At 67.0% G+C, this 57,671-nt stretch carries 51 protein-coding genes (2 of these 51 running past the window's edge); 28 read left to right on the forward strand and 23 right to left on the reverse strand.

The annotated features are described in order from the left end of the window. The 3 genes from wecB to ABD156_RS11200 all read right to left on the reverse strand — a co-directional run. Positions 1-1,078: the 5' portion of a non-hydrolyzing UDP-N-acetylglucosamine 2-epimerase gene (wecB, locus tag ABD156_RS11190; RefSeq protein ID WP_344270727.1), read on the reverse strand. 86 nt of this gene lie to the left of the window's left edge; the window shows 1,078 of its 1,164 coding nt (coding positions 1-1,078); it begins with the start codon at positions 1,076-1,078; the stop codon falls past the left edge of the window. Between the two features lie 69 nt (positions 1,079-1,147). Then, positions 1,148-1,327 (reverse strand): LPXTG cell wall anchor domain-containing protein, encoded by a 180-nt coding sequence (locus tag ABD156_RS11195; protein WP_344270349.1) that lies wholly within the window; start codon positions 1,325-1,327, stop codon positions 1,148-1,150. Positions 1,328-1,346: 19 nt separating this feature from the next. Further along, positions 1,347-2,114: a choice-of-anchor protein CoaP gene (locus ABD156_RS11200; protein ID WP_344270351.1), complete on the reverse strand. Its 768-nt coding sequence runs from the start codon at positions 2,112-2,114 to the stop codon at positions 1,347-1,349. 347 nt (positions 2,115-2,461) lie between these two features. Here ABD156_RS11200 and xrtP point away from each other — a divergent pair, with 347 nt between their 5' ends. Then, a complete protein-coding gene (xrtP, locus tag ABD156_RS11205; RefSeq protein ID WP_377926188.1) occupies positions 2,462-2,998 on the forward strand; it encodes an exosortase P in 537 nt (178 codons plus the stop codon). After that, the gene (locus tag ABD156_RS11210) at positions 2,995-4,380 is read left to right on the forward strand and encodes an XrtP-associated glycosyltransferase (protein ID WP_486303415.1); all 1,386 of its coding nucleotides are present in this window, start codon (positions 2,995-2,997) and stop codon (positions 4,378-4,380) included. Before xrtP ends, ABD156_RS11210 begins: the two co-directional genes overlap by 4 nt. A gap of 46 nt (positions 4,381-4,426) precedes the next feature. Here the strand turns inward: ABD156_RS11210 and ABD156_RS11215 are convergent, their stop codons facing one another. Next, positions 4,427-6,349, reverse strand: coding sequence for an N-acetylmuramoyl-L-alanine amidase (locus tag ABD156_RS11215; RefSeq protein ID WP_344270356.1), 1,923 nt, complete (start codon positions 6,347-6,349; stop codon positions 4,427-4,429). Between the two features lie 382 nt (positions 6,350-6,731). Here ABD156_RS11215 and groES point away from each other — a divergent pair, with 382 nt between their 5' ends. Next, the gene (groES, locus tag ABD156_RS11220; protein ID WP_009072407.1) at positions 6,732-7,025 is read left to right on the forward strand and encodes a co-chaperone GroES; all 294 of its coding nucleotides are present in this window, start codon (positions 6,732-6,734) and stop codon (positions 7,023-7,025) included. A 98-nt stretch (positions 7,026-7,123) separates the two neighbouring features. Then, positions 7,124-8,740, forward strand: coding sequence for a chaperonin GroEL (groL, locus tag ABD156_RS11225; RefSeq protein WP_344270362.1), 1,617 nt, complete (start codon positions 7,124-7,126; stop codon positions 8,738-8,740). A gap of 185 nt (positions 8,741-8,925) precedes the next feature. On the opposite strand, the gene ABD156_RS11230 is transcribed toward groL, so the two are convergent. Beyond that, positions 8,926-9,666 carry an SDR family NAD(P)-dependent oxidoreductase gene (locus ABD156_RS11230; RefSeq protein WP_344270365.1) on the reverse strand — a complete coding sequence of 247 codons (741 nt, stop codon included), beginning with the start codon at positions 9,664-9,666 and terminating at the stop codon, positions 8,926-8,928. A 96-nt stretch (positions 9,667-9,762) separates the two neighbouring features. Here ABD156_RS11230 and ABD156_RS11235 point away from each other — a divergent pair, with 96 nt between their 5' ends. Further along, complete coding sequence (locus ABD156_RS11235) at positions 9,763-10,404, forward strand: TetR/AcrR family transcriptional regulator (RefSeq protein ID WP_344270368.1); 642 nt, start codon at positions 9,763-9,765, stop codon at positions 10,402-10,404. A 6-nt stretch (positions 10,405-10,410) separates the two neighbouring features. Here the strand turns inward: ABD156_RS11235 and ABD156_RS11240 are convergent, their stop codons facing one another. Next, complete coding sequence (locus ABD156_RS11240; protein WP_037816439.1) at positions 10,411-10,713, reverse strand: WhiB family transcriptional regulator; 303 nt, start codon at positions 10,711-10,713, stop codon at positions 10,411-10,413. Positions 10,714-10,960: 247 nt separating this feature from the next. On the opposite strand from ABD156_RS11240, the gene ABD156_RS11245 reads away from it, so the two are divergent. The 6 genes from ABD156_RS11245 (at position 10,961) to ABD156_RS11270 (ending at position 15,776) form a co-directional block, all read left to right on the forward strand. Further along, positions 10,961-11,866, forward strand: a complete 906-nt coding sequence (locus ABD156_RS11245) for a MerR family transcriptional regulator (protein ID WP_344270731.1) — start codon at positions 10,961-10,963, stop codon at positions 11,864-11,866. 9 nt (positions 11,867-11,875) lie between these two features. Continuing rightward, entirely contained in the window at positions 11,876-12,844 is a 969-nt protein-coding gene (locus ABD156_RS11250) for a hypothetical protein (protein WP_344270374.1), read from the forward strand. 131 nt (positions 12,845-12,975) lie between these two features. After that, positions 12,976-13,572: a response regulator transcription factor gene (locus tag ABD156_RS11255; protein WP_020662719.1), complete on the forward strand. Its 597-nt coding sequence runs from the start codon at positions 12,976-12,978 to the stop codon at positions 13,570-13,572. Between the two features lie 324 nt (positions 13,573-13,896). Continuing rightward, the gene (locus tag ABD156_RS11260) at positions 13,897-14,469 is read left to right on the forward strand and encodes a sigma-70 family RNA polymerase sigma factor (RefSeq protein ID WP_009072423.1); all 573 of its coding nucleotides are present in this window, start codon (positions 13,897-13,899) and stop codon (positions 14,467-14,469) included. Then, the gene (locus ABD156_RS11265) at positions 14,470-15,411 is read left to right on the forward strand and encodes an anti-sigma-D factor RsdA (RefSeq protein WP_344270381.1); all 942 of its coding nucleotides are present in this window, start codon (positions 14,470-14,472) and stop codon (positions 15,409-15,411) included. 71 nt (positions 15,412-15,482) lie between these two features. Next, entirely contained in the window at positions 15,483-15,776 is a 294-nt protein-coding gene (locus tag ABD156_RS11270) for a hypothetical protein (RefSeq protein ID WP_344270383.1), read from the forward strand. Between the two features lie 135 nt (positions 15,777-15,911). Here ABD156_RS11270 and ABD156_RS11275 read toward each other — a convergent pair whose 3' ends face one another. Beyond that, complete coding sequence (locus ABD156_RS11275) at positions 15,912-16,307, reverse strand: DUF5319 domain-containing protein (RefSeq protein WP_009072430.1); 396 nt, start codon at positions 16,305-16,307, stop codon at positions 15,912-15,914. Positions 16,308-16,446: 139 nt separating this feature from the next. On the opposite strand from ABD156_RS11275, the gene guaB reads away from it, so the two are divergent. Both guaB and ABD156_RS11285 read left to right on the forward strand, forming a co-directional pair. Beyond that, the gene (gene guaB, locus ABD156_RS11280) at positions 16,447-17,958 is read left to right on the forward strand and encodes an IMP dehydrogenase (RefSeq protein ID WP_344270386.1); all 1,512 of its coding nucleotides are present in this window, start codon (positions 16,447-16,449) and stop codon (positions 17,956-17,958) included. Positions 17,959-18,028: 70 nt separating this feature from the next. After that, complete coding sequence (locus tag ABD156_RS11285; RefSeq protein WP_344270389.1) at positions 18,029-18,448, forward strand: DUF3574 domain-containing protein; 420 nt, start codon at positions 18,029-18,031, stop codon at positions 18,446-18,448. On the opposite strand, the gene ABD156_RS11290 is transcribed toward ABD156_RS11285, so the two are convergent. Further along, complete coding sequence (locus ABD156_RS11290; RefSeq protein ID WP_344270393.1) at positions 18,400-19,635, reverse strand: MFS transporter; 1,236 nt, start codon at positions 19,633-19,635, stop codon at positions 18,400-18,402. The genes ABD156_RS11285 and ABD156_RS11290 overlap by 49 nt on opposite strands. Before the next feature lie 171 nt (positions 19,636-19,806). On the opposite strand from ABD156_RS11290, the gene ABD156_RS11295 reads away from it, so the two are divergent. From ABD156_RS11295 to drmB, 5 genes are all read left to right on the forward strand, one after another. Further along, positions 19,807-20,946: a GuaB3 family IMP dehydrogenase-related protein gene (locus ABD156_RS11295; RefSeq protein ID WP_344270733.1), complete on the forward strand. Its 1,140-nt coding sequence runs from the start codon at positions 19,807-19,809 to the stop codon at positions 20,944-20,946. Positions 20,947-21,350: 404 nt separating this feature from the next. Further along, on the forward strand, positions 21,351-25,985 hold the full coding sequence (locus ABD156_RS11300) for a DEAD/DEAH box helicase family protein (protein ID WP_344270395.1): 4,635 nt from the start codon (positions 21,351-21,353) through the stop codon (positions 25,983-25,985). Next, positions 25,982-27,826: a UvrD-helicase domain-containing protein gene (locus ABD156_RS11305; RefSeq protein ID WP_344270397.1), complete on the forward strand. Its 1,845-nt coding sequence runs from the start codon at positions 25,982-25,984 to the stop codon at positions 27,824-27,826. The genes ABD156_RS11300 and ABD156_RS11305 overlap by 4 nt, the downstream gene beginning before the upstream one ends. Continuing rightward, positions 27,826-30,990: a helicase-related protein gene (locus tag ABD156_RS11310; protein ID WP_344270401.1), complete on the forward strand. Its 3,165-nt coding sequence runs from the start codon at positions 27,826-27,828 to the stop codon at positions 30,988-30,990. The genes ABD156_RS11305 and ABD156_RS11310 overlap by 1 nt, the downstream gene beginning before the upstream one ends. A 2-nt stretch (positions 30,991-30,992) precedes the next feature. Continuing rightward, positions 30,993-32,861 carry a DrmB family protein gene (gene drmB / locus ABD156_RS11315; protein ID WP_344270736.1) on the forward strand — a complete coding sequence of 623 codons (1,869 nt, stop codon included), beginning with the start codon at positions 30,993-30,995 and terminating at the stop codon, positions 32,859-32,861. Positions 32,862-32,887: 26 nt separating this feature from the next. Here the strand turns inward: drmB and ABD156_RS11320 are convergent, their stop codons facing one another. Then, positions 32,888-33,181, reverse strand: a complete 294-nt coding sequence (locus tag ABD156_RS11320; RefSeq protein ID WP_344270403.1) for a hypothetical protein — start codon at positions 33,179-33,181, stop codon at positions 32,888-32,890. 89 nt (positions 33,182-33,270) lie between these two features. Further along, positions 33,271-35,790 carry an AAA family ATPase gene (locus ABD156_RS11325; protein ID WP_344270405.1) on the reverse strand — a complete coding sequence of 840 codons (2,520 nt, stop codon included), beginning with the start codon at positions 35,788-35,790 and terminating at the stop codon, positions 33,271-33,273. Between the two features lie 129 nt (positions 35,791-35,919). Between ABD156_RS11325 and ABD156_RS11330 the strand changes: the two genes are divergently transcribed. The 3 genes from ABD156_RS11330 (at position 35,920) to ABD156_RS11340 (ending at position 40,576) form a co-directional block, all read left to right on the forward strand. Continuing rightward, positions 35,920-38,076 carry a 3'-5' exonuclease gene (locus ABD156_RS11330; RefSeq protein ID WP_344270407.1) on the forward strand — a complete coding sequence of 719 codons (2,157 nt, stop codon included), beginning with the start codon at positions 35,920-35,922 and terminating at the stop codon, positions 38,074-38,076. An 89-nt stretch (positions 38,077-38,165) separates the two neighbouring features. Further along, the gene (locus ABD156_RS11335; protein WP_344270410.1) at positions 38,166-39,872 is read left to right on the forward strand and encodes a GMC family oxidoreductase N-terminal domain-containing protein; all 1,707 of its coding nucleotides are present in this window, start codon (positions 38,166-38,168) and stop codon (positions 39,870-39,872) included. A gap of 14 nt (positions 39,873-39,886) precedes the next feature. Continuing rightward, complete coding sequence (locus tag ABD156_RS11340; protein ID WP_344270413.1) at positions 39,887-40,576, forward strand: maleylpyruvate isomerase family mycothiol-dependent enzyme; 690 nt, start codon at positions 39,887-39,889, stop codon at positions 40,574-40,576. A gap of 2 nt (positions 40,577-40,578) precedes the next feature. On the opposite strand, the gene ABD156_RS11345 is transcribed toward ABD156_RS11340, so the two are convergent. Continuing rightward, on the reverse strand, positions 40,579-41,025 hold the full coding sequence (locus ABD156_RS11345; protein ID WP_344270416.1) for an ester cyclase: 447 nt from the start codon (positions 41,023-41,025) through the stop codon (positions 40,579-40,581). A 75-nt stretch (positions 41,026-41,100) separates the two neighbouring features. Between ABD156_RS11345 and ABD156_RS11350 the strand changes: the two genes are divergently transcribed. Continuing rightward, the gene (locus ABD156_RS11350; protein WP_344270419.1) at positions 41,101-41,745 is read left to right on the forward strand and encodes a TetR/AcrR family transcriptional regulator C-terminal domain-containing protein; all 645 of its coding nucleotides are present in this window, start codon (positions 41,101-41,103) and stop codon (positions 41,743-41,745) included. Continuing rightward, entirely contained in the window at positions 41,742-43,205 is a 1,464-nt protein-coding gene (locus tag ABD156_RS11355) for an FAD-binding oxidoreductase (protein ID WP_344270421.1), read from the forward strand. Before ABD156_RS11350 ends, ABD156_RS11355 begins: the two co-directional genes overlap by 4 nt. Here ABD156_RS11355 and ABD156_RS11360 read toward each other — a convergent pair. Together ABD156_RS11360 and ABD156_RS11365 are read right to left on the reverse strand one after the other, a co-directional pair. Beyond that, positions 43,193-43,639 carry a GNAT family N-acetyltransferase gene (locus ABD156_RS11360; protein ID WP_425546105.1) on the reverse strand — a complete coding sequence of 149 codons (447 nt, stop codon included), beginning with the start codon at positions 43,637-43,639 and terminating at the stop codon, positions 43,193-43,195. The genes ABD156_RS11355 and ABD156_RS11360 overlap by 13 nt on opposite strands. Positions 43,640-43,650: 11 nt before the next feature. Further along, the gene (locus ABD156_RS11365; RefSeq protein ID WP_344270426.1) at positions 43,651-45,096 is read right to left on the reverse strand and encodes an aldehyde dehydrogenase family protein; all 1,446 of its coding nucleotides are present in this window, start codon (positions 45,094-45,096) and stop codon (positions 43,651-43,653) included. A gap of 168 nt (positions 45,097-45,264) precedes the next feature. Here ABD156_RS11365 and ABD156_RS11370 point away from each other — a divergent pair, with 168 nt between their 5' ends. Continuing rightward, complete coding sequence (locus tag ABD156_RS11370) at positions 45,265-45,912, forward strand: rhomboid family intramembrane serine protease (RefSeq protein ID WP_344270429.1); 648 nt, start codon at positions 45,265-45,267, stop codon at positions 45,910-45,912. On the opposite strand, the gene ABD156_RS11375 is transcribed toward ABD156_RS11370, so the two are convergent. Next, positions 45,845-46,390, reverse strand: a complete 546-nt coding sequence (locus ABD156_RS11375; RefSeq protein WP_344270432.1) for a DinB family protein — start codon at positions 46,388-46,390, stop codon at positions 45,845-45,847. The two genes, ABD156_RS11370 and ABD156_RS11375, sit on opposite strands and share 68 nt — an antisense overlap. A 117-nt stretch (positions 46,391-46,507) precedes the next feature. On the opposite strand from ABD156_RS11375, the gene guaA reads away from it, so the two are divergent. Next, on the forward strand, positions 46,508-48,064 hold the full coding sequence (guaA, locus tag ABD156_RS11380) for a glutamine-hydrolyzing GMP synthase (protein WP_344270434.1): 1,557 nt from the start codon (positions 46,508-46,510) through the stop codon (positions 48,062-48,064). A gap of 44 nt (positions 48,065-48,108) precedes the next feature. On the opposite strand, the gene ABD156_RS11385 is transcribed toward guaA, so the two are convergent. The 7 genes from ABD156_RS11385 to ABD156_RS11415 all read right to left on the reverse strand — a co-directional run bounded on the left by ABD156_RS11385 (position 48,109) and on the right by ABD156_RS11415 (position 53,493). Continuing rightward, positions 48,109-48,339, reverse strand: a complete 231-nt coding sequence (locus ABD156_RS11385) for a hypothetical protein (RefSeq protein WP_344270437.1) — start codon at positions 48,337-48,339, stop codon at positions 48,109-48,111. Continuing rightward, entirely contained in the window at positions 48,332-49,630 is a 1,299-nt protein-coding gene (locus ABD156_RS11390; RefSeq protein ID WP_344270440.1) for a PspC domain-containing protein, read from the reverse strand. The genes ABD156_RS11385 and ABD156_RS11390 overlap by 8 nt, the downstream gene beginning before the upstream one ends. Before the next feature lie 151 nt (positions 49,631-49,781). Then, positions 49,782-50,060 carry a hypothetical protein gene (locus ABD156_RS11395; protein WP_344270442.1) on the reverse strand — a complete coding sequence of 93 codons (279 nt, stop codon included), beginning with the start codon at positions 50,058-50,060 and terminating at the stop codon, positions 49,782-49,784. Further along, positions 50,057-50,464 (reverse strand): hypothetical protein, encoded by a 408-nt coding sequence (locus ABD156_RS11400; protein ID WP_344270444.1) that lies wholly within the window; start codon positions 50,462-50,464, stop codon positions 50,057-50,059. The genes ABD156_RS11395 and ABD156_RS11400 overlap by 4 nt, the downstream gene beginning before the upstream one ends. 485 nt (positions 50,465-50,949) lie before the next feature. Continuing rightward, positions 50,950-51,507, reverse strand: coding sequence for a hypothetical protein (locus ABD156_RS11405; protein ID WP_344270446.1), 558 nt, complete (start codon positions 51,505-51,507; stop codon positions 50,950-50,952). Then, complete coding sequence (locus tag ABD156_RS11410) at positions 51,507-51,998, reverse strand: hypothetical protein (protein ID WP_344270448.1); 492 nt, start codon at positions 51,996-51,998, stop codon at positions 51,507-51,509. Before ABD156_RS11410 ends, ABD156_RS11405 begins: the two co-directional genes overlap by 1 nt. A 37-nt stretch (positions 51,999-52,035) precedes the next feature. Next, the gene (locus tag ABD156_RS11415; RefSeq protein WP_344270450.1) at positions 52,036-53,493 is read right to left on the reverse strand and encodes a hypothetical protein; all 1,458 of its coding nucleotides are present in this window, start codon (positions 53,491-53,493) and stop codon (positions 52,036-52,038) included. 253 nt (positions 53,494-53,746) lie between these two features. Between ABD156_RS11415 and ABD156_RS11420 the strand changes: the two genes are divergently transcribed. Both ABD156_RS11420 and ABD156_RS11425 read left to right on the forward strand, forming a co-directional pair. After that, positions 53,747-55,006 (forward strand): ATP-binding protein, encoded by a 1,260-nt coding sequence (locus ABD156_RS11420; RefSeq protein ID WP_344270738.1) that lies wholly within the window; start codon positions 53,747-53,749, stop codon positions 55,004-55,006. Between the two features lie 44 nt (positions 55,007-55,050). Continuing rightward, positions 55,051-55,719 (forward strand): response regulator, encoded by a 669-nt coding sequence (locus tag ABD156_RS11425; protein WP_344270453.1) that lies wholly within the window; start codon positions 55,051-55,053, stop codon positions 55,717-55,719. Here ABD156_RS11425 and ABD156_RS11430 read toward each other — a convergent pair. Continuing rightward, positions 55,716-56,624, reverse strand: coding sequence for a DMT family transporter (locus ABD156_RS11430; RefSeq protein WP_344270456.1), 909 nt, complete (start codon positions 56,622-56,624; stop codon positions 55,716-55,718). The two genes, ABD156_RS11425 and ABD156_RS11430, sit on opposite strands and share 4 nt — an antisense overlap. A 106-nt stretch (positions 56,625-56,730) precedes the next feature. On the opposite strand from ABD156_RS11430, the gene ABD156_RS11435 reads away from it, so the two are divergent. Further along, positions 56,731-57,633: a LysR family transcriptional regulator gene (locus tag ABD156_RS11435; protein WP_116206532.1), complete on the forward strand. Its 903-nt coding sequence runs from the start codon at positions 56,731-56,733 to the stop codon at positions 57,631-57,633. Positions 57,634-57,640: 7 nt separating this feature from the next. Here the strand turns inward: ABD156_RS11435 and ABD156_RS11440 are convergent, their stop codons facing one another. Beyond that, positions 57,641-57,671 carry the 3' portion of a serine/threonine-protein kinase gene (locus ABD156_RS11440; protein ID WP_344270463.1) on the reverse strand. Its footprint extends 1,136 nt past the window's final position, so 31 of the gene's 1,167 nt are visible here — the last part of the coding sequence; its start codon lies off the right edge, out of view; it ends in the stop codon at positions 57,641-57,643.

Here is a 57,671-nt window from a genome sequence, read left to right on the forward strand (position 1 = left end):
CTGCCGCGGAGCCGTTTCCATAGGGATTCGCTGACGCGGCAGCGCTGATCTCGCCGCGAAGGATGCGCGCGGCCGTATCGGTGATCAGCTCGGTATCGGTGCCGACCAGCCAAGCGCAACCGGCTTCGACCGCCTCCGGGCGTTCCGTCGTGTCGCGCAGCACCAGCACCGGCGTACCGAACGTGGGCGCTTCCTCTTGGATACCACCGGAATCCGTCAGCACGAGCGACGCCAACCGCAGCGCGCGCACGAGATCCGGATACTCCAACGGCTCGGTGACGGTCACCCGCGCGACCCCGCCCAGCACTTCCTCGACCTGCTCCCGCACGGCCGGATTCGGATGCACCGGGAACAGCACCTGCACGAGCGGATGAGCGTCGACGATCTGTCGCACCGCAGTCAGCGTTCGCGTCAACGGCTCGCCCCAAGACTCGCGGCGGTGCGACGTGACCAGCACCAACTGCTCTCCAGCTTCAGCGATTCCCATCTCCAGCAAGGCAAGCGCCGGATCGCGGGCGGGCAAATCGCGCGCGGCCACCGCCAGTACGGCGTCGACGACAGTGTTGCCAGTAGGCGTGATCCGCTCCGCCGGCACGCCCTCGGCCAGCAACGCCGCGCCCGCAGCCGCGGTCGGAACCAGGTGCAGTGCCGCGATCCGCGAGATCATCTGCCGCGTTCCCTCCTCGGGGAACGGCGACGCCAGGTCGTGCGTGCGCAGCCCGGCTTCGAGGTGCACCACCGGGATCCCGAGCCAGAACGCGGCGAGCGCGCCGGCCAGCCCGGTGGTGGTGTCGCCTTGCACGACGACCGCTGACGGCTGGTACCGGCGCAGCGCGGCGTCGAGCGCGGGCAGCAGGCCGGACACCAGTTCCGCCTGGGTGCCGGACACTCGCGGCGGCACGTCGAGCCACGCGTCGATCGCCACCTCGAACGGGGCCAGCGCCTGTTCGACCATGCCCTGGTGCTGTCCGCTGTGCACCACGAGCGGCCGCAGCCCTGGGCGGGCGTCCAGGGCCAGCGCGAGCGGCGCGAGTTTCACCGCCTCCGGCCGCGTCCCGGCCAGCAGCATCACGTCCAACGTTTTCACCCTTTCGAGTGTCCCGGAAAACCGGGCTGCCGGCGGGATCACGCCGGCAGCCCGGATTCTTCAGCCGTCCAGGCGGGAGAACCGCCGATTCCGGCGGCGGACGGCGATCAGCGCGGCGATCCCGAGGATCACCAGCGCGATGCCGACCGCGAGCCACCAGCCGACGTCGGCACCGGTGGCGGCGAGGGTGCCCACCCCGCCACCGGCGACGCCGACCCCGGCGCCAGGCATCTTGTACATCGATCCATCACCTCACCGGTCAGGCGGCCGAACGACGCCGGGTGAAGCGCAGGCCGACCGGCACCGCGACGGCGGCGAGCACGCCGAAGCCGATCCACATGCCTGCTCCCGAGGCGAGCGGCATCGGCGGAGCGGCCGGACCGCAGGTCGCCGACGACAGGATCACGTCGCCCGAACCGAGCGCGCCCAGCGCGTCGCCGCCGAGCAGTTTCAGGTGCAGGGCGTTGACGGTGAGGCTGCCGTCCGGGTTCTTGATCTGCTCGTTCAGGATCAGCGTCGCCACGTGCAGCGGGCCGACCTGGACCTTCAGTTCGGTGTTCGCCGCCGGGGTGGCGTCGACCTTGCCGAGGCTGCCGAGGTTCGCGCCGACCAGCGTGGTGCTGCCCTTGACGCCTTCCTGAGTCGCGGTGCAGACGGCTTCGACCGCCTTCGCGCCGACGTTGCCGACGGCGGCCTTGAGCAGCGGCAGCCCGACGTCGGCGGTGGACGCCTTCGCCGTGACCGCGCCGGAGTTGTCGTCGCGCACGGCGGACGTGTTGATCACGCCGGTGGTGAGCACGCCGGGCACGTTCGCGGAGACCGCGGTGTTCTCCGTCGGGCCGCCTGTGTTCGCGGCCGCGAGCGGGCCGAGGTGCACCGCGGGCTGGCCGAGCAGCGTCACGTTGACGTTGACGCCGTAAGCCGACCCGTCGCCGGGAGCGGCGCTGGCCGGAGCGGCTCCGGCCAGGGCGATGCTCGCCACGACAACGGCGAGCATGCCGCCTCGTCGCACGAGGTGTCTCTTCACTGGTCCTCCGAATTTTCTCAGGGCGAGCCGCCGCGCGGACTAAACCCGCTGAGCAAGAGTCGGCACGCGGATCGGTTATCGGCGGACGTTTCCGAAATGGCACAGCTTTTTCGGTGGATCACCACATCGGGTGATACGAATTCGACTTTTTCCCAGGTTGCGCGAAGTATCACTCGAACGGACTAGCAAGCTTGAGTAAGAATATGCCGAAAGCTGCTCGGGTATCCCCGAAAAGGGGCTGCCCGGGGAAGGGCGGGAACTGTCGCGGACACGACCGTGGCCGGTTCCGCCCCGGTTCCGCTGGGTTTCTTCTCGAGAGGGTCGTCGTGACAGCAGTCAACGCGCCGATGTCTGGCGCATCCCGGTTTCCGCTGCGTATGGCGGTGTTCGGGGTGCTTGCCGCGGGGGTCGTGCTGGTGCTCGTGGAGCGCGGGTACCGCGAGCTGGAAGTGCAACTGGCCGGTGCCATCCTCCGGGTTGTCACCTCATCGGGGGTCTATGTGGCCGGAAACCGGGAATCGGTCTACTTCGGGTTGTCCGGCGATACTCCATTCGGGTTGCGGATGACTCCGGAATGCTCGTCGGTATTCCTTCTTCTGCCGTTGCTATTAGTAACCGCCGCACTTCTGTGGTTCCGGCCACAGAATGCCCGCAGGCTCTTTTTCTCGCTGGGAATTTCCGCGATCGCGGTGATTCTGGTTAATCAGTTACGGATCCTTACCATCGTCGGGCTGGTCAACGGGCTCGGCACCGACGAGGGCTACTACTGGGGCCACACCCTGCTCGGCTCGCTGGTCAGCGTCATCGGCGGCGCGATCTCGCTGGTGCTCTTCGTCTGGCTGGCGACGCGGAAGACGAAGGCCGAGAAGCAGGCCGCGGCGTGAGCGACTCCGGCCTGAAAATCCTGCTGTCGGTCACGCAGGCGTTCGCGCTCACCATGAGCGTCGCGTTCCTCGTGTACGTCGTGGTGATCATCGTGCCGTATCTGCGCCGCAAGCCCGCTCCGGTCGGCGATCCGGCCGACTTCTCCTGGCACTTCTTCGTCCCCTGCCGCGACGAGGAGGTGGTGATCCGCGAGACGGTGAAGTACCTGCGCAACACCTTCCGCCGCGCGCACGTGTGGGTTGTGGACGACGACTCAGACGACCGAACCGCACGCGTCGTGCGCTCCGTGTGGCGGCGAAACGGAGGCTACGACGCGAATCTGCACCTCGTCGCCCGCCAGCGCCCGGAAGCGCGTACTGGCAAGGGAGACGCGCTCAACGCCGCCTACCGCGAGCTGGACGAGTGGCTCGGCCCGGACGCGGATCGCGACCGCGTGGTGGTCGTGGTGGTCGATGCGGACGGCCGTCCCGCGCCCAACTGTCTCGAAGTGTGCGCGGCGGACCACCTGTTCGGCGACGAAACCGTCGGTGCTGTCCAGCTCGACGTGCGGATGAGCAACTTCCGCAGCCGCCCGCCCGGCCGCACGTGGTTCTCCCGCGCGTTCGGGCTCAAGCTCGCCCAGCTGCAGGACTTGGAGTTCCGCACCGCGATCGCGGCGATCCAGACGTCGCGCGGCTTCACCGGCACGATCTCCATGGGCGGCAACGGACAGTTCACCCGGCTGTCCGCATTGGACTCGATCGCCGGCGAAGAACTGGCCCCGTGGCGCGGTTCGCTGCTGGAGGACTTCGAACTCGGCGTGCACCTGCTCACCGCGGGCTGGCGCACCGGGTTCACGCCGGATTCGCATGTGGCGCAAGAAGGTCTGTACAGCCTCCGCCGGTTCCTGGTGCAGCGCACGCGCTGGGGCCAGGGGACCATGCAGTGCATGCGGTACCTGCGCCGGATCTGGGACTCGCCACACGTGTCCACTTTGGGCGCCGCGGAGATGATGTACTACCTGGCGCAGCCGTGGATGCAGCTGCTCGGCTCGCTGCTGTACCCGGTGCCGTTCATCCTGCTTCTCGTGAGCACCGCGGGCGATCCCGGTCAGGTGTGGACGTGGTTCACTGGCGGCGCGTGGATCCTGTTCGCGATCTACGGTTCGTTCGGGCTGCTGCCGTTCGTCGTGTGGGGCCCGATCTACCAGATGAAATGCTTGCGCAGCAAGAACATCTTCCGCGGCATCGGCATGGGCCTGCTGTACGCGGGCTACATCTACACCTTCTACATCACGTCGTGGCGTGCGCTGTTCCGGCTGGTGCGCGGCCGCAACGGCTGGGCCAAGACCCGGCGCAACACCGAGGCCAGCGCCGGCGTGAAGGTGGCCCTGGACGCGTGAATGCCCGGGCCGCGCGCGGTCGGCCCGGGCATTCGACGAGCTGCGGTCAGGACGCCGGTTCGAGGTCGACGTCGTCGCGGCTGACGTACGCCACGCGGTGGCCGAGCTGGATTTCCACGTACCGCGACTTGCCCTTCACGACCTTGTTGGTCGCGACGTCGAAGGACGCCGAGTAGTACTCCGACCCGGTCAGCCCGCCGACCGAGTACTTCTGGCCCGCGCCGAACTGATACGGCAACGGCTTGAGCTCCTGCACCGGAATGTCCTTCGGATACGCCCCGGCCTCCGGGTACGCGCTCCCGTAAACCGGCACGGTCGCCTTGCCCGCCTTGGGCGTCGCGACGAATCCGTCGGCCGGGTACGCGGTGGGCGCGTCGCCCGGGTTGCGGAACCAGCCCTTCTGGCCGAGGTACCAGATCGCGGTCCAGTCGTCCTTGGTGTCCGCGACGGCGTACTTCTGGCCGGTGGCCGCGCGGCTGCCGATGTCCGCGACGTCCATTGTGGACGGATTCGGCCCGTGCATGCCCACGTCGGACAGCAGCGGCGCGGATTCGCTCGGCTCGGTGTGCAGCACGACAGAACCAGAACTCCGCTCCGGGCAAGGGTTTCCGGACCCGATCTTGTCGCAGCCGGTGAACACCGGACGGTTGGCTGAGTACTCCGGCGCGATCATCACCAGGTCGGAATCCGGCGAGCCCTCGTGCTCCAGCGGGGCGCCGAGCAGGTCGAAGTAGTGTGCCCAATCCCAGTACGGACCCGGGTCCCAGTGCATGCTCTTGATCTTGTCCGCGTTCGGGCCGGGCACGTTGTCGTGGCCGAGGATGTGCGCGCGGTCCAGCGGAACGCCGAAGCGGTGCGCGAGGTAGCGCACGAGCTTCGCGGACTGGCGGTACATCGCCTCGGTGAACCAGGTGCCCTGCGCGGCGAAGCCCTCGTGCTCGACGCCGAGGGATTTCGCGTTCAGGTACCAGTTCCCGGCGTGCCAGCCGACGTCCTTGGTCGGCACGTGCTGGGCGACCTGGCCGTCCGAGGAACGGACCGTGTAGTGCCACGCGGTCTGGCCCGGGGTCTGCGCCTGCTTCATCACCGAGTCCCAGGTGCCCTCGGTGTCGTGGATGACGATGTAGTCGATCTTCTGGTCGCGCGGGCGATCGGCCTGGTCGTAGTTGCCGTAGCTGTCGCCGATCTTCTGGAACGGCGCGGGCACCGACTCGCAGGACATCGACCGCGGGCACTCGGTGGCCGGCGGCTGTCCGGCGCGCAGGCCGAGGCGGTCTGCCTGGGCACGGTCCGGGGCGACGCCGGACGTCGCGGCGAGCTTGACGGCTTGGCCGTCGTCGGTCGTACGCGCGATGCCGCTGCTGATGGTGGCGAAGACTTCGTCGGCGAAGGTGCGCGCGCCGGTGACGTCTTCGGAACCGCTGTACCGCGCGACGGCTCCGTACCAGTCCTTCGCGTTGTCGCTCTTGACGCCGAGCTCTCGCTGGTACTGGGCCAGCAACGCCGCTCCGCCGCGAATGTTCGCTTCGGCGTCCGTACGGAGCTTCGCGGCATCCGTGTGCAGCAGGTCGGCGGCCTTGTCGATGGTCTGGCTGCCGGGTGGGGGAGCCGAGGGCTTGAGCGCCTTCAGCCGCAAGGTCGGACGCGAGTCGTCGCCGCGGGGGTCTTCGTCGGGGTTGTCGAACTCGCTGGTGCGCAGGCCGGTGGTGCGGACGTCAGTGAGGTGCATCGGTCCGTAGCCGGCGGCGGTGCTGGGCGCGCCGGAGTGGGTGTCCCAGCGGGATTCGAGGTAGGAGACGCCGAGCAGGACGTTCAGCGGGACGCCGAATTCGCGAGCGGCGTCGGCGAAGGCGCGCTGACGGGCGTCGTTGGCCGGTTGGGCGGAGGCCGGGACGGTGACCGCGATCGCGGCGAGTGCCAGCAGCCCGGTGGTCGCGGCGGCCAGGCGCCACGGGAGTGATCGGGGCATAGGAGGACTCCAGGAGTGAGATGCCTGTCTGTGCGGATCCAACCAGTCGCCGGGGGAGTTGGTGGGGTTTATCCGCCGGATGGGGCCGAACGGGCACGCGGCGGCGCCCCGGGAGCCTGGGCCTGCGGACGAGGCGGCCGTGCGCAGCTCATCGCCGCGCCCGGCCGGGGGCGCGGAATCCGCCTGGAACAAAGCCGCCGGTCAGCGGCTTCCGTCCCGAGTTCCGGCTCGTGAGCGGACCCTCCTTGCGAAGCTGGCACTCACGTGGCTAGAGTGCTAAATGAACGGCCCGGACACGCCCCGGCACCCGCGACGGCGGGGGTGGTATGAGCCGTAACCAGTCATCATGCCGACGCTTTCGACGACCGTGGAGGTCAACCCGGTGAGCGTGAACATCAAGCCGCTCGAGGACAAGATCGTTGTCCAGACGAGCGAGGCCGAGGAGACGACCGCTTCCGGCCTCGTCATCCCCGACACCGCCAAGGAGAAGCCCCAGGAGGGCAAGGTTCTGGCCGTTGGCCCGGGCCGCATCGACGACAAGGGCAACCGCGTTCCGCTGGACGTGGCTGTCGGCGACGTCGTCATCTACTCCAAGTACGGCGGCACCGAGGTCAAGTACAACGGCGAGGACTACCTGATCCTCTCCGCCCGCGACGTGCTGGCCGTCATCAACTGACGCGTCACTCGCAGCGCAAGGACGCCCCGGGCCCCGCTCATGCCGGGGTGCGGGGCGTTTTGCGTCGCACGACAACCGAAAGGTAAGCGGAAAGCGTTATGCCCAAGCAGATCAGTTTCGACGAGGACGCTCGTCGCGCGCTCGAGCGCGGGGTGAACAAGCTCGCCGACGCGGTCAAGGTCACCCTCGGCCCGCGCGGTCGCCACGTCGTCCTCGACAAGAAGTTCGGCGGCCCGACGATCACCCTCGACGGCGTCACCGTCGCTCGCGAGATCGAGCTCGACGACCCGTTCGAGAACCTCGGCGCGCAGCTCGCCAAGAGCGTCGCCACCAAGACCAACGACGTCGCCGGCGACGGCACCACCACCGCCACGGTGCTGGCCCAGTCGCTGGTCAAGCACGGCCTGCGCAACGTCGCCGCCGGCGCCAACCCGACCTCGGTCGGCAAGGGCATCGAGGCGGCCGCGGACAAGGTCATCGAGGTCCTCAAGGCCAAGGCCACCCCGGTCAAGGGCCGCGACAACATCGCCCAGGTCGGCACCGTCACCTCGCGTGACGCGGCGATCGGCGCGCTGCTCGGCGAGGCCGTCGAGCGCGTGGGCGAGGACGGCGTGATCACCATCGAGGAGTCGTCCACGCTGGCGACCGAGCTCGTGATCACCGAGGGCGTCCAGTTCGACAAGGGCTTCCTGTCGGCGCATTTCGCGACCAACCCGGAGGACCAGAAGGCGACCCTCGAGGACGCCTACATCCTGCTGCACCGCGAGAAGATCTCGGCGCTGGCCGACCTGCTCCCGGTGCTGGAGAAGGTCGTCGAGGCGAAGAAGCCGCTGCTGATCATCGCCGAGGACGTCGACGGCGAGGCGCTGTCCACCCTCGTGGTGAACTCGCTGCGCAAGACGATCACCGCGGTCGCGGTCAAGGCCCCGTTCTTCGGCGACCGCCGCAAGGCGTTCCTGGACGACCTGGCCGTCGTGACCGGCGGCGAGGTCATCTCCGCGGAGATCGGCCGCAAGCTGTCCGAGGTCGACCTCAGCTCGCTGGGCAAGGCCCGCCGGGTCGTCGTCACCAAGGACGACACGACGATCGTCGACGGCGCGGGGACGAAGGACGACATCGCCGCCCGGACCGCGCAGATCCGCAAGGAGATCGAGACCACCGACTCCGACTGGGACCGCGAAAAGCTGCAGGAGCGGCTCGCGAAGCTCGGCGGCGGCGTGGCCGTGATCAAGGTCGGCGCGGCCACCGAGACCGAGCTGAACGAGCGCAAGCACCGCATCGAGGACGCCGTGGCTTCGACCAAGGCGGCCGTCGAAGAGGGCATCCTGCCCGGCGGTGGTTCGGCGCTGGTGCACGCGGTCAAGGAGCTTGAGGGCAACCTCGGCCTGACCGGCGACGAGGCGACCGGCGTCGCGATCGTCCGCGACGCGCTCACCGCCCCGCTGCACTGGATCGCGACGAACGCGGGCCACGAGGGCGCGGTCATCGTGAACAAGGTCAAGGAACAGACCTGGGGCCAGGGATTCAACGCGGCCACCGGCGAACTGACCGACCTGATCGCGGGCGGCATCGTCGACCCGGTCAAGGTGACCCGCTCGGCCGTCGCGAACGCGGCGTCCATCGCCCGGCTGGTGCTCACCACGGAAAGCTCCGTGGTCGAGAAGCCGGTCGAGGAGGAGCCGGACGCCGGACACGGCCACGGCCACTCGCACTGATGTAGTTCCGGCTGCGTCTTTGGCGGGGCGGTGCTTCCCTTTGGGGGGAGTGCCGCCCCGCTTTTTTGGTGCGGTGTTACGGAAAAGGGAATTCGAGACCTGGCGGTGGCGCTTGGGCTGGATTCGCTGTGGATGCCTTGGGGTGAAAGCCGCGGTCCGGAAACCGCGGCCTCCCAACAAGACGATCAGGCAGTGAACCCGCCATCCACCGTGATCGAAGTCCCCGTCAGATACCGCCCGTCCGGCCCCGCCAGGTACGACACCGCGGCCGCGATGTCCGCCGGATTTCCGTAGTGCCCCAACGCGATATGCGCCAGCTGGTCACCGGAATGCGGCCCGTCCGCCGGGTTCATCTCGGTGTCCGTCGAGCCCGGGTGGACCACCATCGCCGTGATTCCGCGGGGTCCCAGGTCTCGCGCCAGGCCCTTGGTCATCCCGACCACGGCCGACTTGCTCGCCGCGTACAGGCTCATTCCGACGAACGGCATGCGCTCGGCCAGGTCGCTGCCGATCGTCACGATCCGGCCGCCTCGCGTCATGTGCCGCACTGCTGCCCCGGCCGCCACCAGCGGGGCCTTTACGTGGATCGCCAGCGTGCGGTCGATCGCCTCCGGCGTCAGTTCGTCGACCGGCGCCACCTCGAACACTCCGGCGTTGTTCACCAGCACGTCCAGTCCGCCCAGGTCAGCCGCGGTCCGGTCGACCGCGCTGGTCACGGCGTCGGAGTCGGTGGCGTTCGCCTGCAGCGCAAGACCGCGCCGGCCGAGTTTTTCGATGGACGCGACCACGTCCGCCGCCCGGTCCGCGGCGCGTTCGTAGGTGATCGCGACGTCCGCGCCGTCCTCGGCCAGCCGGAGTGCGATCGCCGCGCCGATCCCGCGGCTTCCGCCGGTGACCAGTGCGACCTTGCCGTCCAGGGTGCCCATGCCCCCCCACCTCTTTCTGTAGTGATAGCTAAATAAATAGCCGCGTACGATGGGCGAGGTCAAGGATTCTGTATCGCTCGCTAAAGAAGGTGGTCCATGTCACCCCGCGGCCGCCCGCGCGCGTTCGACCGCGAGCAGGCGCTCACACAGGCCATGTTGGTGTTCTGGGAGCGCGGTTACGACGGCGCGTCGCTCGCGGAGCTGACTGCGGCGATGGGGATCAAGCCGCCAAGCCTGTACGCGGCCTTCGGGGACAAGGAGTCACTGTTCCGCGAAGCAGTCGAGCACTACCAATCCGCGCACGGGCGGCACACGATGCGCGCGCTGACCGAAGAACCGACAGCGCGCGCGGCGGTCGAAGCGATGCTTCGCAACAACGCTTGCGCGTACGTGGAACCCGGACACCCCAAGGGATGCATGGTCGTTCTCGCGGCCACCAACTGCACGCCGGCCAACGCGTCCGTGTGGGAGTTTCTCGCTGCTTCGCGCGACAACGTGCGACGCGCGCTTCGCGAGCGCCTTCGTCGCGGAGTGGAAGAAGGCGAACTCGCGGCCACTGTGGACATTGACGCGCTCGGCGCGCTGTACGCGACTGTCTTTTATGGACTGACCATGCAGGCGCGCGACGGCGTCAGCCTCGACTCGATGATGACCGTGATCGACCTGGCACTGTCGATGTGGCCCGGAAACGGTGGAGGGGCGGCGTCCACTGTGGACACCGCCCCTTCCGCGCCGTGAGAAAAGTCAGATGTGCGCCATGGTCAACGCGCGTTTGTCCTGTTTGATGATGTGGTCTCGTTCCGATTCGGACAGCCCGCCCCAGATGCCGTAGGGCTCGTGCACGGCGAGCGCGTGCTTGCGGCACATCTCCAGCACCGGGCACGACAGGCAGATCGCCTTGGCCCTGGCCTCGCGCCGCGCCCTCGCCGGTCCCCGCTCTCCGTCCGGGTGGAAGAAGGATCCGCTGTCCATCCCCCGGCACGACCCCTCCAGCTGCCAGTCCCACATGTCTGCGTTGGGGCCGGGGAGCCTGCGCGTGTCTGCCATCCTGACCGCCTCCGTCATCCGGTCGATGCCATTAGCTGCTCTGCTGTGGTGCCGATACTCCATTCGGTGCAACGGCGGTAACGTTAGAAGCGCGCCAATAGTTGTTCAATAGATCGGCGGCGATTCAGCCGTTAGGCATCCCCCAGATGTGTGAGCTGGGCTTTTGGCTCGGGTTGCCGTTACTGCGAGCTGGCTGGATATTGACCGGGTGGGATCCGGATCAGGCGATGGAGAACCCACCCTGCCGGTGGCCTCGGTCGCCCGCCGGCTCGGTGTCGCGCCGTCCACCCTGCGTACTTGGGACCGGCGCTACGGCCTTGGCCCCAGTCGCCACACCGACGGCAGACATCGCCGCTACGGCAGCTCCGACATCGGCCGTCTCGAACTTATGCAGCGCGCGCTCCTTCGCGGCGCTTCAACGGCGGAGGCCGCGCAGTACGCGTTAGAGCAGATGCCGCGCGCGGACTTCGTGCCAGCGCCTGCGGAGCCCGCTGAAGCGACGGAGGCGAAGTCTGCTGCTGACGACGTCGAAGTCCCTTCGCGACTCGCGCGTCGACTGAGCACTGCGGCGTTGGCAATGGACGTCGGCGCGGTGCAGCGAATGCTTGTCGACGCCATCTGCGAGCTAGGCGTGCTTCAGGCGTGGACTGGCGTTATTGACCCAGTCCTCACCGCGCTCGGCGCGCGATGGCGAGGCGTGCACGCGGGCGCTGAAGTGGAGTACCTGCTTGCCGAGTGCGTGTACGCGGCTTTAGTGCGCGCGACGCCGGTCCTCGACGAGCCTCGCAACCAACGGCCGGTCCTTCTCGCGTGCGTGCCGGACGAACGGGACAACATGCCGGTGTACGCGCTCGCGGCCGCTCTCGCGGGACGTCGGATCGGCGCGCAGCTCTTCGGTCTCGCGCTGCCACAAGAAGTGCTGGCAGTCGCGGTAAGGCGGAGCGCGCCCGCCGCGGTGGTGCTGTGGGCGAATCGGGCGAACGCGGACCCTCGGCTCTTCGCGCGCGTGTCTCGCGGACGGCAGCGGACGCGCCTGTTCGCTTGCGGCCCCGGCTGGGATCCGGCGTTGCTGCCGCCGAAGGTTGAGCTGCTCGCGGACCTTCCCGCGGCGGCCGACCGCGTGGAGCACGTTCTTGTCGGTGCTCCACGCTAGAAAGGTGAGGTGGACGAAGAAGCGCTGACGGCCCTCGCGTTCGGCTCGGACGCCGGGCCGGCGGACTCGATACCTCGCGACGGCACGCCAAGGCAACGCCTCCTGGCGGCGATCGTGCTGGGTGCCCGCGGCCAATACGCGGCGGCCGCGGCCTTGCTCGACCCGCTCCGGCGCGGCCGAGATCCGCTGACGGCCTCATTGGCGGCGAGCACGCTCGCGTCGCATCGACGGCAACTGGGCGGACACCTGGCGGCGCGGAAGCTGGACGGGGAGGCGCTGCTGGTAGTCGGGCTGCGCGGAATGGGGGAGCGAGGGGCTGGCGACGCCCCGGGACTGGCAGGCGGCTTGGCAGCTACCGACTCCCCAACACCGTCCCCGCTGCCCGCCACCGCGAGCTCCAACGCTTCATCCGCGAGCCGAGACAGCGCCCCCACCGAAGATCCCAACGGCCTGGATCGCCAAGGCGCGAGAGCCGACGCCCTCCTGGGACTGGCCGCCGACAACCTCGCCCTCGGCCGCATCTCCGCCGCCCGCCGGCTGGCCGTCCGGGCGGCCCAGGCGGACCGTCGCTGGCGGGCGACCGTTCGGGGCGGCTGGGTGGGCGCGGAGATCGAACTCGCCGACGGACAACCCGAAGCAGCCGTCGCCCCGGCCCGCCTCGCCTATGAGACAGCCGTCGCCCGTCACGCTCAGCGACACGTCGTGAAGTCCGGCATCGTCTTTGGCGTCGCCCTGCTCGCCGCCGGGCAAAGCGGTGCCCGGGAACTCATCCGCACCGCCGTCGCGGACGGCGAAAAATATGAACTCGATTCACTTAATTGGGTGGCCACTCGCGTCGCCGCTGATCTGGAGCCCGACCGGGCCGAGGAGTATCGATTCAGGAGTCGCCAGGTGTTGCACGCAGTGTTACGGCACGCGGATCCTTGCGTGATGCGCATCGCACACGAATCGCCGTGGGTGCCCGTCGGACCCGGGTAGGCCTGCGGGAACGGGCGTTCCGGCATCCGGGCTAAGAAACTTCAAAAAAAGCCACCGGATCGTGTCAAGGTTCGGACTAAAGCGTCCGATAGGGGAAGTGGAATGTCACCCGGCTGCAGGAAGGAAACCCCGTGACGACGGTCTTGATCTGCGACGACCGACGCAGTGTCCGCGAAGGGCTCACCCGTGTGATGTCCGCGGTGCCTGGGGTCAGTCGCATCGACTGCGTAGCGCACGGTGACGAGCTGCTGGCCCGGTACACCCGTCAGCCGGTCGACGTCGTGCTGGTCGGGACGCAACGCGCGGTCCCGACAGGCGTCGAGGCAACCCGCCGGCTCGTCTCCGCGAACCCCCAGGCGAACGTCATCGTCTTCGGCGCCCCGGACGACGCGGGCAGCATCGCGGCCGCCATCGCCGGCGGAGCGCGCGGCTACCTGCGCTGGGACGCCTCGCGGCCCGAACTGGTCGCCGCGCTGGCGCACACCCTGGCCAGCACCTCGGTGCCCGCGCCGCGGCAGCCGTCCGACCCGGGCGTGCAGCTCACCGAGCGCGAGCTGCAGGTGCTGCGCGGCATGAGCCAGGGCAAGAGCAACGGCCAGATCGGCCGCGAGCTGTACCTCTCCGAGGACACGGTCAAGACGCACGCGCGGCGGCTGTTCCGCAAGCTCGGCGTCCGCGACCGCGCGCAGGCCGTGGCGCACGGCTTCCGCCGCGGTCTCGTGTCCTGACCGAGGCAGAGCAAGCCAGTACGGGACTTCCGATCCGATTCCCGCGGTGACGAACGGGCCAGGGCAGCCAAGCCCTGGCCCGTACCTGTTGTCCTGGCCCCTGCTCCGCGTGCCTCGCCCGCGTCCCCACCGCGTGACGGCACTGCCCCAGCCCGTCTGCCTGCGACAATCGCCGTCCGGCCGCGCCCGGCGCGCCGGTCGCCACCTCTGGCGGTTGTCTGGTAGGACTCCGACGGTACGGTAGCTGTGACCGGCGCAGGACCGGGACGACCACGCGCCGGATTCTTTGCGCACCTACACGTAACGCTGGGACTGTTGTCTGCGATGGCCACTGTGGGGGATGGACTGGACGAGCCGGTCGCCGCCGCTGTCGAGGGAGACCCTCAGGCAGTGGAGCGGTTGCTGGCCGCCATTCGTCCCCTTGTGGTGCGGTATTGCCGCGCCAGGGTTGGCAGGCAGGAGCGTTCGTTCGCTTCGGCAGACGACGTTGCGCAGGAGGTGTGTCTCGCGGTGCTCACGGCATTGCCTTCGTACCGTGACCAGGGCCGCCCTTTCCTGGCGTTCGTCTACGGCATCGCCCAGCACAAGGTTGCCGACGCGCACCGCGCCGCGGCGCGCAACCGGGCGGAGCCGGTCGCCGAGATCCCCGACGAGATCGAGGGCGGCGTCGGCCCGGAGCAACGTGCTCTGCAGGGTGAGCTGAACGAGCGGATGGCGCAGTTGCTGCAGGTGCTGCCGGACAAACAGCGGGAAATCGTTGTTCTGCGGGTCGTGGTCGGACTGTCGGCGGAGGAGACGGCGGAAGCCGTCGGTTCCACGCCGGGCGCCGTCCGCGTCGCCCAGCACCGGGCGCTCGCCCGGCTGCGCAAGGTGCTTGCCGCCGAGGAGGTGATCTGAGTGACCGATCGCGAAGACCGGGACAGAGACCTGTCACCTTCCGCGCAGGCCAGCGGCCTGACCGGGTACGAAGCGGAAGCCGACGGCGACCTGACGGCCATCCAGGCCGACGACGCGCTGCTCGACGCGCTCGGCGGGACCGATCCGGCTGTCGCCGACGGGCTCGGGGACCAGGAACTGAACGCGCTGCTGCTCGCGTGGCGCCGCGACATCGACAGCGAACCGCTCGCTGAGCTGGTCGACGTCGACACTGCGGTCACCACGGTGAGGACCGCCACGCTGGCGCGCAAGTACCAAAGCCGCGGCCGTCGCCGCCGCTATCTCGTGCCGGTGGCCGCCGCGTGCGCCGCCGCCGCGATCGCCTTCACCGGCACCGGTCTCGCCGCGCGCGACGCGCAGCCCGGCGACACGCTGTGGGGCCTCACGAAGGTGCTCTACGCCGACCACGCCCGCTCCGTCGAGGCCGCCGCCGCGGCGAAGCTCGACCTGGAGAAGGCGAACCTGGCGCTGGCCGACAACCGGCTCGCGGACGCCCGGCGCGCGCTCGCCGACGCGCAGGCCGCGCTCACCCAGGTCACCGACGCGGACAACCGCAACCAGCTCCTGCAGCAGCACCGCGAACTGGCCGCTCAGCTCGGCCAGCCGACGGCCCCGCCCGCGGACCAGAAGCCGTCGACGCCGCCCGCCGTTCCGCCGGTGCACGACCCGGTCAGCAGCGCGGCGCAGCCGCCCGGCCAGTCGACGTCCCTGCCCGGCACCGGGGGCGGGCACACCAATCCGCCGCCGGTCACCTCGGCGACGCCGCTTCCGCCGGTGACGTCCACGCCGAGTTCGCCGCCGCCGTCGCCGAGCGCCACCCCGAACGATCCGGGCACGGGCAGCAGCCCGCGCAACGAGTCGTCGCAAGGGGTACAGGCGCCGAACGGCACCAGCGGTTCCTAGGTTTCACGAAGGTCCCGGCACGGACAGTGCCGGGACCTTTTTCGTTCACCGGTTTCAAGGGGGGAGGCGCGGTGCTGGTTTTCGGAGATCCCTACGAGACCTCCAGCGGGACAGTGCTGATCACGGTCACCCGGCAAGGCCGCCGAGGCGGGCCGGGGCGTGCGGTCGGGCTGTACACGATCGACTCCGACGGCGTGACCTGGACGCCCGCGGTCGACGGGGGCCGGATCGCGCTGATCGGGGCGTGCACCGGCTTCGTGGCGGCGGCGCTCGCGACGCTGGCCGTGGTGCACCGTCCACCGTGGCCGAATCTGACCGAGCGGGCGATGATCGCGCTGGCGGAGAGCCCGAAGCACCGGCGTTGAGCAGGTTGTCCACAAGTCGACACCTCTGTGGGCAACTCCTGTGGACAACTTGTCCGCGCACACGAAGAAGACCCTGGTGGCCAAACTCACCAGGGCCTTCTTTCAAGCTTTCAACGCTGTTCAGGACCGAAGAAGTCAGTACGCGCTTTCGTTCGCGGTGACCCCGTCCGCGAACCCGCGGCAGTAGTCCCAGCTCACGTAGTCCGTCGGGTTCGGGTCGAAAGCCGGCTCGTGCGGACGCATCCGGCCGTCGGACAGCAACTGCTCCAGGCTCGCGCGCAGCAGCGTCCAGTCGTGATAGTGGGGTTCGTCGCACTCGCCGCAGTCGACCACGATGCCGCGGACCCCGCGAGGCTCCAGCAGAGCCTGGTACACGGCGAGGTCGGACAGGTCGGCCAGCAGCTCGGTGCGCTCGTCCGCGCTGATCGGCTCTTCCAGGTGGTCGTCGGGGTCGGGGATGGCCCGGGCCGGATCGTCCGGGTCGTCCGCGAACGGATCGGGGGGCAACACATCGTGCGGCACGGCCTGCACGCTACCCGCCGGGCCACCCACCCGGGCCAGTGCCCCGGCCCGGATATCATGAGGGGAAGGTCCGATCACCCTCGGCCCACGCCAGGCACCGCTGCCCGCGACTCCAGCCCGCTCCCGCCAGGAAGGCCCTTCGCCCCTCATGACCAGCGAAAGCATCACCCCCGCAGTGCCCAGCAAGTTCGCGATGCTCGGCTTGACCTTCGACGACGTGCTGCTGCTGCCCGCGGAATCGGACGTGGTGCCCAGCGCGGTGGACACGAGCACGCAGCTCACTCGCAACATCAAGCTCAACGTTCCGCTGGTCTCCGCCGCGATGGACACGGTCACCGAGGCGCGGATGGCGATCGCCATGGCCCGCCAGGGCGGGATCGGCGTGCTGCAGCGCAACCTCCCGATCGACGAACAGGCGGCGGCGGTCGAGGTCGTCAAGCGGTCCGAGGCGGGCATGGTCACCGACCCGGTCACCTGCGCCCCGGACGACACCCTCGCCGAGGTCGACGCGCTGTGCGCGCGGTTCCGGATCTCCGGCGTCCCGGTCACCGACGCCTCCGGCGCGCTCGTGGGCATCATCACCAACCGCGACATGCGGTTCGAGGTCGACCACACGCGCCTGGTGAGCGAGGTCATGACCCGGACGCCGCTGGTGACCGCGCAGGTCGGCGTCACCGCTGAGGCCGCGCTCGGGCTGCTGCGCAGGCACAAGATCGAGAAGCTGCCGATCGTCGACGGCGCGGGCAAGCTGCGCGGCCTGATCACGGTCAAGGACTTCGTGAAGACCGAGCAGTACCCGCGGGCTTCGAAGGACCCGGACGGCCGCCTCGTCGTCGGCGCAGCGGTCGGCGTAGGCCCGGACGGGCACAAGCGCGCGATGGCGCTGGCCGAGGCTGGCGTGGACGTGCTGATGGTCGACACCGCGCACGGCCACTCGCGCGCGGTCGTGGAAACCGTGCGGCTGCTGAAGAAGGAACTGGGCGAGACCGTCGACATCGTCGGCGGCAACGTGGCCACGCGGGCCGGGGCGCAGGCGCTGGTGGACGCGGGCGTGGACGGTGTGAAGGTCGGCGTCGGCCCCGGTTCGATCTGCACCACGCGGATCGTCGCGGGCGTGGGCGTCCCGCAGATCTCCGCGATCTACGAGGCTGACCAGGCCTGTCGCCCGGCGGGCGTTCCGGTGATCGGCGACGGCGGCATCCAGTACTCCGGCGACATCGCGAAAGCGATCGCTGCCGGAGCGTCGACCGTGATGCTGGGCAGCCTGCTCGCGGGCACCGCCGAGTCGCCGGGCGACCTGATTCTGGTCAACGGCAAGCAGTTCAAGGTTTACCGCGGCATGGGCTCGCTGGGCGCCATGCAGTCGCGCGGCCAGGCGAAGTCCTACTCCAAGGACCGCTACGCCCAGGACGACGTGCTCAACGAGGACAAGCTGGTGCCGGAAGGCATCGAGGGCCGGATCCCGTTCCGCGGCCCGCTGTCGAACGTCGTCCACCAGCTCGTCGGCGGTCTGCGCGCGGGCATGGGCTACGCGGGCGCGGAGACGATCGCGGCGATGCAGGAGGCGCAGCTGGTCCGGATCACCGCGGCCGGGCTGAAGGAAAGCCACCCGCACGACATCACCATGACGGTCGAGGCCCCGAACTACACGACCCGCTGATCGACCCTGTTCGCCCGCTCCATCCTCCCGCCACACTGGATCTCCAGGTGACGGCGAGGGGAGCGGGCGAATGCGGTTTTCCCGGAGGTTCGTGCTGACGGCGGCTGCCGCGATGGTGCTCGGGGGAGGGGCGGCTTCGGCGGCCGCGGCGGATTCGCCGGACAGCTCGCTGTGGAAGCGCACCGAGCTGTACTTCGGCACCGCCAAGCCCGGCGGCGGCGAAGTGACCGAGAAGGAATTCGCGGACTTCTCGGCGAAGGACATCACGCCGCGGTTCCCGGACGGCTTCACCCAGCTCGAAGGCACCGGTCAATGGCGGTCCGGCGGCGGCGCGGTCGTCCGCGAGCATTCGATCGTGCTCGTGGTGCTGTATCCGCCGACGAACCAGCACGCGAACGCCGACCTCGAACAGATCCGCACCGATTACAAGCACCTGTTCGATCAGGAATCCGTGCTGCGGACCGATTCCACCGCACGCGTCTCGTTCTGAGCGCGGTTCCACCCGAGCAGCAGCAACGGCGTCGCCAGCATCAACGCGCCCGCCAGCCCGAGCGCGCCGCGCGTGCCGAGCCATGTCGCCACCACACCCCACAACAGCGTCAACCCGGCGGTGGCGGCGCTGTTGCTGATCCGCCACGCGGACAACATCCGGCTCACGTACCCGTCTTCAGTCTCTTCGAGCCGATACGTCGCGAGGACGGTGCTGTACGCCGCCGCGCAGATGATCAGGCCGAACTCCACCGCCATCACCCAGAACAGCCCGCCGATCCCGGGCGGCACGAACGCCAGCAGCACGACCCAGCAGGTCCGCACCGCGCCGAGGATCGGCAGCAGGCGGACCCGGCCGTAGCGCGGCACCAGCCGGCGGGCGAGCCGGGAGCCGATCAGGCCGCCGAGGCACGGGACGCCGAACGCGAGCCCGTACTGCCAGGTCGGCAGGCCGAGTTCGCCGAGCAGCAGCACCGCCAGCACCGGCGAGGTGGCCATGATCAGGCCGTTGACCAGACAGGAGCTGAGGAAGAGCATCCGCAGCCGGGCGTGCCGGAACACATACCGCCAACCCTCGACGAGGTCGGTCGCGCGGAAGGCGGCGGGCCGGGGCGGTTGGGGCTCGCGGGTGCGGATCGTCGAGAGCGAGAGTGCGGAGAGCAAGTAGCTGATCGCGTCGAGGATCACAGTGGCGAGCGGGCCGAAGAACCCGATCGCCGCGCCGCCCGCCGGCGGGCCGAGCGCGGTCGCGGTCCACAGTGTCGTCTCGAAGCGGCCGTTGGCGGTGAGCAGGTCTGGACCAGCCGCCAGCGATTTCAGATACGCGCCGCTCGCCGAGGTGAACGCGATGTTCGCCGCCGCCACGAGCACCGACACCGCCACGAGCTGGGCGAAGGTCAACAGGTCGAGCAGATACGCGGGCAGCAGCGTGAGCAGGGCGGCGAACCGGACGAGATCCATCGCGATCAGCACCGGCCGCTTCCGCCGGAATTCGACCCACGGACCGAGCGGCAGCGCGGCCAGCGAACCCACCGCGAGCCCGGCTCCGGCCAGCAACGACACCTGCGCGGCACTGCTGTGCAGCACCCGCACCGCGATGATCGAGAAGGCGTCGAGGGCGAAATAGGTGCCCGCGATGCTGACCGCGTACGCCAGCCACAGCCGGTGAAAGTCCTTGCCCAGCGCCAAATCCGTCCCCCTCGTTCAGCCGGGCAGCCAACCACCCGCCCGCTCCGGTGGCAAACAACCGCGCGCACAACCGGTGGTTGTCGCCACCGCAACGGTCCCCCGCGCGCAGGTCACCCGTGCCGACTCGCGACAATGGACCGCGAAGGCGTCAGGCGCGAGAAGGGACATCACGTGCGGGATCTGGTCGAGATCGGCATGGGCCGCACGGCGCGGCGGGCGTATGACCTCGATGACGTGGAGATCGTGCCGTCGCGGCGGACGCGGTCCTCGTCGGTGGTGTCCACTGCCTGGCAGATCGACGCGTACCGGTTCGACTTGCCGCTGGTCACCCACCCGACGGACGCGATCGTGTCGCCGGGGACCGCGGTGGCGATCGGCGAGCTGGGCGGCCTCGGGGTGCTCAACGCCGAAGGGCTGTGGGCCCGGCACGCGAACGTCGAAGAAGCGATCTTCCGCCTCGTCCGCGCGGCCGAGGACAGCGAGGACCCGACCGCGGTCGTGCGCGAGCTGCAGGAGCTGCACTCCGCGCCGATCCGGCTCGACCTGCTGACCGAGGCGATCAAGACGGTCCGCGAATCGGGCGTGACGGTGGCCGCGCGGGTCAGCCCGCAGCACGCCGCCGAGCTGACTCCGGACCTGATCGCCGCCGGCGTCGAGATCCTGGTCGTGCAGGGCACGATCATCTCCGCCGAGCACGTGCAGCGCGACGCGGAACCGCTCAACCTCAAGGAGTTCATCGGCCGTCTCGACGTGCCGGTGATCGCCGGCGGCGTGAGCGACTACCGCACTGCGATGCACCTGATGCGCACCGGCGCGGCGGGCGTCATCGTCGGCCACGGCTACACCGAGGGCGTCACCAGCACCGACCGCGTGCTCGGCATCGGCACCCCGATGGCGACGGCGATCGTGGACGCGGCCGCCGCCCGCCGCGACTACCTGGACGAGACCGGCGGCCGCTACGTGCACGTCCTCGCCGACGGCGGCATCACGACGTCCGGCGACATCGCGAAGGCGATCGCCTGCGGCGCGGACGCGGTCATGCTCGGCGCCCCGCTGGCGACCGCGTCGGACGCCCCGGGCCAAGGCCTGTACTGGACCGCCGCGGCGGCGCACCCGTCGCTGCCGCGCTCGCGCGTGGTGGCCGGCCCGGACTCGGACTACGCGGTGGACCTGAAGACGCTGCTGTTCGGCCCGTCCTCGGACGCGGAGGGCGTGGTGAACCTGTTCGGCGCGCTGCGTCGCGCGATGGCGAAGACGGGGTACTCGGACCTGAAGGAGTTCCAGCGCGTCGGGCTCACCGTCCGCGGCTGAGCTTAAACAGTCACCCGTTGGGTGAATCCTCTGTTACGCGGGGTGGCAGCCTGGGCTGCCACCCCGTGCTTCATTTCGGCCGATTGCAGGTCGGGGCGGCTCTTTGAGTGGTTTCGACGCGTACCTTGTTGCCCAGTGATTGCAGTTGCAGACATGGGTATATAACGGTCGGGGAACTGCTTTCGTTCGCTGTAACAGGCGGGCGGTTGCTCGCGAACTCCCGGGGAGGGGTGATCGAGGGTGAGTGCGGAGACAACTGTGGCAATCGTGCCCACAACTGTCTTTCAACTTCGGGATTGACACTCCTCGGGCTCAGACGTAGTCTGGCCAGTTCTGCTCTTCTTGGGTCGAAGACTTCTGGAGTTGATCTACCGGTGAATTCCGCCGATTCGTCAGTCCTTCGCGTGGTGACGGAGCAGTCGGAGCGAGTCCTCAAGACATACTCGATCGACCAGGGCCTCATCCGCGAGCATGCAAATGCCGAACTGCGCATTACCCAAGGCGGGTACGGCGACAGACAGATCTACGAGCTTGTGCAAAATGGTGCCGACGAGCTGCGAGAGCACCCGGGCGGCGAGATCAGCGTCGTGCTCACCGGGATGTATCTGTACTGTGCCAACGAGGGTGCGCCGATCACGCCGCAAGGCGCGGACACGATCTTGCGGATGAGCTCCTCGCACAAACGCGGAGGACAGATCGGTCGCTTCGGCGTGGGTGTGAAGTCTGTCCTCAGTGTCTCCGACTCGCCGGAGTTCTACAGCTCGACTGGTTGTTTCGGGTTCGACAAAGACTGGTCTGCCGCTCGGATCCACGCTCTTCACCCAGACGTCGTCGACATTCCTGTGCTGAGAATGGCAAAGCCGATCGATCGCGAGCGTGCCGAGGCGTCCGATCCGATCCTTGCCGAGCTGCTGTCCTGGGCTACGACTGTGGTCAGGCTGCCCTTGCACACCTCCGCAGTGCTCGGACTCGGCCGTGACCTGGACGCGTTTCCCGCCGAGTTTCTGCTGTTCTCGCCACATGTGGGCACTGTGACGTTGGAGAACCGCATCCGGGCGAAGGTTGAAAAACGCCAGATCTTCCAGCGCGTTGACGGTGATCGTCGGACGATTCAGAAAGAATCGGCGTCGGGTGCCAGCTCGACGGTTGATTGGCGGGTCTTCACTCGAGTGCACCGTCCAAGTGAAAGGGCCTTGCTCGCCGCTGGCGAGCTGCACGACCGTCCTGAGCTCGACATCTCCTGGGCGGTTCCGGCACGACCGGGCCGAGATACGAGGCTGGGCGAATTCTGGGCGTACTTTCCCACGAAATACAAAACCACTCTGCGCGGCATCGTGAACGCGCCGTGGAAGACGAGCGAGGACCGTCAGAACCTCTACGGTGGCAATGCGTTCAACACCGAGCTGATCGAAGCGGTTGCCGATCTTGTCGTCGACTCGTTCCCGCTTCTGGCAAGGCCCGATGATCCGGCTGCGTACCTCGACGCCGCGCCCGCTCGAGGTCGGGAAGAACCTCAGTGGGCGTCAGATGCCTTGGTCAGTGCAATCTGGCACGGGGCCTCTCGAAAACCGGCAGTGCCCGACCAGAAAGGCGAGCTGCTCAAGCCCTCGTCCGTGCACCTGCATCCCGACGCTCTGCGCCCGGAATGGCTCGAGGGCTGGCGCACTTATGCAGGCAGCCCTGCCGATTGGGCTCACCACTCGGTCGAGCACGCGCGGCCCCGCCGGAGGGCCAGCGCCGAGCTGATCTATTCGACGGCGGAGATTCCCGTGGCGTCGGTGCGAGAGTGGCTGGAGGCGCTCGTCGTGGACGGGACGCCGGAAGCTTCGGGCACCGCTATCCGGATCGCCGCCGAGATGTTGCGTGCCGGGCACGCTCTTGCCGACCAAGCGGTGAAGGCGAAGATTGTCCTGACCGAGTCCCACGGCATGGTCGCACCTTCTCTTGGGAACATTTTCCGGAGGGTGTCGACCGATTCGCTCGCAGACACGAACTCCTACGTCGACGAGCGCGTCGTCGCCCAGTTCGGGATGGTGAGTGCGCTCGATGAGCTCGGCATTCATGAAGCGGACGCGGCAGGCCGGTTCGTGTCGATCGTCGAAGCCGGATTCCACGGCTACGACGACCTCCGGTGGAGCGAGTTCTGGGCATCGGCGAGGTTGGCGGGCGCAGGTCTGGTAGTCGCGCAACTGAAAGAATCGGTCCGCGACGTCGACCAGACGGTTCTCGTTCGGACGATGTCGGGTGCGTTTCGAGCGGTCGCTGACTGCCTCTTGCCCGGGCCGGTGGTGCCAGGAGACGGCAGCCGGGATGCTGGGATCGCAGTCGACGTCGACTTCCACGCGCCGGACTTGAAGGTTCTTCGCGACCTGGGGATGCGCGAGGTGCCACGCGACGACGTCGATCCCCGATCAGAGTCGTGGTTCGAAGAGTACCGCGAGTATTGCTGGCGTCAGTACGTCGCGAAACTCCCTGCCGATGCTCCCCGTCCACAATCGAAGCGACTTCGTGTCGACGGCCCGGCGGTGGCAGGTCCCTTGCACCTGCTGGAGGAACTGTCCGACGAAGGACGCGCAGCATTCATGAGCGCCGCGCCCCGTTCTGGAACTCCCGCGACCTGGGCCACCCGTGTCCCTGGCTCGCAGGCAGTCAATCGCGATGTGCTCTCGCCGTTCGTCTGGATGTCGCGCAAGCACGGACGGGTCTGGACTGGGAAGGGGATCCGCCCGGTCTCCGCCAGCGTCGGGCCCAGGCTCCGGAAGTACGGCGAACTCTTCCCCGTGGCTGACGTCTCTGACGATCTCTCAGAGGTGCTCCGGCTGGCAAGCGACATCAAGAAGCTTCAGCCCAGGTTATGGAAGACACTCCTTGAGGAAGTCGACAGAAGCAACGACGACGAGTTCCCGGGCAAGGTCTACGCCGTCATGTTCGAGATCGCCGCGGAGTTCCCTGACGGCGAATGGATGACGCGGTGCCGGGTAGGCGAAAAGTGGACCAGCGACCTGCCTGACGACGAGATCGTCGTGACCGCATCGCGTACTGACTACGACATCCTCGTTGCGGAGTCTGTTCCGGCGCTGCTTGTCCCTGACCACGGCACGGCCGAGGCCATGATAGACGGATGGGGGATGCGGAACGCGGCTGATGTCATCGAACGCGAGATCCGCTACGTTGCGCAGGGGGAGCCTATGCTGCTCGTCGATGAGTTTCCCCCGCTTCGACAGCTGGCGAAGGACAAAATCGACGGTCGTCGCCTCGTCCGGTGCAGCGAACTCGAACAGATCACTCACACTCCGAACGGCGAACGGAGCGAGCAGCTCCGCGTGGTGTTGAACGAGAAGGACGTTCTTGTCCTCAACCCGGCCGATGACCTCTCGGCTCTTCGGGCTGTGGACGGTAGGTTGAAGCTGGGACTCGGGATCGAGGGTTGTCGATCAATCCTCGAACGTCGCCGCCGCCAGCAAGAGGGCGAGCAGCTGAAGAAGATCCGAGCAGCCACAACGCTTCAGGAGAAGGCGTTGCAGTTGATCGGCTCGGAGGCGCTCAAACGCAAACTGCCCGAAGGTCTCCTGGAAAGCGACAAAATCGACACCGGGCGTGCTCCGGACGAGATGCGGATCGCCCAGCTTGCCCTCGACGCACACGGGGAAGGGCTGCTCCGCCACCATGCGAAAGACATCGAGGCGCGGCTCCCGGAAGCCGCCCGGTCGTTCCGCGGCGACAGTTCGTCCCGGCAGCTAGTCAACGATCTGCAGCTGCCGGAATCCTTCGCCGGAATCAGAGCGCAGCAGACGAGAGAAGCGGTGCTGTTTGTTGAGGGGCCGAGCCAGTACCCGCGGCTGCACGAGTACCAGGAGAAGCTTGCGGAGAAGATGTTCGAGCTTCTCATAAGGCAGGATCCTGGCCGCGGGATGCTGTGCTTGCCCACTGGTGCAGGCAAGACGCGAATCGCCGCAGAGGCCGTTATCCGGCTGATCAAGGCAACCGGCTTGAAAGGGCGGCCGGTGCTGTGGATCGCGCAGACGGACGAACTGTGCGAGCAGGCAGTCGAGAGCTGGCGCTTTGTCTGGTCCAAAGTCGGTCCCGGCGAACGTCTCACGATCAGTCGGCTGTGGTCGGGAAACAGTGCTGCCGCAGTGCGCGAGACGGCGCACCTCGTGGTCGCGACGGATGCAAAACTGTTGCAGTGCCTTGAAAAACCTGCATATGAATGGCTTCGCGACGCGGCATTGGTGGTAGTGGACGAGGCGCACACCTCCATCACGCCCGGCTATACCCAGTTGTTTAAAGCACTCGGGATCACGCATGCCAAAACGGAGCGTCCGCTGGTCGGGTTGACCGCAACCCCGTTCCGCGGGTTCAACGACGCGGAGACAAAGCGACTGGTCGACCGCTACGGCGGAGAACGTCTTGACCAGGGAGTTTTCGAGGGCGACCCATATCCGGAGCTGCAAGAGCTCGGAGTGCTGGCGAAGGTGCAACACCGCGAGTTGACCGGGGCGACGATGCCGCTGACGGACAAAGAGCTTGCGGACACGGCTCCCTTCTCGGGATACCTGCCTTCTACCGCCGAAAAGCGGCTCGGGCAGGACGACGAGCGCAACCGCATGCTGCTCACCGAGATCGAAAGATTGCCGAAGGACTGGCCGGTGCTGGTCTTCGCGACCTCGGTCGCGCACGCCAAGCTGATGGCGGCGAGATTGACTGGCAAGGGAGTTGTTGCGCGAGCCATCGACTCGGCAATGTCCATGGCAGAGCGTCGAAGGATCATCGAGGAATACCGGCAGCGGCGGATCCGCGTGATCACTAACTACGGCGTGCTTGCGCAGGGGTTCGACGCGCCCGCGACTCGGGTCGTCGTTGTTGCGCGCCCTACGTACAGCCCTAATGTGTACACCCAGATGATCGGCCGAGGGCTTCGCGGTCCGAAGAATGGCGGGGAAGAGACCTGTCTCATCCTCGACGTCAATGACAACATCACCAACTACCAGAAGGAACTGGCCTTCACCGGGCTCGAACACCTCTGGGAGAAGGAGTGACCATCGTCGATGCACTCACTGAGGAGCAGCGAGCAGTCGTAGAGCAGCCGGCTGACGCACTGGTCCTCGTCACGGCGGGCCCGGGCACCGGGAAGACTCACACGCTCGTACGTCGTCTGGAATATCTGCTCACGCAGAACAATGTTGCAGCAGGCGAAGTCCTGGTGCTCACATTTTCGAGGGCGGCAGTCCGCGAATTGCAGGCACGACTGTCTGCAGCGGCAGGTGCAGCCCGGCACTGTCGGGCGAGGACATTCGACTCGTGGGCACTTGAACTGCTGACCGCCGTGGATCCGGACGGGGATTGGCAGGCCAGATCCTTCGACGAGCGAATCCGCGCGGCGACGAGAGCCTTGCAGGAGCGACAGGCCGACGCGTTCTGCGATGATCTCGCGCACGTTGTGATCGACGAGATCCAAGACTTGGTCAGCGATCGACGAGTCATGGTGGAGTCTGTTCTGGAGCGTTTCCTGTGCGGTTTCACCGTCGTTGGGGATCCGGCCCAAGCGATCTACGGGTTCCAAGTGGCCGATCCGGAGCAACGGAAGTATGAGACCAACCGGTTCTTCGCACGGATGCGCGAGTTGTTCGCCGAAGAGCTGGTCGAGCTGTCCTTGAACAAGAACTTTCGAGTCCGAGACAGCTCTGCGGAAGTCGCTTTGCGCTTTGGCGGAGCGCTGCAGAACGCTCTTGCTGATCCGGTTGAGGTGCGTGCAGACGTCCGTGGTGCTCTGCTGGACGTTGAGCCTTTCGGCAATCTCTACGATGATTTCGCCCGGACAGCTTTGTCGCGTTCAGACATCACTACTGCAATTTTGTGCCGTACGAACGGCGAGTCGATGCTCGTATCTGAGGAGCTCCACCGAGCGGGCGTGGTGCACCGCCTCCAGCGGTCTGCGCGCGATCGAGTGGTTCCCAAGTGGATCGGGCGGCTTTTCACGTCTTCAAACGAAATTGTGCTGGCGCGGTCGACCTTCGACGCTTTGGTGCCCGCCTCTGTTCTCGGGCCGGACAGCGATTCCGATCGGGCGTGGACGTCGTTGTTGCGCGCATCGTCGCGCGGGACTCTCGACAGAAGCGTCGACCTTGGGAATCTGCGTGCGGCGATTGCGTCGGGCAGGTTGCCCGACGAACTTTCCGAGCAGCTGGCCACTTCACTGACCGTGTCGTCCTTCCACCGAGCGAAGGGCCTCGAGTTTGACCGGGTGGTCATTTCGGATCCTGGTGCAGCCAGGGAAAGCCTCGTCGAGGATTCCGGCGAAGAAGCACGGATGTTGTACGTCGCGATGACCAGGGCCAGAGACGACGTGTTGCGCATCGACAACCACCTCGACTTTGGAGTCAAAAAGGACAGGTCGTCCGACCGCTGGGCAAGGTACGGCTGGAAGAATCGACGGCTGGGGTTGGAGGTGTCTGGCGGCGATGTCGCGCATGACGTGCCAGCCGGTACGAGAGCCTTCATCTCCGATCCTGTCGAATTGCAGAAGTACCTGTCCGACGAAGTTCGGCCTGCTGACGAGGTTGTGATCGAACTGGCCGGCGATGCCAGGTCCGGGTGGAACGAGAGCCCGGAGTACGTGGTGCTTCACGACGGACGGCCGATCGGCGTCGTTTCCCGGCGATTCCGCGCAGACCTCATGCGGTTCCTGCGCTGGGGAGATCGGGTGAACTGGCCCCTGCGCATCACTCGTCTTCGTATTGACACCGTCGAGACTGTCGTGGGCAGCGCTGCTGCAGGCGCGGAAGCAGGTCTCGGGGAGCATGGAGTGTGGTTGGCCCCGCGGGTTTCGGGGCTCGGGGTTTTCTTGTACGGCGGAACAACCGGACCTGAGGATATGTAATGTCCGAGTACGACGAGCACTACCGATTCCGCGACGAGATGCTCGACGGTCTCCGGCGCGATATGGTCGGCCCGAGAGACGGGACCGAGCACGAGATCCTCACTGATCCGCCGATCACGACCTATGTGGCGGGGATTCTGTTCCCTCGCACGGAAGAGAGCATCAACCAGGTCGCGGATGTCGACCTGACCTCGACTGGGACGTCCGACGATGATCCTCCGGACACCGGGGTCGCGATGGCCAACGTCCAGTCTCCTTCGTCCATGGGGATGACCTTTGCCGTCGATCACACGACCTCGGCCACTGTTCGGATCGTTGTTCGCGCAGCAGTTTACGACCCGGTGGATCTCGCCGGCCGTCCGACCGAAGCGAAGCGGTCGGAACGGCGCAGCACCGGAGACCAGGGCGTCCGATGGAAGCGCAGGCCGCTTCCTGAGTTCTCCTGTTCGGTCGACGCCAGTCAACTCGGGCAGTCTGAGTGGTCGGTTGCCGACCATCTTCAGCTGCGAGTGAGGATCAGGCCGCCGCGGAGCGGCGCTGTATCGGTTACGGCGACTTTGGTCAATGTTGACCGGATTCCAGCAGGAGAGCTACGGGACACCCACTGTTTCTTCCAACCGGAGATTGAAGTAGCCGGCGCTCTCGTCGAACGGCGTGGGCCTGGCGGCGGAGACGAAGAGGAGGTGCGAGGAACTCGTCTGTTGTACCGCTTCGCTCCGACCTTCGCCGTCGGACACGGATGCTCGGTCGACTGGTGCTGGAAAGCGCCCGGGCCTAGGGCGATGATGGAAAATCCGAACGATCAGGCGACTGTCGAAAGGGTGCGCACCACCTTTGTCCCGGCTCACGAAGTCCTGCTGACCGATTCCAACGATGCGATCGGTCAGCTGGGGATGCAGCAACTCGCGACGATGGAGGACGAAGAACTCTTCCAGAGCCTGCGTGAACTTGTGAACGGCTATGCCGAGTGGATCGCTGAGCGGGAAACGGAAGCTGAAGCCATTCGCGCTAATGGCCTGCGCGAAGTAGCGAGGACTCACCTGGGGCGCTGCACCACCGCGCGGGTGCGGATGGAGAGCGGGGTCCGGTTGCTGAAACGGAATCCCGAGGTTCTCCGAGCGTTCAGGTTCGCGAACGAAGCCATGGCCCTGCAACGCGGTCGAACGTTGTGGATCAAGCGAGGCCGTGTAGGGGAGGTGAAACTGGACGGGCAATGGCGTCCCTTCCAGATCGCCTTTCTTCTCCAGTGCTTGGACGGAATGGCTGATCCGGAGCACGACGACCGGGACATCGCCGATCTGCTCTGGTTCCCGACCGGCGGCGGCAAGACCGAGGCGTACCTCGGTCTGATCGCATTCGCAACCTTCCTCCGAAGGATCCGAAAGGGTGACTCTGGGCGGGGCGTCACCGCGATCATGCGGTACACGTTGCGGCTGCTGACGTTGCAGCAGTTTGAACGAGCGGCTGCTCTTATCTGCGCCATGGAAGTCCTTCGAAAGCCGAGACGGCACGAGCTCGGCACGGCAGAGATCTCACTTGGCATGTGGGTTGGTCGCGCTGCCACCCCGAACACGCTTGAGGAGGCCGAGGAATCGCTGAAGCGCCTGCGGAAGCAGGAACAGCTGCAGACAAAGAACCCGGTCCAGCTTCGGAACTGTCCCTGGTGCGGGCACTCGCTCGATGCCAACAACTACCAGGTGGATCTCGAAGAGAAGGACATGAAGATCCTCTGCGGTAACGTCGATTGCCGGTTTCGGGACGGGATCCCCTGCTACGTGGTCGACGACATGATCTACAAGGCCCATCCGACCCTGCTGATTGCTACAGTCGACAAGTTCGCCCGCATGCCGTGGCGAGAAGATGTCGTCGCTCTCTTCAACCGCGACGCGGAAAGCGCGGGCGTGGCACCTCCCGAGCTGATCGTGCAAGACGAACTCCATCTCATCTCCGGTCCGCTAGGAAGCCTTGCGGGTCTCTACGAGACGGTTGTGGACGAGGCCGCCGAGCGGCCGAAAGTCGTCGCTTCAACTGCGACGATCCGTCGCGCCCAGATGCAAGCCAAGAACCTTTTCAACCGTCAGGTAAGCCAGTTTCCTCCGCCAGGACTCGACGCGCGCGACTCCTGGTTCTCCGTTGAGGTGCCGCGGGAGGACAAGGCGACCCGCTTGTACGTCGGACTGATCACGCCGAACACGAGTCAGGCGACGCTTCTGGTTCGTGCCTATGCCCAGTTGTTGCACTGCGCCAGCCAAACCGAGGGTGACGCCGAAGTCCGCGACGCCTACTGGACGCTGGTCGGCTACTTCAACAGCCTTCGGCTGCTCGCTGCTGCCGAGCTTCAAGTCCGAGACGACGTTCGAGACCGGCTCGTGCTTCTGAACGATCACGAGGAAGCGGCAGGCCGGGCCGTTGATGTCGTGTCCGAGCTGACCAGCCGGATCGTGTCCAGTGACATCCCGGCGAGGTTGAAGGGCCTTGAAGTCGCTCATCCGAAAGCCGAAGCGATGGATGTCGTGCTGGCGACGAACATGATCTCCGTCGGCGTCGACATCGATCGGCTCGGGCTCATGGCGATCATGGGCCAACCACAGACCACAGCGGAGTACATCCAGGCCAGCAGCCGGGTCGGGCGGAGCAAACCCGGCTTGGTGGTCACTCTTTTCAATGCGGCGCGGTCTCGAGACCGTTCACATTACGAAAATTTCCGCTCGTATCACTCTGCTCTGTACCGTCAAGTCGAGTCGACCAGTGTGACTCCGTTCTCCGCTCGTGCGCGGGACCGGGCGCTCCACGCAGTTTTCGTCGGGATGGCTCGTCTGATGATTCCTCAGCTGCGACCGAACACCGCCGCAGCCGCAGTGTCCCCGAACTTGCCTCGAATTAATGAGCTGAAGGCGCTTATCTTGGCTCGAGCTGATTCGGTTGCCCAGCACGAAGTGGACGGTACGAGGGCCGACCTCGACGAAATCATCGACCACTGGGTGCAGCTCGCGGCGGGCAATTCCCAACTCGTGTATGAAGCACCGAAGCGGCGAAGTATCGATCGGGACGCTGACGCGGCCCTTCTTCGGACGTTCACAGACAAAGACCTCGACCAAGCGATTGACACATTGTGGAGTCTCCGAGATGTCGACTCGGAGTCCCACCTGTACTTGGAGCGGTGACCATGGCCCTGCGCAAGCCCGACCGAAACGGGCGGAAGGCCGTCCCCGGAGGACCTGTTTCCAAGACACCTCTCGGCGGCGTTCGGAGTGCTCAAATGATCACGACGTTCGGCGTGGGCGCGATGGTTGCCGTCGACGACAGCTCGTACGTGGTAAGCGGTTTGGATACTTGGAACATCAATGAAAAAGACACGCTTTACGAGCCTCGGCTGCAGAAATGGTTACGCGTAAATAAATTCTACGGCCCACCGGCGAATGACCCGCCCAACGGTGACGGTGTCCGAGTCCGCAGGTTTCCCGAGTGGTACTCCTGCTCGAACTGCCATGACCTGAAGCCGTACAAAAGCTTCGGTACTGCTTCGGCGACTGGCACAAAGTGTGCAGCGTGCGAAACCTCGCTCGTTCCATCACGTTTCGTGATGGCTTGCGAAAACGGGCACCTCGACGACTTCCCGTACTGGGCGTGGGTCCACAAGAAGAATCGTCCTGCTGACGACTACACCGGTGATCACAAGCTCGAGCTGCACAGCGACGGGAGGACTGCGTCGTTGCGCTCGGTGGTGATCTCCTGTTCGTGCGGTCTGGAGTCGTCGATGGAGGGCGCTTTTGGGCGAAGGGCACTTGAGCTGCTGGGGGTGCAATGCCGGGGACGGCGACCGTGGCTCGGAGCAGGACTGGAAGAACCTCATTGCGATGCTAATCCGCGGACGTTGCAACGCGGCGCATCGGCTGCTTGGTTTGCCGTCAATAGGTCCTCGCTGTCAATCCCGCCGTGGTCGGACGTATTGCAGAAGTCGGTCGACAAGCACTACACCACTCTGGCCGCGGTGGTCGGCCAGCCGAACGAGTCGGCGGTCATCGAGTCGCTGGACTGGGTTCGTGCGAACCAATTCACTGTCGAGGATGTTGTCAAGGCAGTGCGACAGCATCAGCGGCTCTTGGCAGAAGAAGTCGAGGACGAGCCGGCCAGGGGGCTCGAGGCAACCGAGTCGTTCCGACTTCAGGAGTACGACCCGCTCTACTACGGGCAAAAGCCGATCCGTCAGGGCGATGACTTCGAATGCGCGCGCCCGGACGATCACGTGGATGTCGCACTGCCGTACCGGATCGGTCGGAGCATGCTCGTAAAGCGGCTCAGGGAAGTCCGAGCACTTGAGTCGTTCACCAGGATCGAGGCACCCGATCAGCTCAGCGATCGCAAACGATACGCCGCACTGTCAAGCGGGCGCGTCGACTGGCTTCCTGCAATCGAGGTCAGCGGTGAGGGCGTCTTCCTCACCCTCGATCCGGACGAGCTGACCGCGTGGGAGACTTCGGCCGGGCCTGCTGCTCGGGGCACTTCGATCCGGGCGAGTCACACCAGAGCGCTGGCAGAGCGGGCGAAACGCCGAGGCGCAGTTCCCGCAGCCGGAGCGTCCGAGTCGGCTATCTCCGCTCGGTACGTCTTGTTGCACACACTCGCGCATGCGTTGATCAATGAATGGAGTCTGGACGCTGGTTATCCGGCCGCTTCTTTGAGGGAACGCCTGTACGTGTCAGATCGGTGCGCAGGTCTGCTGATCTACACGGCAACAAGCGACTCGGCGGGAAGCCTTGGCGGCGTTGTTGCACAGGGAAGTCACGCTCGCCTCCAGGAGACACTCTGTTCAGCAATCAACCGGGTGGCGTGGTGCTCCCAGGACCCGCCGTGTATGGAGGCTGAGGCCAGTGGCGTCGACAGCTTGAACCTCGCAGCTTGCTACGCATGTGTAATGCTTCCCGAGAGCAGCTGTGAAACGAACAATACGTTCTTGGACCGGGCTCTTCTCGTCGGTACACCAGACGACGGCCAGACGGGTTTCTTTCACCATCTTCTCTCAGACGGTGCCTAGCTCTTTCTTGAGGCAGAGAGGAAAGCTCAGCTTGGAGGCGTGATCAGGTGTTGCACCGCCGTTTCAAGAGCGGCTACGTCTTCCTGCCAGGTCATGAGTTCCATCGGTGGTGGGACCAGGCCGGCGCGCCGGCTGTGGAGGTATTCGCTCGTGAGGCTGTAGACGCGCTGTACCCGCAGGACCTGGTTGCGCAAGATCGGTACTTCGGGGGTGTCTGCCAAGGCGACTATGCTCCACAACCGAAGGGCGATCTTTCCTTGGCGAGACGGAGTGGCGAAGACTGCGTCCGGCAGCTGGCGAGCTAGCTGCTCTATGCGCATGCGAAGGATCAGAACTTCGCACCGCGCGCGGAGGACCGGGGGCAATTCCGAGCCAGCGAGTTCCGCCTCTCCGGCGCTCGGATCCCACCTCATGCGGTTGTCCGGAGAAGGTCTGAGCAGAACCGTGCGGTTTCCCGCACGCGGATCCGCAAGTGCTCGGGTGCGGTGATCCGGGAGTCCGGATCACCGTGGGATCCGGCATTGAGATCTTTCAAGAACGCTTGATGAGACAGGAGCACGCCGATCACGGCGTGGGCTGCGTGCTCGCGAGCCACCGCTTTCTGGGCAGTCTCCAACGCTCGTCTGGTCGTGAATGCCCGGCCCAATCTCGCGATGGAGTCCTTGCCCGCTGCGGGCGTCGATGCGGCCTCCACGACGAACTCGCGAAGGACCGCGTCGATCGCTTGGCGGCAGAACGAGAGCACGAGCACCGCTGTCGTAGCAGCGGATAGTTGCTTTGCCCGGCCGTCCTTGTCCGTGTTCGAGTGCAAGATCCTTGCAGCGTCGTCGATCAGCGGTTGCCAAGGATGCGTAGCGTCGAGGCTGAACACGTTTCCGTGCTCGTCGCGGCTCAGCTTCACGACGTTCAAGTCTGTGACGTGCTGACGCAGCACGTCGACCAGGCGTTGATCATGGGTGAGCAGGACGACTTGCTCGCCGTCCGCTGCGCGGGAAGCGATCAATTCTGCGAACTTGTCTGTGCGGAAGTCGTCCATCGCGTGCACCGGATCATCTAGCACCACGAACCGTAGCGGCGCTTGTCCGGCTGAGCTGAGCAACAGAGCCAAAACCAGTGCGTTGTACTGGCCGGCAGAAAGACTGCCCGGTGAGGTTTCCACCCCCTGGGCGAAAAGCCGGAGAGTGGTTGTTTCGTTCAGCCCCTCTTGATCCGAGGCGGGTACGTCAAGGGCCAGCTCGTCGATGCCGGCATCGACGAGCAGCCCTCGAAGTGGCCCCGCAGCCAATTCTGCGATGACAGTGCGGCGCGCTTGATGCGCTTGGTCGAACGCTGCGCCCAGGCGCTTCAGCGCGGCGGCGGTTCCCGGAACTTTGGCAGCAGCCTTACCAGAGGATCGATGGACAGTCATGAACTGACGGCAGCAGTCCCGTCGCGCAGACTGCCAGACGTCGGATATGTCGACTGTCGTCCATAGGGCGTCCACCACCGTCGCCACATCGGAACTGAACGTGCTGGACTCCACGATCTTCGTTGCGGCTCGCCACCCGTCTTCGCGCTCCGAGCGAGGAGCCGTTTCGACGAGCGGATCGATCGCAGAGCGGAGTCGTTGGACGGCTGCTGAGATGTCCGGCGAGCCCTTTGCGATCTTCAACAGGGGAAGAAGCTGCTCGAGGAGCAGATCTCGCAGCTCGGAGAAACGTGCCTGCGCGAGATTGAACTCTTCGCGAACTTCTTGTGAGTCCTGCAGCACTCGACGAGCCTGGTCGAGCCAGGCCGGCCGTTCCCCTTCGCCGGTAGGGTTGCTGCCCGGGCTGTTCGCGGCGAGATGTTCGAAAAGATCCTGCAGTACCTGGAGTTCATCGCTTGCCAGCGAGCTGTCCTGCTTTTTCTTGGCCCGCCGGTAACTCTCGAGTGCGGCGCGGGCCTCGTCTTGTGCATCGAGAATGGCGTTTGTCATACGGGGGTCGATGTCGACGGGCACGCGGGTGGAGGTGGTTGCAGCAGGGAAAGTCTGGTTGAACCAAGCTTCTGCATCGGCTCCCGGGCTCTCAGGGAGGCGCACCTTCGGGGGCATCGAGGTATAAGGATGGCGTAGGGCAAGTCGCTCGTCGACCTGATCGAGCGCAGCCGCGGCCTCCTGCCGTGCTTGGTTCCACACAGTCAGTGCGTCGGTTGACTGCGAGTGTTCGCGTTGCAACACATGCCAGAGGTCCCACCAAACTGGCCCGAGCCGCAGGCGATCGTGCACGAAAGTGGTCAGGTGGCCGACCCTGAGACGGTGGGTCCAGTGGTCGTAGCCGACAATTGAATGACGGGACGCAATTGCTTGAGCCCAGGCTGGTCCAGGCCGTGCTGTCATCGGCTCCGAAGAGTCCGCAGGCAACCACGCGACTTCAGCTCTCTCGGAAGCTCCGTCGCTCCAAGACAACCGGAGCCGGTCGCCATGGTCGTTTTCGAGGGTGACCACGACATCGGATCGTTGGGCTCCCGCATGTCGGGTGACGGGTTGTTGAAGTGCGGACGGAGTGAACGCCGCAGCGGGTTCGGTGCCACCGACGAGCGCGACCTCGAGGGCGTCGGTGATGGTCGACTTCCCGGTGCCGTTGGCGCCTTGGAGCACGAAGACTCGCGCCGACCGAGGGAATTCCTGCAGGAACGGCTCGTCGTGAGCTCCCGGTTTGCCAGTGCCGTTCGCGATGCCGCGAAATCCGCTCAACTCCACGGACCGCAGCTCCCACGGGCCGGTTGCGAGTACGTCTTCCAGTTCGTCTTCGGCAGTGTCGATCCGGGAGCGACACTCCGCCAGCGCATCGGCGAGAACCTGACCACCTGCGTCCTGCGGAGTTCGGGGCAGCAAGACTTTTTCGACGTCAGCGACCGACATCGTGCGGCCAAGAGTCTCTCGGTGGTCGATCGTCGTTTTTCCCAAGTCCAGTCTCCCGGTCGTCACCAGCCGACGAGACTTTACCGGAAATCAGGCTCGCTCCTGCGCAGGCGGTGATCGAGCGGCGCGGTATGGTCGGCGCGCTGGCGGAACAGATTCGGAAGGTGGTCGTTGATGGCGACTGTGGTGTTCGCCAAGGAGTTTCAGAAGAACTTGAACGTCGACGGTTCGTTGAAGCCGCGCGCCTGGGACTTGCTGACCAAGCTGAGCACGGATCAAGACCTGACCGGCTTGGATCTGAAGATGCCGAAGGGCGCAAGGGATTCCCGGGTCCGTACCGCGCGTGTCACCGACAACCACCGAGCCGTTCTGTTTGCCGCGGGAACCGCTGACGACAAGTACTACGTGCTGGTGGCTATCCGGCCGCACGACGATGCGTACGAATTCGCGGCCAAGGCAACTATGCGGGCCAATCCAGCAAACGGAGTATTCGAGGTTCTGCACGATCAGGAGTTGCCCGAGCTTCTGACATTCGAAGAGTCTCGGGTAAGCACCCCTGACCGCCCCTTGCTCGTGCCGTACCGCGCCGAAGAGCTTGAGGCGATCGGCATTTTGCCGGAACTTGCCCGGCGGGCGGTGCTGCTCACAGACGAGGGCGAGCTGACGGATCTGTGTATCGCCGCACCGGAGTGGCAAGCGACTGCACTGTTGGACTTGGCCTGCGACGTGTCTCTTGACGTGGTCAAGGAGCAGTACGGACGGGACAGCTCAGGGCCCGGAACTTCGGTGATCCCGGCAGATTTCGACGACCCGACCCAGTTGCGGGAATCTCTGTCGCGTTCCGCTTCCAGGATGGAATTCGTCGTAGTAGAAGGCGACGAACATCTGCGCCGCATGCTCGATGGGGACTTCATGGCATGGCGGACGTTCTTGCACCCGGACCAGCGGCAGCTGGTTGAACGTCCTCGAAAAGGATCATTCCGTGTCACGGGAGGTGCGGGCACCGGCAAGACTGTCGTGGCGATGCATCGGGCGGTCGTGCTGGCGACGCGCAATCCCGAGGCTCGGATTCTCTTGACCACTTATACGAAGAATCTTGCGAATCAGTTGAAATCGGATTTGCGCGGACTTGCTGAGCAGTCAGTGCTTCAGCGGATCGACGTGTCCGGGGTCGACCAACTTGCGCGTACCATTGTCGCCAGGGCGGGCGGCGCACGCACGCGGATCATGCAGGACCAGGACCAGCTCCGGCTTTGGCATCGCGCGGTGGAGGACACACCCGATCTCGCCGCGGGCGACGATGGGTGGTGCACGCCGCACTTCTTGAAGGCTGAGTACGAGCAGGTGATACTCGGCATGGAAATACGGTCGGCCAATGCATACCTGGACGAAAAGCGCCGCGGACGGCCTAGGTTGACTCGGGTTCAGAAGACCCGCCTGTGGCGAGTGGTCGAGAAGTTCCGAGAGCTGCTCTCCGGGCAGGAGAAGACGACTTATCTCGATATTGCTGTCCAAGCGGTGGGGATTGCTCGTAGCTCCGGCCTGCCGGTGCTCAACCGGTACGACCATGTGATCGTCGATGAAGGGCAGGACTTGGCGGCTGCGCATTGGCGACTTCTCCGCGCGGTCGTTCCGGCAGGTCTGGACGACCTCTTCATCTGCGAAGACGCACACCAGCGACTCTACGGCGACCGCCTGGTCATCAGCCGGTACGGCATCGAAACCCGCGGGCGTTCGCAACGGCTCACTCTGAACTACCGGACAACGAGGCAGGTGCTCGGCTACGCGACCCGCCTGCTTGCCGGTGTCGACTACATCGACCTGGCCGACGAGGACGATTCGACGGAGTTCTACCGTTCGCTGCTCGTCGGCCCGGAACCGATCACCCATGCCTCCCAGACGTGGCAGGAGGAGAAGAATTTCATCGTCGAGACGGTGCGCCGCTGGCTCGACGAACACCAGAACCAATCGCCCGGAGCGTTCGCCGTCCTTGTTCATCAGGTCGACCTGCGTGACAAGCTGGTTCGGGAACTGCGGTCGGCGGGGGTCCCCGCCGCCGTCCTGGAACCGGACGGAACTGTCGAGGCGTCCGGCGTCCAGGTGGCGACCATGCATCGGGCCAAAGGAACAGAGTTCGCTCGTTGCGTCGTCGCTGGAGTCTCGGAGGATATGTTGCCTCCGCGATGGCGCTTGGCGGAGGTGGACGAGGAGCAACGTGAGGAAATCATCGCGCGTGATCGCAACCTTCTCTACGTCGCCTGCACTCGACCGAGGGACCAGCTTGTCATCACTTGGACGGGACGGCGTTCGATGCTATTGCCGCCAGGGTAGCCGTCATGTTGCTTTCTGTAACCGCCGGTGGTGACCCGTCAGTAACTTACCTCTGGTCTGGCGGGCGCCTGGGGGTTACCCTCTTTACTGTGACTGCCAGTAACACCACCACCGCGCGGCAAGAACCCGACTACGACGTCCTCGTCGTCGGGTCCGGGTTCGGCGGCAGCGTCGCGGCGTTGCGGCTGACCGAGAAGGGCTACCGCGTCGCGGTGGTCGAGGCGGGCCGGCGCTTCGCCGACGACGAGTTCGCCAAGACGTCCTGGGACCTCAAGCGCTACCTCTGGGCCCCGCAGCTCGGCTGTTACGGCATCCAGCGCATCCACATGCTCAACGACGTGATGGTGCTGGCCGGCGCGGGCGTCGGCGGCGGGTCGCTGGTCTACGCGAACACGCTGTACCGGCCGCTCAAGCCGTTCTACCAAGACCGGCAGTGGGCGCACATCACCGACTGGGAAAGCGAACTCGCGCCGCATTACGACCAGGCCAGCCGGATGCTCGGCGTCGTCACGAACCCGACGATCACGCCGTCCGACGTGGTGATGCGGGACGTCGCGAAGGACATGGGCGTCGAGGATTCGTTCCACGCCACGCCGGTCGGGGTGTATTTCGGCAAGCCCGGCGAGACGGTGAAGGACCCGTTCTTCGGCGGAGCCGGACCGGATCGGGTCGGGTGCACCGAATGCGGTGCGTGCATGACCGGCTGTCGCGTCGGCGCGAAGAACACGCTGGTGAAGAACTACCTGTACCTCGCGGAACAAGACGGCGCGAAGGTCATTCCGCTGACCACGGTGACGTCGGTGAGCCCGCGCAGCAACGGCTACGCGATCACGTTGCAGAAGACCGGCACCCGTTCGCGGCGCTTCCGGACGACGGTCACGGCGTCGCAGGTGGTGTTCGCCGCCGGCACCTGGGGCACGCAGAACCTGTTGCACCGCATGAAGGACACCGCGGCGCTGCCGAAGTTGTCCGGCAAGCTCGGCGAGCTGACGCGGACGAACTCCGAGGCGATTATCGGTGCGGCCCGGACGACTGTCGACGAAAACCGGGACTTCAGCCGCGGGGTCGCGATCACGTCGTCGATCCATCCGGACGAGAACACGCACATCGAACCGGTGCGGTACGGCAAGGGCAGCAACGCGATGAGCCTGCTGCAAACCGTTGCCACCGACGGTTCTTCGAGCGTTCCGCGCTGGCGGCAGGCGCTCACCTTCCTGGTCAAACACCCGGTGCAGTCGGCGAAACTGCTGAACGCGTACCGGTGGAGCGAGCGCACGGTGATTCTGCTGGTGATGCAGAGCCTCGACAATTCCATCACCACTTACACCCGGCCCGGCCTGTTCGGACGGCGCAAGTACACGTCGAAACAGGGCCACGGCGAGCCGAACCCGAGCTTCATCGCGGCCGGGCACGAGGCGAACATCCTTACCGCGGAACGGATCGGCGGCATGCCGGGCGGCACCTGGGGCGAGGTGTTCGACATCCCGCTCACCGCGCACTTCATCGGCGGCGTGCCGATCGGCGACAGTGCCGACAGCGGGGTGATCGACCCGTACCACCGGGTTTACGGCTATCCCGGACTGTCCGTTGTGGACGGTTCGGCGATCACCGCGAACCTCGGGGTGAACCCGTCGCTCACCATCGCCGCGCAGGCGGAGCGGGCGTTCTCGTTCTGGCCCAACAAGGGCGAGGCCGACGAGCGGCCCGAGCAGAGCAGCGGGTACGCCAGGATGGAGCCGGTCGCGCCGAAGAACCCGGCGGTTCCGGCGAACGCCCCCGCGGCACTGCGCCGCTGACCTAAGATCGTCCGGTGACGACTGCGGCGCTGGACCGGATCCGGAAACTGCACGACGAATGGGCACGAATCGCCGAGGCGATGCCGGAGACGGCATTCGGCGAGCCGAGCGCGTTGCCCGGCTGGACGCGCGCGCATCTGCTCACCCACCTCGCGCGCAACGCGGACGCCCTCGGGAACCTGTTGACCTGGGCCGAAACCGGCGTCGAGCGGTCGATGTACGGCCCCGGCAACGCCCGGGACGACGAGATCGAGGCTGGCGCGGGCCGTGCTCCGGCGGAGATCGTGGCCGATCTGGTGGCGTCCGGGAAAAGGCTGACCGACCACGCCGCGCGGCTTTCGGACGAGACTTGGTCAGCGCGCGTCCGGCACCGGCACGGCGGTGAGCTGACCGGCGCGGACGTGCTCACGCTGCGGCTTTCCGAGACCACGATTCACCTGGTCGACCTTGACGCCGGCCATGATTTCGACAGCGCCACCGCGCTGTTCGGCGAGCATCTCGACGCGGTGGTCGCCACGCTGATCCGGATGTGTCCGCGTCCGTTGCCTTCGTTCCGGCTCACCGATGGCGTCCGTACTTGGACTTTCGGCGAGGGCGGCGATCTCGTGACCGGGACGCCGGGGACGGTGCTGGCGTGGCTGACCGGCCGCGGCGACGCTTCGGCGCTTTCCGGGCCGGTGCCCGAAATGGCCCCGCTGCTCTGATTTCAGCCGGACTGCCGGGCGGCCGCGAGTTCGTCGTCATCGCCGACGATGCCCAGCTGTTGCAGGATGGCGAGCCGGTCGGTCTGGATGTCGAGCTCGGAGATCCGGCCATCGGTAATCCGCGCCAGGACGAAGCCGCGCCACGTTCCGCGTTTGCCGGTCGCCGAACCTCTTCGGTAGTAGCCGGCGTTGGTCGCGGTGAGCGTCACCGTGGCCGCGGCCCGATCGCCTTCCGCGAGCAGCGAATCGAGGTCCACGTGCAGGTCCGGGAACGCGGTCAGCATCTGCGTCCAGCCGGTGCGGAAGGCGGCCAGCCCGCCCGTCGGCGCGTCGACCACGACGGGGCCGGATTCGGTCACGTCGTCGGCCACCACGGTGTCCAGGTCGCTGAGGTCGTGGCTGTTGACGATCGAAAGGAACTGCCGCAGGACGGTCTTGGGGTCAGTCATCGCTTCCTCGATTCTTACGCTGTAAGAGACGAGAACAGTGCTACCTTACGCCGTAAGAAACGTCAAGGGGGACCAGTGTCCGACCGGAGGGCACGGCCGCGTGCCGGGCTGACCAGGGAGCGGGTGGTGGACGCCGCGCTCGCGTTCGTGGACGAACACGGCATCGCTGCGCTGTCCATGCGCAAGCTCGGCGCGGAACTCGGCGTGGAGGCGATGACGCTCTACCACTACGTGCCGAACAAGGAAGCGCTGCTCGACGCCCTGATCGACCGGCTCGTCTCGGCGCTGGCCGGGATCGCGCCGGGGCCGGGCGAGCGCGGGCAGCAGTGGCTGGGCCGCGTGGCGCGGGCGTACCGGGCGCAGTTGCTCGCGCATCCGGGCGTGCTGCCGCTCGCCGCGACCCGCCCCGCGGTCAGCCCGGATTCGCTGCGGGTGATCGAAACCGCGTTGGGGCTGCTCGAGTTTCCCCCGGCCCGTGGGCTGGACATGGTGAACGCCGTGATGACCTTCGTCCTCGGGCACACACTCGCCGAGGCCGGTCGCGCGCCCGGTGCGCGGTCCGATGTGGACAGTCTGGCGCACCTCGACGCGGACCGCTTTCCGCTGCTCGCGCAGGCGCTGCGGGACGGCGCCCGGCACGACGAGCGGTTTGAATTCGCCCTTGAAGCATTGCTGACCGGACTTTTCGCAACCGACCCGAGGTCTGAGGCGTCTGAATGAACATGACAGTCGGGAGAAGGACGTTTTTGCGCGCCGCCGGATTGACGGCGGTCGGCGCGGTGGCCGCGGCGTGCACCGCGAAACAGGGGCCGTCGGTGCCGCAGACCAGCCCGACGTCGAGAGCGACCGTGCCGCCGAGCACCAGTTCGAAGCCGTCCGGCCCGCCGGACTGGAACGCGTTGCGCGGCAAGCTCTCCGGGGACCTCGTGCTGCCCGCCGACAGCGGATTCGCCACCGCGAAACACGCGTTCAACCCGCTTTTCGACGGGCAGAATCCCGCGGCGGTCGCGAAATGCGCGAAGCCGGAGGACGTGCAGGCGTGCGTCGAAGCGGCTGGCGGCCGGGTCCCGCTCGCCGCGCGCAGCGGCGGACACAGCTACGCCGGGTATTCCGCGCCGGACGGCGGATTGGTCATCGACGTCGGCGGCATGGCCGGCGTGGACGTCCAGGGCGACCAGGTGGTCATCGGTGCGGGCGCGAAACTCGGGGACGTCTATTCGGAGCTGGCGAAGGCGGGTCGTTGCCTGCCCGCGGGTTCGTGCCCGACCGTCGGCATCGCCGGGCTCGCGCTCGGCGGCGGAATCGGGGTATTGACCCGTAAATACGGTTTGACGTGCGACCGGCTGCAGTCCGCGCAGATCGTCACGCCGGACGGCAAACTGCGCACGGTGAGCGCGCAGGCGGACGACGACCTGTTCTGGGCACTGCGCGGCGGCGGTGGCGGAAACTTCGGCGTGGTCACGTCATTCACCTTCAGCACTGTGGAAGCGCCGACTGTCACGGTGTTTTCGCTGAAGTTCCCGTCCGGTTCGGCGAGCGACGCGGTCGACGCGTGGCAGCGCTGGCTGCCCAGCGCGCCGCCCGAATTGTGGTCGAACTGCGTGGTTTCCGGCGGCCCGGGCGGGGCGTGCCGGATCGGCGGGGCGTTCGTGGGCGGTTCGGCGGGCCTGACGTCGGCGCTCAGCGGATTGTCGGTGACGCCGTCCAGCCGCACGATGAAGACCCTCGGCTACGGCGCGGCGATGAACTACTTCTCCGGCAGTTCGGAACGGCAGACCTTCGTGGCGTCGTCGCGGATCATCACCGATCCGGTCGACGGCGGGAAGATCGCCGATCTCGCGTCCGGGCACAAGGGAATGGATCTGCTCATCGACGGCCTCGGCGGCGCGGTGGGGGATATCGCGCCGGCGGACACGGCGTTCCCGCACCGGAAAGCACTGGCCAGCATCCAGGTTTACGCTCCGGCCACCGCGAGCAGCCAGGAGAGCGCGCGCAAGTCGGTGTCCACTGTGGTCGCTGGACTGGCGGACGCCGGCGCGCGCGGCGGCTACGTGAACTACATCGACCCGGACCTGCCGGACTGGAAGTCGGCCTACTACGGCGACAACGCGGCCCGGCTGGACCAGGTGGCGAAGAAGTACGACCCCAACGGGGTTTTCAAGTTCGCTCAGTCTGCTTGAGGCGCGGGCCAGACGTAACGCACGTCTGGCTCGCGCTCCTCATTTCGCTGCCCGTCGGTGTATTCGACGGCCACGAAACCGTGGCGGCGGTAGAACCGTTGCGCTGGCTCGTTGATCTGGAACGTCCACAGTGTCAGCCCATCGGGACGGAGCTGTTTGGCCAAGTCCACCAACTGATCCCCGATCCCGCGACCACGCCACGGAAGGTCGAGGTAGAGCTGCGCCAGCTCCGGTCCGTCGAGCACGAGCAGCCCGGCCACAGTGGACTTGACCGCCGCCACCCAGGTTTCTTGCTGCGGTACCAAGATGTTCGCGAACCACCAACGCACTGCGTCATCGTCGTGGGCGCGACGGACGGTCGGCAGCGCGGCGGTAAACGACCGCAGCCACACGTCGGCGATGTCGCGTGCGTCAGCGGCCGTTGCCCGTCGCAAGTCCACTGTGGTCAGAGGTCGACCCCGGTGAAGACGGTGACCCGCTCCTCGGTCAGGTCGTGCATCGCCGACAGCACGCCCTCTCGACCGACGCCCGAACCCTTCACGCCGCCGTACGGCATCTGATCCGCGCGATACGACGGAACGTCGCCGATGATCACGCCGCCGACTTCCAGCTCCGCCGACGCGTGGAAAGCCAGCTGCACGTCACTGGTGAACACTCCGGCCTGCAGCCCGTACGCCGAGGCGTTCACCGAAGCGAAAGCCTCATCCACGCCGTCCACAATGGACACCGCCAGCACCGGTCCGAAGATTTCCTCCGACCAGGCCTTGGCGTCCGCGGGAACGTCGGTCAGCAGGGTCGGCGCAACCGTTGCGCCCGAACGGGTTCCGCCGGTCAGCACTCGTGCGCCACCGGCCACCGCTTCCTCGACCCACGCGATGATCCGCTCCGCGGCAGCCTCGTCAACGACCGGGCCGACGTCAGTGTTGCGATCATACGGATCGCCGGTCGCCTGCGCCTCGACGGCCTCGGTAAGCGCGGGCACGAACTCGTCGGCGATCGCCGCGTCCACGATCACCCGCTGCACCGCGATGCACGACTGGCCCGCCTGGTAGTTCCCGAACGTCGCGATTCGTTGCGCGGCACCCTCGACGTCCGGCCAGTCCCGCAGCACGACCGCCGCGGCGTTGCCACCCAGTTCAAGCACCACGTGCTTGCGCGCCGCCGCGTCCGCGATCGACCAGCCGACCGGGCCAGATCCGGTGAACGACACCACCGGCAGCCGCGGGTCGGCGACGAGCGCCTGAGTCTCCTCGTTTCCCAGCGGCAGCACGGAAAACGCGCCCTCCGGCAGGTCGGTCTCGGCGAGAAGTTCGCCGAGTACCAGCGACGAAAGCGGCGTACGCGGCGCGGGCTTGATGATGATCGGCGCGCCAACCGCGAGCGCGGGCGCGACCTTGTGCGCCACCAGGTTCAGCGGGAAGTTGAACGGCGCGATCCCGAGCACCGGACCGCGCGGCACCCGGCGGGTCAGCGCGAGGCGGGCGTCGCCGGACGGGTCGGCGTCGAGTCGCTGCACGTCGCCGCTGAACCGGCGCGCCTCCTCGGCCGCGATCCGGAAGACCGAAATCGCCCGCTTCACCTCGGCCTCGGCCCACTTCAACGGCTTGCCGTTCTCGGCCGTGATCACCTCGGCGAGTTCCTCGGCCCGCATCGCGAGCCCGCGCGAAACGTGCTCCAGCGCCGCGGCGCGCTGATGCGCCGGAGTGCGCCGGAATTCCTTCGCGACCGCGGCCGCCGCGGCCACCGCCCGCTCGACCTGGTCCGCGCCGGGCACCGCGACCGTCGCCACTTCGCTGCCGTCGAACGGGTGGTGCACCACGAGGGTGCTCGCGCCCTGCTCAGCCTGGCCGGCGATCCACGCGGCCCGCGGCTGTGGGGTGATCGTGTCCATGCGCCCAAGGTATTAGGCAGCACCAGGCCCGGCACGCCGGACCAGGTCCTTCTTTTGTGGCACCAGGCCCGGCACGCCGGACCAGGTCCTTCTTTTGTGGCGCCTGTCCCGGTGCGGAGATGACATTTGTCGGGGGTCTCCGGCCGGCCGCCGTCATATCGTCGGCCCATGACCAACTCGGTTGCCTCTCGCTGGTCCGCCAACCCGGCCGCGGTCTTCTTCGCCCGCGTCGGAACACCGCGCTGTCCGGTGCTGACCGGCGCGGTGTTCCTCGCGACCGCAGCCGTGCTGATCGCCCAACTGGCGGACCCGTCCCTCTTCGACCGCTTCAAGCGCGACGCCACCGCGATCGACGCCGGGGAGTGGTGGCGACTGCTGACCGGGATGTTCTTCCAGGACGGCAAGCTGTTCGGCGGGCTTTTCAACCTGGTCGCCCTCGCCGTCGTCGGCACGTTGGCGGAATGGTGCTTCGGCCGTGTCTCCTGGTTCATCCTCTACTTCGGATGCGGACTGTTCGGCCAGTTCCTCAGCTACGTCTGGCTGAATCAGGTGGGGGCGGGGAACTCGATGTGCGTCGCCGGGCTGCTCGGCGCGCTTGCCGTGATCGTGCTGCGAGCGCGCGCCACCCAGCCGCCGCAGGGGTTGTACCTCGCCGCGCTGCTGATCGTGCCGCTCGCCGTGCTCGACACCGTGCTGCACGACAACCACGGCATGCCCGCGCTGCTCGGGGTCGCGTTGGGACTGCTGGTCAGCGGTTTCGGTAAAGGTCGCGCAGCAGCAGGATCTCCGCGCAGTGATGGATCATCTCTCGGTTGATGTGCAAGACCAGCGCGGCCATCGACAGCTCCGCGTACGGCCCTTCAGCCGGGCCGCACGGACGGGCCAGCGCTTCGGCGTCGAGGCTGCGTACGCCGGCGATCCAGGTCGCGTACGCGTCGTCGAGCTGCTTCAGCGCTTCGTCGGCAGTGCCCGCGTACGGGAAGTCCTGGTAGGACGTCGGAGGCCCGCCGAAGTGCGACGCGGAGCGCATGCCCAGCACGCCCGGGATGATGTGGCCCAGCCGCCACGCGATCGTGGTCACCGGCGGGGGAGTCGGCTCCGGGAACGAGAAGTCGATGGTGAAGTCGCCGGTGCCGGGCTGTTCGTCGTTGGTGCGGGGACGCACCGTCCAGCAGTCCGCGACCGGCTGCCAGAAGTACTCGTCGTCGGTGAGCCCCTCCAGCTTCGGGCGCACGTGGTGCTGCCAGTGCCAGTCGAGCTGTTCGGACAGTTCGTTGGTCCAGTCGTTGGTCATGCGGGCACGGTAAGCCGGTTCGCGGACGGTGGCTGTCCTCATTACGGGGGCATTGCCGACGTGACGCGGCCCACCTGGGACGATGGTGGCAAAAGCGCTGATACCTGGAGGTCTTGGGTGGCCACTCCCACCGGTCCGGTACTCGTCATGGACTTCGGGGCGCAGTACGCGCAGCTGATCGCCCGCCGCGTGCGCGAGGCGCAGATCTTCTCCGAGGTCGTGCCGTCGAGCGCGACCGTCGAGGAGCTGCTCGCCAAGAACCCGTCCGCGATCATCCTGTCCGGCGGCCCGTCGAGCGTGTACGCCGAGGGCGCGCCCGCGATGGACCCGAAGCTGGTCGAAGCCGGCGTGCCGATCCTCGGCATCTGCTACGGCCACCAGCTGCTCGCCCGCGCGCTCGGCGGCGTCGTCGAGCCGACCGGTGTGCGCGAGTTCGGCCGTACTGACGTGCGGATCGTGGGCGAGGGCGGCGTCCTGCACACCGGGCTGCCCGACCACCAGACGGCGTGGATGAGCCACAACGACAGCGTCACCAAGGCCCCTGAGGGCTCGGTCGTCACGGCCAGCTCCGACGGTGCCGAGGTCGCCGGTTTCGAGGACGTCGAGCGGCGCTTCGCGGGCGTGCAGTACCACCCGGAGGTGGCGCACTCGCCGCACGGCCAGGAGGTGCTGCGCCGGTTCCTGTACGAGATCGCCGGCGTCCGGCCCGGCTGGACCACTTCGTCCATTGTGGACGAGCAGGTCGCTGCGATCGCTTCGCAGATCGGCGACGGACGGGCGATCTGCGGCCTGTCCGGCGGCGTCGACTCCGCGGTCGCGGCCGCGCTCGTGCAGCGCGCCATCGGCGACCGGCTGACCTGTGTGTTCGTGGACCACGGCCTGCTGCGCGCGGGGGAGCGCACCCAGGTCGAACGCGATTTCGTGGCCGCGACCGGCGTCAACCTGGTCACCGTGGACGCGCGCGAGCGGTTCCTGAACGCGCTCGCCGGGGTCACCGACCCGGAGCAGAAGCGCAAGATCATCGGCCGCGAGTTCATCCGCGTGTTCGAGCAGGCCGAGCGCGACCTCAAGGCCCGTGGCGACTACCGGTTCCTCGTGCAGGGCACGCTGTACCCGGACGTCGTCGAGTCCGGCGGCGGCGAGGGCACCGCGAACATCAAGAGCCACCACAACGTCGGCGGCCTGCCTGATGACCTGCAGTTCGAGCTGGTCGAACCGCTGCGGCTGCTGTTCAAGGACGAGGTCCGCCGGGTCGGGCTCGAGCTGGGGCTGCCGGAGACGATCGTGCAGCGCCAGCCGTTCCCTGGGCCGGGTCTCGGCATCCGGATCATCGGAGAGGTGACCGCGGACCGGCTGGAGACGCTGCGCGAGGCCGACGCGATCGCCCGCGAGGAGCTCACGGCGGCCGGGCTGGACCAGGAGATCTGGCAGTGCCCGGTGGTGCTGCTCGCGGACGTCCGCAGCGTCGGCGTCCAGGGCGACGGCCGGACTTACGGCCACCCGATCGTGCTGCGCCCGGTGTCGTCGGAGGACGCGATGACCGCCGACTGGACGCGGCTGCCGTACGAGGTGCTGGAGCGGATCTCGACCCGGATCACGAACGAGGTGTCCGAGGTCAACCGCGTGGTGCTGGACGTGACGAGCAAGCCGCCGGGCACCATCGAGTGGGAATGACGTGAAAAACGGGGCCTGGAAATCCAGGCCCCGTTTTTTGTGTTTTACGGCCTTCGTTTGCGGAACGACGCGCCGAGCATCAGGACCCCGCAGAACACCGCGCCGCCCGCGATGATCCAGCGGAAGTCGAAGGTGGGCAGCCAGCTGGAGCCGTCGGTGAGGACGTAGCCGGACACCAGCAGCGTCGCGACCCCGACGATCAGCGTGATCCAGTCGACCCCGCGGCGGCGGACCGGGGCTTCGGGCTCGTCGTAGGAGTACGGGTTCTCAGCCACGGCGCACCTCCACCTGGCCCACGCCGTTGGTGACGTGGAGCGTGATCTTCTGTCCGCCGACGTTGTCGTCGCCGTTGTCGGTCCCGGTGATGGCCGGCTGGCCGACCCCGCTGGACGTGCGGTTCAGGCAGTCGACGTCGCCGGCGCTGTTCTCGCAGGTGAAGGTCACGTCCGCGGTGCGCGGCACGATGACCTCGGTGTTCCCGGCGCCGTTGGACACCGTGGTGGTGACCGGCTCGCTCGCGGCAAGCTGGGTCAGGTCGATCTTCATGTTGCCGGCGGTGTGCCGGTACACCGGCTGCAGCTCGGCCGCAGTGCGCGGGGTGGCGTTCAGGTCGCCGACGCCGCCGCGCACGTCGAGGTTGTCGAACGTGCTGGTCGTGAGCACCAGCCCGGCGACCGACAGCGGGATCGCGAGCCCGATCAGGCCGCGGGCGCCGCGAGCGAACGCCCCCGCCACCAGCCCGACGCCGAGGACGGCGAGCGTCATGCCGATGATGTGCCGCAACGAGAACCAGTCGAACCCGTTCAGCGAGAGCGCGACCCCGATGCCGGCCACGATCACCGCGACCCCGAGCGTGGCGGCCCCGATCTTGGAGCGCCGGCGCGGCGGCCGGTGCTGGTAGTTGTTGTAGTCGTCGGCCGGAGACGGCGGTGGCGGCGGCACCGGTGCTGCCGGGTCAGGCAGATCCCAGCCCGCCGGGTCAGCGGCCAGCGGATCCCAGCCCGGTGCCGCCGCCGCGGGAGTCGGGGTGTCGCTGTTCATCGTGAAAGCTCCGGTTCCGGAAGCGGTTCCGTCCGCCGCGAACGCGACGACCGGCGCCGGTCGGTTGTCCTGCCCGCGGGTGCGATGCAGGAGATAAAGGCACGTGGCGAGCAACGCGAACCCGATCAGACCGCCGCCGTCGAACCAGCCGCCGCCGAAAGTCCACCCGACCACCGGAATCACCGCGACGGTGAGCACGGCCGCGAAGGCCTTCGTCATGCTCGACTGCCCGCGCCCGATCAACGCCTCGAAGCCGGAAACCTCGTCGCCCTCGGAGGGGAAGAACAGCCACCCGAGCAGGTAAAGCACCAGCCCGAAGCCCCCGAAAACAGTCGCCGCCGCCAACGCGACCCGAATCACCACCGGATCGATCCCGTAGCGATCCCCCAGCCCAGCCGCGACCCCCGCGACCTTCCGCCCCGAGTGCGGCCGCCGAGGCCTGCTGGCCCAGAAGTCCTTGACGGTCTCCTCGAACCCGTTCAGGGGGTTCGTACGGGGAGGCCGCACGTCGTTCGCACCACTCATGCCTCACAGCATGCTGGACTGGTGGGGCGGGCACATCGGGGAAGGTCCCTGAGGTTGTCCCCGAGATCGGTCCCTGACGCGGTGCGGTCGTGGGTTTTGCGTTGACTGGCCGACCGAGGGAGGCGGCGGCCTCGCGGGGAGCGCGGGAGGGTCAGCCCTTAGGGAGGAGCGGGTCCAGTTTGGTCGCCAGGTCCTCCGCGGTCTTGCAAGAGGCGGCAGTGTCATTGCCGCCGGTCACGGTGATGATCGCGCGAGAACTGGTCTGGACCGACATGGATATCGTGCACTGGCCGGCTGCCCCCAGCTCGGCGGGATCTTCGACGAACTTCCGGCCGCCGAGGCTTCCGCTGCGAGCTTGCGCGGTGTTCTTGACGTCGCTGTCGTAGCGCTGTTCCTCTTGCAGGAGCAGCCCTACGTTGGTGGCGTTCAAGCCGCCGCTGGATTTTGGGTGACGCAGGCTTTGCGTTCTTGTGCGATAGAGGGTTTCGCTGGGGGGTAGCCTGCCCCGCCCAATATTTGATCAAGCAGGGCACACTGGTTCCGGGCTGCGAAGGGGTTTCCGGCGGAGGCGGATTGAGAAGCTGGTGTGCTCGGAGCTGCTTTGCCGTTGACGGAGTTGTCGCACGCGGTGACCAGGATGGCTGCAGCGCCCAACGTGAGAAGAAAACCTAAGATTCGCAATGCAACTTCCCATATGGCTAGATCAGTTTTTCTGAAGAAGTGGATCCAGTTGGCCGCCAGTTTTCGCACTGCCTCGCCTTCTATGTCAGTGTCGCTGCCGTTTGTGACATCGATAACTGTACGAGAGTTGGTCGCGACAGCCAGCGTGATCAAACATGATCCACTCGAGTCGATGGGCTGGCGTTCCTCGATCAGGGGGCACCGTTGACGTTGCCGGCGTGGGACAGTGCTGTCGCATGCGGTCAGCACTCCCGCGATTGCGTCAAGCGACGCCGAATAATATCGAGGCTCGCAAGTTATGTTATCCAGACATGTCGAGCGCTAGTCGGATTCTCGTAAATTATAGCTTTGGGGAAGTTGCTTGTCCGGTGCGGTCGCAACATCAGGCGGCTGCGGCATCTTCGCCGGTCAGTACTATCGCCAAGTTGCGCGCGTTGGTCCAGCCTCCATGTCTATCTGGCAACCGCCTGGCGAACCGGGCAAGTCACGTTGCTCGATAGGCTTCCCGTCGTGCGCCGAGGCGGGGTTCTGGATATTGTCCCTGTGCTTTTGATCATGTTGAAGCGCGATGCGGGTTCGTCGTGGCGTTGTCGCAATTCGTCTTCGATGGATAGTTTTGATTGTGCTTCTTCCGTCTGCTAGCTTTTCGGAAGGAGCGGATCCAATTTGTCAGCCAGGCCTTCCGCGGTCTTGCACGCGGCGTCGGTGTCGGTACCGCTGGTGACGTCGATGATTGCTCGCGAATTGGGTTCAACGGCCAGCTTCAGCATGCATTGACCGCTTGAGCCCAGTGGCTCCCGCTCTTCGAGAACGGGGCGAGTGCCGTTGACCTTGCCGGTGCGGGTTTTGCTGGGGTTGGCGACATTGTCGGTGTAGCGCTGGCCGTCTTGCAGGGTGAGTCCGACAACGGTCGCGTCTAGACCGTCTCCGGGCTTCTGGGCGGCGCAGGAGCGTTTTGAATCAGCGACAGAAGGGATTGCTTTCGGGTACCCCTGCCCTGCTAGAAGCTGGTCAAGCAGGGCGCACTGGTTCCTTGCGGAGAAGGGATTTGCCGAGGAAGGCGGAGGTGCGGAAGGAGCTGCGGAGGCCGTTTGTCCTGGTGCCGCGGTGCCGCCGACAGAGTTGTCGCACGCAGTCAGCGCGATCGCGCTCGCACCGAGCAGAACTAGGAGGCTAGAGGTTCGCGATGTGATCACTAGTTGTCAAGTTTCCTGTTCAGCTGCTCGAAGGACTGGGTGTGCGCGCTTTCAGCTTCCCGGTAGTTTTTGCGCGCAATGGCAAGGGCTTCTTTGGCGGTTTCGACGGCGTCCCTCATCAGGATCAAGTTGGGCAGCATTGCGTCGTCGCCTACCGCTGCCACTTCAACATTGAAACCCGCTACTAAGACTGCGTACTGGGAGCTTCCCATCTCAGCGAATTGGGCGAGGACGGCCAGGTCGTGCGCCATCTGATTGTATCCGCTGAGAAAAAAATCGCATGCTTTCAGGTATGCGTTGAAGCCGGCCTCGTTGACTGCGAAAGAGCCGTTTTGAGCCAAGGTCTTCAGCGCGTTTCCAGCGGTCTTCATCTTCTCCGCGGCTTCGTGGCTGCCCGGGCCTTCGGCGAGCCCAGCCAGGAAGTCGTTGCCTGCGGTGCCCGCGGCGGGAGAGCTTCCGGCCGAGGGCTTCGGGTCCCAAGCGGTTGCCATCGATTGCTCCTAGATATGTCTGTTCGAGTGAGGGGAATCAGCCGCCGAGAACCGGGGGAGTGATTTTTTCCCCGTCCGGTCCTCGTTCTGGCTTGACCTCGAAGACCTCGTCCGGATCGATCTGCGTCGGGATCTTGTTCTTGTGTTCCTTGTCCTCTTCCTTCTTCTTGCCCGCACCCGCCGCGCCAGCACCCGCGGCACCGGGCTTTCCGCCCTTCCCAGCGTTCGCAGCAGCAGTAGCGCCGCGTTCAAGCCGTTCAGCAGCGCCCTTGCCGCCGGACTCGCTCGGCTTCCCGGAGCCACCCGAACCGGCACCGCCGGTCACGCGACCACCGGCGCCACCTCGACCAGCGCTGCCTGACCGGCTGCGCGGCGTGTCCTCGCCGGAACCGGAGCCCGAGCCGGGGCCGGAGCCCCCGCCCAAAGCGAGCCCCTCCGGAGAAAGTCGCCCGCCGATGCCCGGCGTGGTCCGGAGGTTGTTCCCGCCCCCCGGCACCGAGGGGTTGCTCAGCGGCCCAGTACCAGTGTTGATTCCCGGCCCGGGGCTGTAAGGAACACCCGGAGGATTCCCTCCTCCCGGAGGCGGGAAGGAGTTGGGCGGAGGATTGCCGACCGGCGGATTCGGGCCCGTGAACCCATTCCCGGGCCCGCCAGTCACCGGGCCGGACCCACCAGGACCGGAATAAGGTCCGCTCGAAGCCCCGCCAGGAACAGTCACCGGTGCGGCACTGCTCGCATGCGTGCTGTCGTTGTTCATCTGCGGCGGCGGAGAATAAACCGGCTGCGTAGTAGAAGTCTCGTGGTACGTCGTGTCCAACCCGTGCATCACCTGGACCGCCTGCTGGTGCGCCGCGTCGGCCTGCTGTTGCTTGGCCGCCACGTCGCCCATCGCGATCACGCCCTGCAACGGGTTGCCGTTCTGGAACTGCTCGGTCGCCTTGGCCATCTCGGCCTTCTGGTCGAACCCAGTGGGCTCCGGCATGTTCTTGTGCGCGTAGTCGGCCGCCGCGGACTGCTGGGAGTAGCGGTTCGACACCAGCTGCATCGCGCTGCCGGTTTTCTCCGTGTGATCGGCCGTGCTCTGGAAGAACGAATGCGCTTGCGTCGCGGCCGTGCCCTGCCACTCCGCACCCGCGGTACTGGCCGCGTCGCGGAACTGGTTGGACACGTCGGCGAGCCAGTTGCCGTAGAAGTTCGTCACGCGGCTGCGTTCGTTGATGCCCTTGAAGTCCAAGCCCTCGTTGACCATTTTGTGCAGGTCTTCGTGGCTGTACGACGCGTAGTTCGCGTCCGGCGCGGGCGCGTCGCCCCTGGTCTGCTGGCCCTCGAGCAGCTGCTGGCCCTGCTGGACCGAGTACTGCGAGGCATCCCGCTCAGTCGCGCTGCGCGTCTCCGGCGAGTCCACGCCCACGGAGAAGATCTGGTTCACGTTCTGCGTCCGGGCGTAGTAATCGCCTGCGGACTCGACGTGCTCCGCGCGATGCTGCTCGGTCATCCGGCCTCCCCGCCCGTTTACGCACTGTGATCACTCGCCCCCTGCATCGTACCGAGTCCCGGCGGGCGGCAGGGAGGTTCGCGGAATTTCCCCGGCGGCGGCCGTCTGGGGGAATTGATCAGGGCCTTCCCCGATGTCCGCGCCGCTCCCGCGTGTGACGATGGACCTCGTGCAGGACTTTCTCGACATCAGTGCCCCAGGGCGGGTTTCCTCGGCCGAAGAGGAGCCCTCGGCACTCGTGTCCGCCCAGGCGATGGAGGTCGCCGAACCCGAACCGCGGCCCAAGATGTACCGGCGACGCTCCGGGCGGGCCGTCGCGGGCGTCGCGAGCGGGCTCGCGGACCATCTCGGGGTTCCGGTCGTCTGGGTCCGCGTCGTGTTCGCGCTGCTGGCCGCGCTCAACGGGGCAGGCCTGCTCGCGTACGGCCTGCTCTGGGTGTTCGTGCCGCAGAGCTCCGAGGAAAGCGAAACCGCGCCCAAGGCCCGCGACCGGCAGCAGGCGTACGGGCTGATCGCGCTCGGCATCGGCCTCGCGATCGCCAGCAGCACGCTCACCGGAGCCATCCGCGGCTGGGTCGCGGTGCCGCTGGCGCTCGCCGCGCTCGGTGCGGCGGTCGTCTGGCGGGAGGCGGACGAGTCGCAGCGGCGGCGTTGGCGCGTCGGGGCCCGAGACGGCCTGGTCGGTGAGGGCGGACGGCTCGCGGCGATCGTCCGGATTCTCGCCGGGGTCGCGCTGGTGGCCACCGGCATCGGCTTCGTAGTGTTCGCCAGCGGCGACTTCGACCAGGTCAAGTTCGCCCTGATCGCGGTGCTCGCGACGCTGATCGGCGTCGCCGTCCTCACCGTTCCGTTCTGGCTGCGGCTGGTCCGCGACCTCGGCGAGGAACGCCAGGCCCGCATCCGCACCGACGAGCGCGCCGAGATCGCCGCGCACCTGCACGACTCCGTGCTGCAGACCCTCGCGCTGATCCAGCGCCAGGCCGACCAGCCCGCCGAGGTCGCCCGCCTCGCGCGCGGCCAGGAGCGCGAGCTGCGCGGCTGGCTGTACGGCCCCGGCGGCTACGGCAAACCCAGCGACAAGCGGACCAAGGAAGAGGAAGAAGGCACTCGCCAGCAGCTGTCCGAGGCGCTCGCGGCGGCGTGCGGCGAGGTCGAGGACCAGTTCGCGATCTCGGTCGGCCAGGTCGTGGTCGGCGACGCCGAGCTGAACCCGCCGCTCACCGCGCTGGTGCAGGCCGCCCGCGAGGCGATCGTCAACGCGGCCAAGCACGCCGGCGTCGACGAGGTCAGCGTGTTCGCCGAGGTCGAGCCCACCGAGGTCACTGTGTTCGTGCGCGACCGTGGCAAGGGCTTCGATCCGGACGTCGTGCCCGCCGACCGGCACGGCCTCGCCGACTCGATCCGCGGCCGGATGGAACGCCACGGCGGCACCTGCAAGCTGCGCACCGCGCCCGGCGAAGGCACCGAGGTCCAGCTCGCCATGCCGGTGAAAGCGAGCAAAGGGGTGGCGTGACCTCGCTATGCTCGGGGGCAGGCGAAGCGAGGGAGTGGGCAGTCGTGACGGAGAGCCAGCGGGAACCGGTCAAGGTCTTCCTCGTGGACGACCACGCGTTGTTCCGCGCGGGAGTGCGCACGGAGCTGGATTCGATCACCGACGAGGTGCAGGTCGTCGGCGAGGCCGGATCGGTCGCCGAGGCGGTCGCCGGCATCGCGCGCACCCGTCCGCAGGTCGTGCTGCTCGACGTCCACATGCCCGACGGCGGGGGAGCCGAGGTGCTCCGCCGCGTGCGCCCGGAGCTGCCGGACGTCGTGTTCCTCGCCCTCTCGGTGTCCGACGCCGCCGAGGACGTCATCGCGGTCATCCGCGCCGGCGCGCGCGGGTACGTCACCAAGACGATCTCGTCGAAGGAACTCGTCCGCGCGGTGGTCCGGGTGTCCGACGGCGACGCGGTGTTTTCCCCGCGCCTGGCCGGGTTCGTCCTCGACGCCTTCGCCGACCGTCCCGGCTCCGCGCCGATCAACGACCCCGAGCTGGACCTGCTGACCCCGCGCGAGCGCGACGTCCTGCGCCTGCTCGCCCGCGGTTACGCGTACAAGGAAATCGCGTCCGAGCTGTTCATCTCGGTGAAGACGGTCGAGACGCACGTGTCGAGCGTCCTGCGCAAGACCCAGCTGTCCAACCGCTACGAGCTGTCCCGCTGGGCCTCGGACCGCCGCCTCGTCTAAGCCGGAGTCAGTTCTTCTTCCGGAGCCACCGCCGCTTTGCGCTGCAACCGGGTCAGCGCGACGCCGACCAGCACCACGAGCATGCCCGCGATCACGCGCAGGTTCAGCTGTTCGTGCAAGAACACCGCGCCCAGCAGCACCGACACCACCGGCAGCAGATAGCCGACCACCGACGCGGCCACCGCGCCTTCGCTCGCCAGCAGTTGGTAGTTGAGGGCGAACGCGATCCCGGTCGAACCGAGGCCGAGGATCACCACCGCGATCACCGCGACCGGGCTCAGGTGCACCGGCGTGAACCCGCCGAACGGCATGGCCAGCACCAGAAACCCAGTGGCCAGCAGCATCTGCCCGGCCGCGATCGCGTACGGCGAGGAGCCGGTGTTCGACAGGTACCGTCCTTCGTAGACGAACGCGAACCCGTAGCTCGCCGCGGCGGCGAGGCAGGCCAGCGCGCCCCAGCTGAGCAATCCGGACGCCTGCCACGGCGCGAAAATCAGCAGGATCCCGCCGAGCCCGATCACCAGACCGGCGATCCGCGTGGCGTTCATCCGGTTTGACACCCCGAGGAACGGGGCCACCACGAGCACCCAGAGCGGCGTGGTGGAGTTCAGCACCCCGGTGATGCCGGAGTCCACAGTGGTCTCGCCGACCGCGAAAAGCAGGAATGGCAAGGCATTGTGGAAGAACGCCGCGACCAGCAGATGCCCCCAGGTGCGTCGCTCCGCGGGCAGGCTCCGGCGGCCGATCAGGCACAGCGCCAGCAGCACTGCCGCGCCGAGCACGAGCCGCGCGAGCACCAGCTGTACCGGCGAAAACGCCGCGAGCCCGAGCTTGATCCAGAAAAAACTCGAACCCCACATCAACGCGAGCGCCGCGATCCTCAGCAGCGTCTTCGTCTCGCCCACCCCAGATTCCTTCCTTCGCCTCTGCCGCCAGCTTCGCCGCGACGAGGTGTAAGGACAAGCGAAAATAACTGCAGGGACGATTAAGCAAAGCTGTAGGATCGAGACCATGCTCGATGTACGGCGCATGCAGGTGCTGCGCGCGGTGATCACGAGCGGTTCGATCACTGCTGCGGCAAGGAATCTTGGGTACACGCCGTCGGCGATCAGCCAGCAGTTGGCGGTGCTGGAACGCGAAGCGGGTACGCCGTTGCTCGAACGCGTCGGTCGCGGCGTCCAGCCGACTCCGGCGGGGACGCTGCTGTCCGAACACGCCGAGACGCTCAGCGCGGAGCTGGCCCGAGCCGAGGCCGCGCTCACCGAGTTGAAGGAAGGCCGCACCGGCAAGCTCGCCATTCGTTACTTCGCCACCGCGGGCGCGACGATGGTGCCGTACGCGGTGGCCGCGCTGCGCCGCGAACACCCCGGCGTGTGGCTCGATCTCAAGCTCATCGACCCGGGCGACCCGCTCACCGAGGTCGAAGAAGGCCGCGCTGACCTGGCGATCATCGTGTACCCGCGGCCGTCGGAGCCGGGCCGGGGGATCGAGCTGGTGCCGCTGCTGGACGATCCGTACCGCGCGGTGCTGCCGCGTGCGCACCGGCTGGCCCGCAAGCGGGTTCTCGACCTGACCGACCTCGCCGACGAACCGTGGGTCGGCGTCGACCCGATCCCCGGCGCGTGCCGGGCGATCCTCGAAGGCGCCTGCGCGTCGGCCGGGTTCCACCCGAACGTCGTGGTCGAGTCCGAGGACTATCCGTCGGCGCAAGGGTTCATCGCCGCCGGGCTCGGCGTCGGGCTGGTTCCGGAACTGGGTCTCGGCACACCGCATCCGGGCGTGGTGGTGCGCCGCGTCCGCAATCCGCAGCCGAGCAGGCACATTCACGCGGCGGTGGCCGCGCGGGTCGCGGGCAGCCCAGCCGTGCAGACCTTCCTCGAAGCCATGCAAGAGGCGACCGAGAACGTCGCCTGACGCCAGCTCAGACGAACAGCAGCTGCGAAACGCCGATC

This window comes from Amycolatopsis albidoflavus (assembly GCF_039525725.1).
Classification (GTDB): Bacteria; Actinomycetota; Actinomycetes; order Mycobacteriales; family Pseudonocardiaceae; genus Amycolatopsis; species Amycolatopsis albidoflava.

What these genes read in the sequence shown, in the direction of transcription:
- ABD156_RS11195 (WP_344270349.1), bottom strand. Translation starts at nt 1,327, where the DNA reads ATGTACAAGATGCCTGGCGCCGGGGTCGGCGTCGCCGGTGGCGGGGTG.
- xrtP (WP_377926188.1), top strand. Translation starts at nt 2,462, where the DNA reads ATGTCTGGCGCATCCCGGTTTCCGCTGCGTATGGCGGTGTTCGGGGTG.
- ABD156_RS11215 (WP_344270356.1), bottom strand. Translation starts at nt 6,349, where the DNA reads ATGCCCCGATCACTCCCGTGGCGCCTGGCCGCCGCGACCACCGGGCTG.
- groL (WP_344270362.1), top strand. Translation starts at nt 7,124, where the DNA reads ATGCCCAAGCAGATCAGTTTCGACGAGGACGCTCGTCGCGCGCTCGAG.
- ABD156_RS11230 (WP_344270365.1), bottom strand. Translation starts at nt 9,666, where the DNA reads ATGGGCACCCTGGACGGCAAGGTCGCACTGGTCACCGGCGGAAGCCGC.
- ABD156_RS11235 (WP_344270368.1), top strand. Translation starts at nt 9,763, where the DNA reads ATGTCACCCCGCGGCCGCCCGCGCGCGTTCGACCGCGAGCAGGCGCTC.
- ABD156_RS11240 (WP_037816439.1), bottom strand. Translation starts at nt 10,713, where the DNA reads ATGGCAGACACGCGCAGGCTCCCCGGCCCCAACGCAGACATGTGGGAC.
- ABD156_RS11260 (WP_009072423.1), top strand. Translation starts at nt 13,897, where the DNA reads ATGGCCACTGTGGGGGATGGACTGGACGAGCCGGTCGCCGCCGCTGTC.
- guaB (WP_344270386.1), top strand. Translation starts at nt 16,447, where the DNA reads ATGACCAGCGAAAGCATCACCCCCGCAGTGCCCAGCAAGTTCGCGATG.
- ABD156_RS11285 (WP_344270389.1), top strand. Translation starts at nt 18,029, where the DNA reads ATGCGGTTTTCCCGGAGGTTCGTGCTGACGGCGGCTGCCGCGATGGTG.
- ABD156_RS11310 (WP_344270401.1), top strand. Translation starts at nt 27,826, where the DNA reads ATGTCCGAGTACGACGAGCACTACCGATTCCGCGACGAGATGCTCGAC.
- drmB (WP_344270736.1), top strand. Translation starts at nt 30,993, where the DNA reads ATGGCCCTGCGCAAGCCCGACCGAAACGGGCGGAAGGCCGTCCCCGGA.
- ABD156_RS11320 (WP_344270403.1), bottom strand. Translation starts at nt 33,181, where the DNA reads ATGCGCATAGAGCAGCTAGCTCGCCAGCTGCCGGACGCAGTCTTCGCC.
- ABD156_RS11330 (WP_344270407.1), top strand. Translation starts at nt 35,920, where the DNA reads ATGGCGACTGTGGTGTTCGCCAAGGAGTTTCAGAAGAACTTGAACGTC.
- ABD156_RS11345 (WP_344270416.1), bottom strand. Translation starts at nt 41,025, where the DNA reads ATGACTGACCCCAAGACCGTCCTGCGGCAGTTCCTTTCGATCGTCAAC.
- ABD156_RS11355 (WP_344270421.1), top strand. Translation starts at nt 41,742, where the DNA reads ATGAACATGACAGTCGGGAGAAGGACGTTTTTGCGCGCCGCCGGATTG.
- ABD156_RS11365 (WP_344270426.1), bottom strand. Translation starts at nt 45,096, where the DNA reads ATGGACACGATCACCCCACAGCCGCGGGCCGCGTGGATCGCCGGCCAG.
- ABD156_RS11370 (WP_344270429.1), top strand. Translation starts at nt 45,265, where the DNA reads ATGACCAACTCGGTTGCCTCTCGCTGGTCCGCCAACCCGGCCGCGGTC.
- ABD156_RS11375 (WP_344270432.1), bottom strand. Translation starts at nt 46,390, where the DNA reads ATGACCAACGACTGGACCAACGAACTGTCCGAACAGCTCGACTGGCAC.
- ABD156_RS11390 (WP_344270440.1), bottom strand. Translation starts at nt 49,630, where the DNA reads ATGAGTGGTGCGAACGACGTGCGGCCTCCCCGTACGAACCCCCTGAAC.
- ABD156_RS11410 (WP_344270448.1), bottom strand. Translation starts at nt 51,998, where the DNA reads ATGGCAACCGCTTGGGACCCGAAGCCCTCGGCCGGAAGCTCTCCCGCC.
- ABD156_RS11415 (WP_344270450.1), bottom strand. Translation starts at nt 53,493, where the DNA reads ATGACCGAGCAGCATCGCGCGGAGCACGTCGAGTCCGCAGGCGATTAC.
- ABD156_RS11420 (WP_344270738.1), top strand. Translation starts at nt 53,747, where the DNA reads ATGGAGGTCGCCGAACCCGAACCGCGGCCCAAGATGTACCGGCGACGC.
- ABD156_RS11435 (WP_116206532.1), top strand. Translation starts at nt 56,731, where the DNA reads ATGCTCGATGTACGGCGCATGCAGGTGCTGCGCGCGGTGATCACGAGC.